We start from the raw sequence: 57,109 nt of genomic DNA, 5'->3' as shown, positions 1-57,109 counted from the left end.
GGGACTTCGACGGGCTGCTGGAGGTGCTCGACCCGGATGTGGTGGCCCGCTCCGAGGCCGGTGTGAACACCGGGGCGGCGGCGGTCGCCTCGGGCGCCATCAGCTACGCCCGCCTCGGCCGGAGCGGGCGGCCCGCTCTGGTCGACGGGGCCACCGGACTTGTGGTGCTCTCCGCCGACGGACGCGTCGAGCGGGCGACGATCTTCAGGTTCGTACGGGACCGGATCGCCGTCATCGAGGTGTCACCGACCCGGCAGAGCTGTCCCGGCTGGACATCACCCTGGGGTGGTCCGCCGGCAGCTGAGCTACCCCAGCTGCCGGTACCGCCCCTTGAAGTACGTCAGCGGCCCGCCGTCCGCGCTCGGGAGGCGGGCCGTCAGGACGCGGCCCACCACCAGCGTGTGGTCGCCGGCCGTGACGCGCTGTTCGGTGCGGCACTCCAGGGTCGCCAGGGCGCCGCCGACCAGGGGTGCCCCGCTGGCCTCGCCGCGGACGTAGGGGATGTCCTCGAAGAGCAGGCGGTCGCTGATGCGGCCCTTCATGGCGAAGCGGCCGGCGATGTGGCGCTGGCTCTCGGAGAGCACCGAGACCGCCCACAGGGCTGCTCGGCGAGCAGGTCGTCCATGCGGGAGCCCTCGCGCAGGCTGACCAGGACCAGGGTGGGTCCAGGGACACCGACATGAAGGCCGTCGCCGTCATGCCGACGTCCTCACCACTCGGCGCCTGCGGTCGTCCGGTCGAGCGGCGGCTCCTTCGCGGTCACCAGGACCACACCGGCCGCCAGCCGGGACATGGCCGCCCTGAACTCGTCGTTGCTCACCCCACAGCATGCCCGGCGGCATCGGCCGCGGGGGCGGGTTGGGCGGGCAGTCGGGCGGGCGGAGCGGGGCGGCGGGTTTCAGCACACCGAAACGCTAGTCTCCGGTGCGTGCCCCGCATCGGACCTCAGCCCGAGCACGGTCGTAGGACCAGCGAAGGACACCGCTACAAAGCTTGCGTTCGGTAAACGCACGGGAAAAACACAGAAACCCCACTCAATTGTTCACGTTCTACTGTGACTTGAGTCACAAGGGACATTAATTGTTGACCCTGTGTACCGAGTGGGCAGCGCGCTGTGATTCAGTGGCGGGAAGCTGAAGGGCGATATGGCCGAAGAGAACCCTTGATTCGCTGCGAGGTCTCGGGGGAGGGCGAGCATGGAGACCGAGTCGGAGCCGTATGTCCGTCTTGCGTCCCTGCGGCAGCTGCACCAGGTCATGGCGGACATGAACACCGCACGCAGCCTGGCCGACACGCTGCAGACCGTCGCGGACGGCGTCGTCACCGCCCTGGGCTACGAGCTGGCCTGCGTCAACCTCGTCCGCCCGGACGGCGATCTCGTCGTCGCCGCCTTCTCCGGCAACCCCGCCGCCGAGGCCCTGATCACCGGCCGGGTCGGCTCCCGCGAGTCGTGGGAGCGCCGACTGGCATGGGCGAGACCTGGGGCGACCTGATCTTCATCCCGCACACCGAGGGCTGGATCCTCGACGACGACGACGTCCCGCAGTGGTACACCGAGGGCCCCGCCCCCGCTTCGAGGACGAGTGGCACCCCTCCGACCGGCTGTTCGCCCCGATGTACGCGCCGGGCGCCCAGGGTGGCCCGTCCTCCGGCGAACTGATCGGCGTCCTGTCCGTGGACCGGCCGCGCAACGGCCGCCGCCCCGGCGCGTGGGGGCGCGAGGCGCTCCAGATGTACGCCTTCCAGGCCGCCATCGCCATCAGCAACGCTCGTCTACGCGCGAATATGCAGCGCGCCCTGGTCCGCCTGGAACGCGAACAGCAGGCCCTGCGGGCCAGCGAGGAGAGCTTCCGGCAGGCCTTCGAGTACGCCCCCTCCGGCATGGCCATCGCCGAGATGGCGGCGACCAGCACGGCCGGATCCTGCGCACCAACGACGCCCTGTGCCGCCTGCTGGGCCGCCCCGCCTCCGCGATGCGCCGCTACTCCTTCTCCGACCTCGTCCACCCCGAGGACATAGGCACGCTGCTGCGCACCTCCGCCGAGGGCGGCCGCGCCGAGTTGCGCCTGGGCCGCCGCGACGGCACCTACGTCTGGGTGTCCCTGCGCAACTCCGTGGTCGCCGACGCCGCCGACGGCCCCCGCTTCCTGCTCACCCACGTCGAGGACATCGAGGAGCGCAAGCGCCGCGAGCTCCAGCTCGCCCACCGCGCCTCCCACGACTCCCTCACCGGCCTGCCGAACTCCGCCGAGCTGCGCTCCCGCCTCTCCGCCCGCCTCTGCCAGCGCCCGCAGTCCGGCCTGCCCGCCGTCCACGACTCCCAGGACGCGGCCTACGGCCACCCCGCCTACGACGCCGGCTTCGACTTCCCGGCGCGCCGGGACGTCTTCGACGTCTACGACCACCACGTCCACACCATCGCCCCGAGGGTGAACACGACGACGGCACCAAGGGGCTCGCGGTCCTCTTCTGCGACCTCGACGGCTTCAAGTCGATCAACGACCGGTTCGGCACAACGCGGGCGACGCGGTGCTCATCGAGGTCGCGCCGCCTCAGCAACGGCGTCCGCGACGGCGACACCGTCGCCCGGCTCGGCGGCGACGAGTTCGTGATCCTCGCCGACGGCCTCGGCCGGGCCGACGCCCAGGACCTCGCCGTACGGCTGCGGAACGAGATCATCCAGCCGATCCGGGCCGAGGGACGGGCCGTCCGGGTCGGGGCGAGTTTCGGTATCGGATGGGCGCACTGCGGTATGACGGCGGACGAAGTGTTGAAATCCGCTGACGAACGGATGTACGTCGAGAAACGGTCTCGTCCCAAACAGCATCGACGTGCGGGATGAACCGCACGTCTGCGGAATGATGCGATCCTGGTCACCCGTTTGGGCCACGGCGAGCGGGTAGGCTCGCCATTTCTCACCACACGTACCGCATCCGTTCCGCACCTGTTGAGGAGTACCTAGGGATGACGCCCGGCAACAACGGCGCGAGCACCCGAGGACGAGGACCCGTTCGGCTATCTGTACGCCGACGGTCAGGCCAACGGCGCCCAGCCGCCGTCCGGCGGCTACGGCTACCCGAACTCGGTCAGCAGGGTGCGGACGGTCGGCGAGCGGCCCTACGGCCAGCAGACCGTGCCGCCGCAGCAGCAGGGCGCATACGGCCAGCCGAACCCGCACTACGCCGCGCCCGAGTCGTTCCCCGGCGGCGCCCCCACCGTCCAGACGCAGCCCGCCCCGGCGGTGGCGGCCGGGGCCGCGGCCCCAACACCAACAGCCTGCTGATCGGCGCGATCGCGTGTCGTCCGCCCTCGTATCGGCATCGGCGTCCGATGCTCGCGCGACGACGACACCGCGGCGGACGGCGACCAGCCCACCACCCCGTCGGTCTCCCAGAGCGCGGAGTCGAGCCCTTCGAGTGAGAGCAGCGCGCGGCAGCGAGAAGAGCTGCCCGCCGTCGACGCCAAGCCCTGCAGCTCGGCGCGCGCCACACACCGCCTCCGACATCAAGGGCGCCAAGCGGACGCGGTGTCTACGTGACCGGCTTCAACGCCGTCGGCGCCTCGGTCACCTGGACCGTCAACGCATCCCCGAGTCCGGCAAGTACACCTGTACGTCGGCTACGGCGTGCCCGCAAGGACGCAACGGGACCCTCACGGTCAACGGCACGGCCGCCAGCACGCCGGTCGACATGAAGAACTACGCGAACGCCCCCGAAGGCGACTACGAGAAGGGCTGGACGCGGACCTACAACTACGTCCAGCTCAACAAGGGCACGAACACCATCAAGATCTCGTGCGAGCAGGGCAACCAGTGCGACGCCAACCTCGACCAGGTGTGGCTGGTCAAGGGCTGGGTCGAGTAGCCCCTCACGCCGCGCTGACCTCCCCGATCACCGCCACCCGCCCCAGCAGCTCCTCGTAGGAGCCCCGGTCGAACTCGCCCGCCACCGCCGCGCGGACCGTCGCCGCGGCGAGGGCGGTGGCGCGGGCCAGGGGTCCGGCCACGGGAGCTGCTCGACCAGGCCCGACAGCAGGCCCGCGGCTGCGGAGTCGCCGGCGCCGGTCGGGTTGCCGTGTATGCGGGTCGGTGGGGTGGCGCGCCAGCGGCCCTCGGGGTCAGGGCGAGCAGGCCCTCCGGGCCGAGGGAGGCGACCACGCGTGGGCGCCGCGTCGGCGGGCGTCCTGGGTGGCGCGCAACGGCTCGTGGGAACCGGTGAGTTCGGCCAGTTCGTCGGCGTTGGGCTTGATGACGTCCGGGCGGGCGGCCACCCCGCGGCGCAGCGGCTCCCCGCTGGTGTCCAGCAGCACGGGCACGCCCGCCGCACGCGCGGTGCGTATCAGGCCCGCATACGCGCCCACCGGCACGCCCGGCGGCAGGCTGCCGCACAGGGCCACCGCGCTCGCCGGCGCCAGCAGGTCCTCGTAGGCCTCCAGGAACGCGGACCACTCGGCCGGTGCGATGGCCGGGCCGGGCTCGTTGAGCTGGGTCGTGTCGCCGGTCCGCTCGTCCACGACGGCGATGGTGCGCCGGGTCGTGCCGCCGATCGGACGAGCGCGTCGACCACACCCGGCGTGGCGGTGAGCGCGTCCTGCACGATCCGTCCGGTGCTGCCGCCGGCGAAGCCGGTGACCGTCACCTCGTGACGAGCGCGGCCAGACGCGGGCTACGTTGACGCCCTTGCCGCGGGGCGTTCGGTCACCTCGGAGACCCGGTGGGTGGTGTGCGGCCGCAGGGACCGTACGCGATAGGTGAGTCGAGAGGTGTTCAGCGTGACCGTGAGGATCACCTGGGCCGACCTCCCCGAGTGAATGTGCTTGTCGTTCTCCGGGGGTCGATCATGCCAAAGAGACGGCGTCGGCACAGTCGTCCGGTCGGCCACCGTCTCTTCGGTGCGCTCTCTACTGGCGGATGTATCAGGGCAGTTGGGCTCAACCACCCATTCTCCCTGCCGCATCACGCCCTTGAGTTCGAAGGCGGCGTCCAGCAGCACCAGGTCGCGTCCTTGCCGGTTCGAGGGAGCCGATCCGGTCGTCCAGGCCCAGCAGCCGCGCCGGGCCCGCCGACAGGCCGCCACCACGTGCTCCACCGGCAGCCGGTCGATGGTCACGCCCGCTTGAAGGCGCGGTCCAGGGTGAGCGTGGAGCCGGCGATCGAGCCGCCTTCCACCAGGCGGGCCACGCCGTCGCTGACCTCGACCTCCAGCGGGCCGAGCAGATAGCGGCCGTCGCCGAAGCCGGCCGCGTCCATCGCGTCCGTGACGAACGCGACCCGTTCCGGGCCGCATGATGGAACGCCAGCTCCAGGGCGGCCGGGTGCAGGTGCGTGCCGTCGTTGATGAGCTCGACGGTCACCGCTCGTCCTCCAGCAGGGCGGCGATCGGGCCGGGGGCGCGATGGCCGAGCGCGGCATGGCGTTGAACAGGTGCGTGGCGACCGTCGCGCCCGCGTCGATCGCCTCGACCGTCTGCTCGTACGTCGCGTCCGTGTGGCCGACCGCCGCGATCACCCCGTGCTCGGCGAGCAGCCGCACGGAGTCGATGCCGCCCGGCAGTTCGGTGGCGAGCGTGAGCATCTTCGCCCTGCCGCGCGCCGCGTCGATCAGCTTGCGGACCTCGGAAGGCTCCGGGTCGCGCAGCAACTCTTCGGAGTGTGCACCCTTGCGGCACGGGGAGATGAACGGCCCTCGAAGTGGATCCCGGCGATCTCGCCCTGCTCGGCCAGCTCGGAGAGCAGGCCCGCCCGACGCGTGAGGAAGTCCATGTCGCCGGTGACCGTGGAGGCGACCAGGGTGGTCGTGCCGTGCAGCCGGTGGTGTGGATGCCCTTGAGGACCTCGTCGACGGTGCCGGAGGTGAAGGAGGCTCCGCCGCCGCCGTGGTTGTGGAGGTCTACGAAGCCGGGTACCAGCCAGTGGCCTCGCAGATCCATCTCGGGCACGTCGGCTGGGGCGTTGGCGGCGATTCGCTTGCCGTCGACGATCACTTGGCCGTCTTTGACGGTTCCCGTGGGCATGACCACGTTGGCGCCGGAGAGGATCAGGGGTGTTCCGTCCGTCGCGGCTGCGGGTTGTGTGTGGCTGTTCGCGCAGTTCCCCGCGCCCCTGGGGGGGTTGCCATCAGGGCGATTCCTCCTTGCGGTCGGTGTGGTCGAGGAGATCCCAGGCCAGGAGCCCGGCGCCCAGGCATCCCGCCGTATCGCCCAGGGCCGCCGGGACGATCTTCGGCAGTTTCTGGAAGGTGACGCGTCGCCGGACGGCGTCCCGCAGTGGTGTGAACAACGTTTCTCCTGCTTCGGCCAGCCCGCCACCGATGATGAGCGTGCGGGGTCCAGCAGGGTGAGCGCGGTGACCAGGCCGTCGGCGAGTGCGTCCACGGCCTCCTGCCACACTCGTACGGCGTTCGGATCACCGGACGCGACGGCTTTCGCGCAGTCCGCCGCGTCCGCCTCCGGGTCCCCGCAGGCGGCGGCCCACCCTCGCTCACCGCCGCCGCGGACGCGAACCGCTCCAGGCAGCCGCGCTGTCCGCACGGACAGGCGTCCGCCGGGCCGTACGACGACATGGCCGATCTCGCCCGCGAAGCCGTGCGCACCGCCTCCACCCGGCCGTCGATGCCGATGGCACCGCGATACCGGTGCCCAGCGGCACGAACAGGAACCGGTCCGCGCCTCGCCCGGCACCGATCCGGCCCTCGGCGAGCCCACCGGTGCGCACATCGTGGCCGAGGGCGACCGGGATGCCGCCGAGCCGGCCGCGAGGAGTTCGCGCAGGGGGACGTCACGCCAGCCGAGGTTGGCCGCGTAGGCGGCGATGCCGTGCTGCTCGTCGACGATGCCGGGGACGGCGACGCCGGCGGCGGCCGCGGGGGTGCCGAGGCGCTGTTCGCCGTACGTGTGGAGCTCGGCGGCGAAGTCGAGGATGCCGTCGACGACCGCGCCGGGCCCGCGTTCCCGCCCGGTCGGCCGGCGCGCCTGGTGGATCAGGGCGCCGTCCGCCCCGACCAGGGCGGCCTTCATCCCGGTGCCGCCCACATCGAGGCGATGACGTGTCTCACGGGGGACAGTGTGGCCCGAGGACCGGAAGAGGTCTAGTCCACTTACGTGGTGTAGACCTTGATTCCGGTTTTAAAAGTCAGATGTATCTTTCGGCAAGGATGGGCGAGAGCACGTGCAGCGGCGCAGGACAGGAATGATCGCGGTGGTGTCCGCACTGGGCATGACGGCGGTCCTCGGCGGCTGTGGCCTCGGTGGAGACACGACCGACGTGACGCTGCGGCTGGTCGCCGCCGACTACGGCGACAGCGCGGCCAACAGCTCGAAGAAGTACTGGGCGAAGCTGGTCGAGGAGTACGAGGCCGACCACCCGGATGTGAACGTCGAGGTCAGCGTCTACTCCTGGAACGACATCGACGCCAAGGTGAAGGAGATGGTCGAGGCCGGGAAGGCGCCCGACATGGCCCAGATCGGCGCGTACGCCGACTACGCGGCCGACGGCCTGCTCTACACCGCCGACGACCTGCTCTCCATACCGGTACAGGCCGGTTTCTCCTCCGCGCTCGCCAGCGCGGGGCAGGTCAACGGGGTGCAGTACGGCCTGCCGTTCGCCGCCTCCACGCGCCTGCTCTTCTACAACAAGGCCCACTTCGAGGAGGCCGGCCTCACCCCGCCCACCACATGGGCGGAACTGGCCCCGACGCCGCGCCCTGAAGCCGAGGGCGTGAAGTACCCCTACGCCCTGCCGCTCGGCTCCGAGGAGGCACAGGCCGAGACCATGCAGTGGCTGCTCAGCGGGGGCGGCGGCTACACCGACACCGTCGGCACCTACGGCATCGACTCCACGGAGAACGTCGAGACCTTCACCTGGCTGCGCGACGAGCTGGTCGGCGAGGACCTCACCGGGCCGGTCGCCCCCGGCAAGCTCAACCGCGCCGACGCGTTCGCCGCCTTCGCCGGGCGAGGTCGGCATGCTGAACGGCCATCCGTCCCTGATGAAGATGGCCGAGAAGAAGGGCGTGAAGTTCGGCATGGTGCCGATGCCCGGCGTGAACGGTGAGAGCAAGGCCACGATGGGCGTCGCCGACTGGATGCTGGCGTTCAAGCAGAACGGCCACAAGGAGCAGCCGGGCGACTTCCTCGACTTCGTCTACAGCGAGGAGAACGTCCTCGCCTTCTCCCGCGAGTACGACCTGCTGCCGGTCACCAACGCCGCGTCCGAGCCATGAGCGCGCGCCGAGGACCGGGACCTCAAGCCGTTCCTGGACGAACTGCCGCTCGCCGAGCTCTACCCCGTCGGCAAGACGTCCGGCGGCGGTCAGCGGGAGGTCAAGAAGCGGATCGGCTCCACCGTGGAGCCCGGTGGCAGCCCGTCGGCGATCCTCGGTCAGCTGCAGTCGACGGCGACCACGGCGGAGAGCTCGGCGCGGATAGGTCGCGCTGTCGGTGCGGAGGTTACGGTTTCGGCATGGAGCAGGAGCGGCTCGGACGGCAGGAACAGGACATCTCGCGCTGGAACGCCGGGGGTTCGCCGGGCCCGGTGCGAAGGAGCGGGCGATACGGGAGAGCTGGGGCTGGCCCCGGTGCGCTACTACCAGCTGCTCAACGCCCTGCTCGACGATCCCGGGCGTTGGCGCACGATCCGGTGACGTGAATCGCCTTCGCAGGCTGCGGGAACCGGCGGCGGCGGGGTGACCGGCGTTTTCTGGTCACCCGGCGTGTGGGCCCCCGCCGGGGCTCCCCCCCAGGCCCCCGCTTCGCCTGAAGGCCTCGTCCTCAATCTCCCCCAGAGGGGCACCCCACGGCTGGATGATGCCCCGGTGTGCAAAGGCTCGCCCCGTACAGGCCCGGCCGCGGAAGTCGCCCTATGGCAGCCACGAGACCGAACCCCACACGACTCTCCCGACGCCCTCGACCCTGCCGGCGTGACGGGCTCGACGCGATTCTCGCCCGGCCGCAAGGCGGTGATCGCCCTCGACTTCGACGGGACGCTCGCCCCGATCGTGCCCGACCCCGAGCAGGCGCGGGCCCACCCCGACGCGGTCCCGCGCTCGCCGCCCTCGCCCCGAAGGTCGCCTCCGTCGCCGTGATCACCGGCCGCCCGGCGGACGTGGCCGTGCGGTACGGCGGCTTCGCGGGCGTACCCGCCTCGAGCACCTCGTCGTCCTCGCCACTACGGCGCCGAACGCTGACGCCGTGAGCGGCGAGGTCAGCCCCCCGCCCGCACCCGGTGTCGCCGCCGTCCGCGAGGAACTGCCGGGCTCTCGAACGGTGGGCGCCGGCAGGGCACCTGGGTGGAGACAAGGGCCACGCGGTCGCCGTCCACACCCCCGCGCCGCCGACCCCCAGGCCGCGTTCGAGGCCTGCGCGAACCCCTCTCCGACCTCGCCACCCGGCACGGCCTGATCTCGAACCCGGCCGATGGTCCTGGAACTCCGCCCACCCGGCATGGACACAAGGCGTCGCCCTCCTCGAACACGCCCGCGAGCTCTCCCGCCTCCGTCCTCTACGCCGGCGACGACCTCGGCGACCTCCCCGCCTACGCCACCATCGAAAAACTCCGCTCCACCGGCACCCCGGCCTGCTGGTCTGCAGCGGCAGCGACGGTCACCGAGCTGAGCAAACGAGCCGACCTGTGGTGAACGGCCCGGAGGCGTCGTGACTGCTGGCCGGGCTGGCGCACGTATCGGCTGACGCTGCTGCGGGCAGTCGTGCCGCACCACCCGTCAAGCCGCGGACAGTCGTGCCGCAGCCACCCCGTCCAGCCCGGGCATGCGTGCCGCCCAGGCGGCACGGGTGGCGTGGGGTCCCCCCTCTGGGGAGGCACCCTCAGCGCCGGCCGCGCGCCCACCCCCACCAGCACCGCGCACCACCCCATCAGGCGTTCAGCGCACCCAGCTGATCCAGGAACCACTGCGCCGGCGGCAAGGCGGTAGCCGCCGCAGCCAACCGCTTCGTCCGCTCCATCCGCTCCCGACCGACATGGTCAGCGCCTCAGGCAACGCCTCGGCCGTCCCCACCACGTCGTACGGATTCACCCCGATCGCATCCTCCCCCAGCTCCTCGTACGCCCCCGCCTCCCGCGACAGCACCAGCACGCACCCCTCGTCGGAGACGACCGGCACCTCCTTGGCGACGAGGTTCATCCCGTCCCGGATGGGGTTGACCAGCGCCACGTCCGCCAGCCGGTACGCCGCCAGCGACCGCGCGAAGTCGTCTTTGACGTGCAGCACCACCGGCGTCCAGCCCGGCGTCCCGTACCGCCCGTTGATCTCCTCGGCCTGCCGCTGCACCTGAGCCGTGTACTCCCGGTACACGGCGAGATCCTGCCGCGACGGGTACGCGAACGCGACGTGCACCACCCGCTCACGCCACTCCGGGTGGTCGTCGAGCAGCTGCCGGTACGCCAGCAGGCCCCGCACGATGTTCTTCGACAGCTCGGTCCGGTCCACCCGGACGATCGCCTTGCGGCCCTCGCCGATCTCCGCCCGCAGCCTCGCCATCCGCTCGTTCACATCGGCCTCGTGCGACCGCTTCCGCAGGAAGTCCGCGTCCGCACCGAGCCCGTGCACGCCGACGCGGGTGTCCCCGAGGCCCCCGGCGAACGCCTCGCAGCACGCGGTGAACGCGTCCGCCCAGCGATGGGTGAGGAAGCCGAGCCGGTCCGCGCCCAGCATCCCGCGCAGCAACTGCCCGGCGATGTCGTCCGGAAGCACCCGGAAGTACTCCGGCGGCGCCCACGGCGTGTGCGAGAAGTGGCCGATCCGCACATCCGGGCGCAGCTCGCGCAGCAGCCCCGGGACCAGGCTGAGGTGGTAGTCCTGCACCATCACCGCGGCACCCTGCGCCGCCTCCTGCGCCAGCGCCTCGGCGAAGGCGCGGTTGTACGCCTCGTACGAGGCCCACTGCCGCCGGAACTCCGCGCCGAAGACCGGCTCCAGCGGCGTCTGGTACAGCATGTGGTGGACGAACCACAGCACCGAGTTGGCGATGCCGTTGTACGCGTCCGCGTGCACGTCGGCCGGGATGTCCAGCATGCGTACGCCGGACTCCCCGACCCCGCGCCGCACCGCCTCGCGGTCGCCGTCGCCGAGGGCCGAGCACACCCACAGCGCGCCGGCGTCCGGCCCGATGGCCGACAGCCCGGAGACCAGCCCGCCGCCGCCGCGTCTGGCGGCCAGCGAGCCGTCCTCGCGCACCTCGTACGAGACCGGGCCACGGTTGGAGGCCACCAGTACCTGCGCAGCACCGTACGTTGAAGCCATACGCCTCAACCTAGCCCGAGCCGGATCCGCTCAAACGTACGGAAGGCCACCCGGCGGGGCCGTATACAACGCCCATAAAACGGTCACGCCACTTTCCGGGCGGCGTACTCGGCGATCTCCACCATCGGTGGCCGCTCCTCCGTGTCCACGGAGAACGTACGCGGTTCGAAGCCGTCCTCCACCCGTTCGAACTGGGTGAGGGAGGGACGGATCAGATGGCCGCGGGCCAGCCGCAGCTGGGCCGTGCGGTAGATCGCCGCCGCCATCCGGCCGAGCGCCTGCCCGTCCTGGTGGCGGTGCTTGCGCACCCCGACGTCGACCTGCGCGAGCGCCTCGAGGCCGGCCAGGTGGAGGGAGTCGACCAGCATGCCGAGCTCCACGCCGTAGCCGACGGGGAACGGAAGCTGTTCGAGCAGCGAGCGGCGGGCCGCGTACTCGCCGCCGAGTGGCTGGACGAAACCGGCCAGCTGCGGCCAGTGCATGTTCAGCAGCGGACGGGCCATCAGTTCGGTCACCCGGCCGCCCTGTCCCGCCGTACCCCCGAGGGGACGGTCGTACATCCCCTTGACGAGGTCGATCTCCGGGTCGGTGAGCAGCGGGCCGACGATGCCCGACACGAAGTCCGAGGAGAACTCCTTCAGGTCGGCGTCGATGAAGCAGACGATGTCCCCGCTGGTGACGAGGAGAGAGCGCCACAGGACCTCGCCCTTGCCGGAGACGGCCGGTATGCGCGGCAGGATGTCGTCGCGGTGGACGACCCGGGCGCCCGCGGCGGCGGCCACCTCGGAGGTGCGGTCGGTGGAGCCCGAGTCGACGACGATGAGCTCGTCGACGAGCGGGGCCTGCTGCATGAGGTCGTGACGGATCACGGCGACGATGTCGCCGACGGTCTCCTCCTCGTTGAGTGCGGGCAGCACGACACTGACCGACTGGCCCGTCGTGCGTTTGGCGGCCAGGATCTTGTGGAGCGGGCGATCGGTCAGGGACCAGGAGCGGGTGCTCAGCCAGCGCTCGACTTCTTCCAGCACAGCTTGCGGCTCCTCTGCGTTCTCCAGGCGAGGGGGTTGTGATCCATCTCGCGGTTCGGACGACTATCTCAACTGTCCTGGCCTTCGGTTACAGTCTTGAACAACGCTGATGACCATCGCATGTCGGGGGTTGTTTGCGTCTACAACCACATACAGCTCATCCAGAGGGGCAGAGGGAAACGGCCCGATGAAGCCCCGGCAACCCTCCAGCCGGTTCTTGTCACGCAGACGTGGTGAGGCTCCCGGCTAGGGAAGGTGCCAATTCCGTCTCACGGCGAGATGCGTCGTGAGGAAGATGAGGAGAAAGGGCCTCGCCTCACATGGCTGTGCAGACTGTCGAAAGCACCAGCACTCCCACCGTCGACCTCGGTCCCGCCGCCGCGCTGTCCTGTCGCGAGTGCGGCCACCGCGTACCGCTCGGCCCGGTCTTCGCGTGCGAGGAGTGTTTCGGCCCGCTCGAGATCGCGTACGACTTCTCCGCGTACGACGCCGAGGAGCTCCGGGGGCGCATCGAGGCGGGACCGTCGAACATCTGGCGTTACGCACCCCTGCTGCCCGTCCCCGCGGACGTCGCCGGCAAGCCGAACCTGAACCCGGGCTGGACCAAGCTCGTCAAGGCCGACAACCTCGCGCGCGAACTCGGCGTCACCGGTGGGCTGTACGTGAAGGACGACTCCGGCAACCCGACCCACTCCTTCAAGGACCGTGTGGTCGCCCAGGCCCTGGAGGCCGCCCGCGCCTTCGGCTTCACCACTCTGTCCTGCTCCTCCACCGGCAACCTGGCCGGTGCGGTGGGCGCCGCGGCGGCCCGCGCCGGCTTCCGCTCCTGCGTGTTCATCCCGCACGACCTGGAGCAGGGCAAGGTCGTCATGGCCGCGGTCTACGGTGGCGAACTCATCGGCATCGAGGGCAACTACGACGACGTGAACCGCTTCTGCTCCGAGCTGATCGGCGACCCGGCCGGCGAGGGCTGGGGCTTCGTCAACGTCAACCTGCGGCCGTACTACGCGGAGGGCTCCAAGACCCTGGCGTACGAGATCTGCGAGCAGCTCGGCTGGCAGCTGCCCGACCAGATCGTCGTCCCGATCGCCTCCGGCTCCCAGCTCACGAAGATCGACAAGGGTCTCCAGGAGCTGATCAAGCTCGGGCTGGTCGAGGACAAGCCGTACAAGATCTTCGGTGCGCAGGCTGAGGGCTGCTCGCCGGTGTCGGTGGCCTTCAAGGGGGGCCATGACGTCGTCCGGCCGCAGAAGCCGGACACCATCGCCAAGTCGCTGGCCATCGGCAACCCCGCGGACGGGCCGTACGTCCTGGACATCGCGCGCCGTACGGGCGGTGCGGTGGAGGACGTGACGGACGAGCAGATCGTGGACGCGATCAAGCTGCTCGCCCGGACCGAGGGCATCTTCGCCGAGACGGCGGGTGGCGTGACGGTCGGCGTCACGCGCAAGCTGATCGAGAACGGCGTACTCGACCCGACCCTGACGACGGTCGTCCTCAACACCGGCGACGGCCTGAAGACCCTTGACGCGGTGGCCGGCACCGGCCTGACCGCCACCATCCGCCCGAACCTCGACTCCTTCCGAAAGGCTGGCCTCGCATGAGCCGGGGCGCTCCGCTGGAAGGCCGAATTCACGCTGCGGACCGGTGGGGGCTGGTCGCGCAGTTCCCCGCCCCCCTGGGGCGCTGCCCCGCCGTCCCTGTGCACCCGACCGGAGGTCACCCCGCATGAGCGTCACCGTCCGCATCCCCACCATCCTGCGTACCTACACCGGCGGTCAGGCAGAGGTCGCCGCCGAGGGTGCGACCCTCGCCGAGGTCATCGCCGATCTGGAGAAGAACCACACGGGCATCTCGGCCCGCGTCCTGGACGACCAGGGCAAGCTGCGCCGCTTCGTCAACGTGTACGTCAACGACGACGACGTCCGTTTCGAGCAGGGCCTTCAGACGGCGACCCCGGACGGTGCGGGCGTCTCCATCATCCCGGCGGTCGCGGGCGGCTGACCCGCTCCTGCGTTACCGTGAGTAACGCCGGTTACGCAATGTTCATCGAATTGCCCCCTCCGTGAGAGAAGCGGAGGGGGCAATTCAGTGTGATTGAGCGCGGTACAGTTGGGGAACGCGCTGCGACCCGCATGCCGGACGCATATGAGTTCCGGCTCCGCGTGCGATAAGAAGCAGCCAAAGTATGTGGCTCTTTTGCGTCTTTCATTCCCTTTACGGGGCCCGACTTGCCCTGAATTCGGGCGAATCCTCCGCAAATTCCCGCCCCGTGGTGCCCAGAATTCTCGTCCGATTGACCTGTTGCAGACGGCAGTTGGACAGATACATTCAGCCGCGGTCGACGCGTTCCGGCGCACGCCCCCGACCAATGGGGGGTGAGGTCTGACCCGGATCCGCGAAGTGTGGATCTGTGCAAGGGCCAGTAATAGGGGAGTTAGGCATGGCTCAGGGCACCGTCAAGTGGTTCAACGCGGAGAAGGGGTACGGCTTCATCGCGGTCGACGGTGGTGCGGATGTTTTCGTCCACTACAGCGCGATCCAGATGGACGGATACCGCACCCTGGAAGAGGGTCAGCGGGTCGATTTCGAGATCTCGCAGGGCCAGAAGGGGCCGCAGGCGGACATGGTCCGGCTCGCGACCAGCTGAAGCACGCGCCGACTGCAGCGACGTTCTTCTGTTCTTCGAAGGGCTCGCACCCCCTGGGGTGCGAGCCCTTCGGCCTGCCCGGAGGCCGGCCTCGGTCCGTGGGAGGCGCTTGCTCCCACCCGCCACCCCTCACGGAGCCCGCTCCGCGGGCGCGCCTTCGAACCGCCGCCCGGCCGCCGCCCCTCACGGGCCCGCTCCGCAGGCGCTTGCACTCTCCATGCCCGAGTGCTAATCATTGGCGTTAGCACTCTGAAGGTGAGAGTGACAAAGAAGGACCGGGTCGGTGAGGCCGCAAGCCAAGTGGGGCAAGGAACCACAAGGCGTGCGAGCCGTCCGTCGCGGGCGCGGGCGCGGTCCGAAGTAATCACCCCCAGTCCTGGGAGGACCACTTCACATGGCCAAGATCATCGCGTTCGACGAGGAGGCGCGGCGCGGCCTCGAGCGCGGCATGAACCAGCTCGCGGACGCCGTCAAGGTCACCCTCGGCCCCAAGGGCCGCAACGTCGTCCTCGAGAAGAAGTGGGGCGCCCCCACGATCACCAACGACGGTGTCTCCATCGCCAAGGAGATCGAGCTCGAGGACCCGTACGAGAAGATCGGCGCCGAGCTGGTCAAGGAAGTCGCCAAGAAGACGGACGACGTCGCCGGTGACGGTACGACCACGGCGACCGTTCTCGCCCAGGCCCTGGTCAAGGAGGGCCTGCGCAACGTCGCCGCCGGCGCCAACCCGATGGCCCTGAAGCGCGGTATCGAGAAGGCCGTCGAGGCCGTCTCCGGCGCGCTGCTCGACCAGGCCAAGGAGGTCGAGACCAAGGAGCAGATCGCCTCCACGGCCTCCATCTCCGCCGCCGACACCCAGATCGGCGAGCTCATCGCCGAGGCGATGGACAAGGTCGGCAAGGAAGGCGTCATCACCGTCGAGGAGTCGCAGACCTTCGGTCTCGAGCTCGAGCTCACCGAGGGCATGCGCTTCGACAAGGGCTACATCTCGGCGTACTTCGCCACCGACATGGAGCGCATGGAGGCGTCGCTCGAGGACCCCTACATCCTCATCGCCAACTCCAAGATCTCCAACGTCAAGGACCTGCTCCCGCTCCTGGAGAAGGTCATGCAGTCGGGCAAGCCGCTGCTGATCATCGCCGAGGACGTCGAGGGCGAGGCCCTGTCGACCCTGGTCGTCAACAAGATCCGCGGCACCTTCAAGTCCGTCGCCGTCAAGGCCCCGGGCTTCGGTGACCGCCGCAAGGCCATGCTCGGCGACATCGCCATCCTCACGGGCGGCGAGGTCATCTCCGAGGAGGTCGGCCTCAAGCTGGAGAACGCGACCCTGGACCTCCTGGGCCGCGCCCGCAAGGTCGTCATCACCAAGGACGAGACCACCATCGTCGACGGCGCCGGCTCCGCCGACCAGGTCGCCGGCCGGGTCAACCAGATCCGCGCCGAGATCGAGAACAGCGACTCGGACTACGACCGCGAGAAGCTCCAGGAGCGCCTGGCGAAGCTGGCCGGCGGCGTGGCCGTCATCAAGGCCGGTGCCGCCACCGAGGTCGAGCTCAAGGAGCGCAAGCACCGCATCGAGGACGCCGTCCGCAACGCGAAGGCGGCCGTCGAGGAGGGCATCGTCGCCGGTGGTGGCGTGGCCCTGCTCCAGGCCTCCCAGGTGTTCGAGAAGCTGGAGCTCGAAGGTGACGAGGCGACCGGCGCCCAGGCCGTGAAGCTCGCGCTCGAGGCGCCGCTGAAGCAGATCGCCGTCAACGCCGGCCTCGAGGGCGGCGTCGTGGTGGAGAAGGTGCGCAACCTGACCCCGGGTCATGGCCTGAACGCCGCGACCGGTGAGTACGTCGACCTGGTCAAGGAAGGCATCATCGACCCGGCGAAGGTGACCCGCTCTGCCCTGCAGAACGCCGCCTCCATCGCCGCGCTGTTCCTCACCACCGAGGCCGTCATCGCCGACAAGCCGGAGAAGGCCGCCGCGCCCGCCGGCGGCGGCATGCCGGGCGGTGACATGGACTTCTGATCGACCGGTTCCGGTTGATCGACCGTCCTTCGGACCGAGGGCGGCACTCCCTGGAGACAGGGGGTGCCGCCCTCGGGCGTGTCCGGGATCACGGCCGGATGCGGCAGGCGCGGAATGCATGGACCCGCATAATCGCTTACTTAAGCGGGTGCAACAATGCACGCGCACATACCAGCTGGTCAGCAGACCCCCACCCCGAGGAGCCCCGCGTGACCGTCACCACGTCCTCCGCCTCCCGTGCGGCCCAGATCCTGTCCCGGCCGACCATGATCAATGGCCTCACCGTCCCGAACCGCGTCGTGATGGCGCCGATGACCCGCATGTTTTCCCCGGGCGGCGTCCCCGGCGAGGATGTGCGCTCGTACTACGCCCGTCGCGCTGCCGCCGGCGTCGGCCTGATCGTCACCGAGGGCACCTACGTCGGCCACGACTCGGCCGGGCAGAGCGACCGTGTCCCGCGGTTCCACGGCGAGGAGCAGCTGGCGGGCTGGGCGAAGGTCGCCGAGGCGGTGCACGCGGCGGGCGGCACGATCGTCCCGCAGCTGTGGCACATCGGCATGGTCCGCAAGCAGGGCCAGCCGCCGTTCGCGGACGCCCCCGCCGTCGGCCCCTCCGGTCTGCGGATCGGCGAGAGCGAGCCCACGGGCAAGGCGATGACCCAGCGCGATCTGGACGACGTCATCGGCGCGTTCGCGGAGGCCGCCGCGGCCGCCGAGCGCATCGGCTTCGACGGCGTGGAGCTCCACGGCGCCCACGGCTACCTGCTCGACCAGTTCCTGTGGGAGGGCACCAACCGCCGCACGGACGCCTACGGCGGTGACCGGGTCACCCGTGCGAAGTTCGCGGCGGAGATCGTGGCGGCCGTACGGGAGTCGGTCTCGGCGTCCTTCCCGATCATCTTCCGCTACTCGCAGTGGAAGCAGGAGGCCTACGACGCGCGGCTCGCCGAGACGCCGGAGGAGCTGGAGGCGATCCTGACCCCGCTGGCGTCGGCCGGCGTCGACGCCTTCCACGCCTCCACGCGCCGCTACTGGCTTCCGGAGTTCGAGGGTGCGGACCTCAATCTCGCGGGCTGGACGAAGAAGCTGACCGGCAAGCCCGCCATCACCGTCGGTTCGGTCGGCCTGGACGGTGAGTTCCTCAAGGCCTTCCAGGGGGAGGCGCCGGGTGGGCAGCCTCGACAACCTCCTGGACCGCCTGGAGCGGGATGAGTTCGATCTCGTGGCCGTCGGCCGCGCGCTGCTCCAGGACCCGCAGTGGGCGGCGAAGGTGCTGGAGGGCCGGTTCGAGGAGCTGGCGCCGTACGACGCGGCGTCGCTGACCTCGCTGAGCTGACGATCGGCGACAGTGGGTGGCCCCGGCGATCACGTGATCGCCGGGGCCACCGCCCTTTTGGCCCAGCCGTGACCTGACTTTTCTTGAGTAAGTCAAGCAACTGACTTATGGTTGCCTAAGTCAAGCACTGTTCACCGCGACCGGAGGCCAGCCATGTCCCACGCCCCTGCCCGACCCGCCGACACCGGAGGCTCGGCCCCGCCGAGGGCGAACGCCGTGGTGGCGGTGCTGGCCTTCGCCGGAATCGTCGTCTCCCTGATGCAGACCCTGGTGATCCCGATCGTCCCGGAGCTGCCGCAGCTCCTGGACGCCCCCTCCTCGGACACCGCCTGGGCCGTCACCGCCACGCTGCTCGCCGCCGCCGTCGCCACGCCGGTGATGGGCCGGCTCGGTGACATGTACGGCAAGCGCCGCATGCTGCTGGTCAGCGTGGTCCTGCTGGTGGCCGGCTCGGTCACCGCCGCGCTGAGCGACTCCCTGGTCCCGATGATCGTCGGACGGGTGCTGCAGGGCCTGGCCTCCGGTGTCATCCCGCTCGGCATCAGCATCATGCGCGACGAACTGCCCGCCGAACGGCTCGGCTCCGCCACCGCGCTGATGAGCGCCTCCCTCGGCGTCGGCGGCGCCCTCGGTCTGCCCGCCGCCGCGCTCATCGCCGACAACTTCGACTGGCACGTCCTCTTCTGGACCTCGGCCGCCCTCGGTGTCGTGGCCGGTGTCCTCGTCCTGACCCTCGTACCCGAGTCGAAGGTCCGCACCGGCGGATGGTTCGACCTGATCGGCGCACTCGGCCTGGCAGTCGGCCTGGTCTGCCTGCTCCTGGGCATCTCCAAGGGGGCGGACTGGGGCTGGACCAGCAGCACCACGCTCGGCCTGTTCGCCGCGGCCGTCGTCGTCCTGCTGGTGTGGGGCTGGTGGGAGCTGCGCGTCACCCAGCCGCTGGTGGACCTGCGCTCCACGGCCCGCCGTCAGGTGCTGGTGACGAACCTCGCCTCGGTGGCCGTCGGCTTCGCGATGTTCGCGATGTCCCTGGTCATTCCGCAGATGCTGCAGGCGCCCGAGGCCACCGGCTACGGCCTGGGCCAGTCGATGCTCGCCGCCGGTCTGGTCATGGCGCCGTCCGGTCTGGTGATGATGCTGACGGCACCGGTCTCCGCCGCCGTGTCCAAGGCCAAGGGCCCGAAGGTCACTCTGATGATCGGCGCCCTGATCGTGGCCGGAGGCTACGGCCTGAACATCGTGCTGATGGACGCCGTCTGGCACTTCGTCCTGGTCTCCTGCGTCATCGGCGCCGGTATCGGCTTCACGTACGGCTCGATGCCCGCGCTCATCATGGGCGCGGTGGACCCCTCCGAGACGGCCGCGGCCAACAGCCTCAACACCCTGATGCGGTCCATCGGTACGTCCACGGCGAGCGCGGTGGCGGGCGTCATCCTGGCCCAGACGACCATCAACCTCGGCCCCGTCGCGCTGCCCTCCCAGGACGGCTTCCGCACGGTCCTCGCGATCGGCGCGGGAGCGGCCCTGCTCGCCTTCGCCGTCGCGTCGTTCATCCCGCGCGGGCGTCCGGCGGCCGGGGCGGCGGCCGCAGAGGCGGAACCGGCGCAGGTCTCCGCAGTGAAGGCGTAGGCGTTCGAGCTCGTCGTACGGCTTACAGGTTGCCCATCGGCTCGATGTCGACCCGCACCGGGGTGCCCCACACGCGCAGCACCTCGTAGTCGGTGAACTCGTGCACCAGGCGGTACGCCATGGCGGGCCGTGAGCCGCGCCGCTGGGCTGCGATGTACAGCTCGGCCTCACGGCGGTCGCGGCGCGGGGTGCCGCACAACTGCCACTCCTGACCGTTCCACAGCTCCGGCAGCCAGCGCTGCTGGGGCTGGGGGCGGTCGGCGCGGGTGCCGTACCGGGAGGGGCGTTTCCGGTGGGGCGGGTGGCGCGGAGGGCCCGTTGAACTCGGCGCGGCGGGCCGCCCGGCGCCGGGTCTCGCACAGCAGGCAGAGGTCGGGGGCGCTCTCGTCGACGGGGCCGGTGGGATGCTCCGGGCAGCGAGTGGTGGGCGCGGCCGTGCTGACGCTCTCCTCCAGCAGATCCAGAGCGCGTTGCAGATCGGCCTTGACCTCGTGCAGCTTGGCGTCCGGGGTGTCGGGGGTGAGGACTTCGCCGTGTTCGCCGAGGAGGCGGAGGGCGCGGCCGAGGGCGGTGAGCTGGGCGTGGTTCATGGGGTCAGTCTGCGTAGTCCTTGAGTTCTTCGGTGTCCAGAGTGAAGCCGACGGGGTCGGGGAGCTCCACCGGGGTGCCCCAGGGGTGGCTGAGAGTCTGCTGGTACCGGCTGTCCTTGGGCTCGCTGTACACGACGAGAGTCTCGTTGTCGCGGTCGATGAGGAGGTACAGGGGGATGCCGACCGCGGCGTAGCCAATTGGTTTGTCGATGCGGTCTCGCTGGTTGGTGTCGCGGTCGTGCGAGGTGATCTCGACGACCATCAGGATGCCGTTGGACGCAGACCACTCGCCGTGGCCTTTGAAGTGGCCCTTGCGTGCGACGGCTCCGTCCGTCCGGGCGCGACCTTTGCGGTAGGCCTCGGTTTTGACGCCGGACTCGCCGTAGACGCGGAGGTCAGGGCGATGCTGGATGCACTGTTCCTGCAGCCAGACGAAGATCTCCCGGTGGTTGCCGTCCGGCATTGCCTTGACTACTACCTTTCCGTTGATGTACTCGAGCCGCACGGTTTCCGGCGCCAGGGCGGCAAGCTCCTCGAATTCGTCGACGTCGAGCGGGCCGTGCCGGACGCACAGCCTCCCGCCGAGGAATTCCAGCCGGTTCCGTAGCTCCCTTGGAGCCCTCCGGACGAGTTCATCGAAGTCCTCGACGGACATCTGCGGGCGTTCAGCGGTGTCAGGGGTCATGGCGTCGCCTCCTTCCCTCCATCGTGCCCCGGGCTGGTGTCGTCGGACCGTGGGAGCCGTCATGCGGGTGTCCTTTCGTGTCGCCGTAGGGAAATTGCGGCACGGATCTCTGCCGCGCGGGCGTGGACTGCGGAGGCGTCCAGGGGTGCGTTGTTGTGGTCGGGGGCGCGTTCGCCCCGGCACGCGCCGCAGATGCCGTCCGGCAGTGCCTCCGGGCGGCCGGGCACTCCGCACTTCGCGCACTCCAGGACGCGGAGGGGCGGACGGGGGAGGGGCTCAGGCGGCAGTTTGTCGGTCAGGCGCCTGCGGACCAGGGCCGCCGGGGAGTGGACCGGCGTGGGCAGGCCCGCGGTCAGGGCGCGGAGGACGGCCTCCTCGGTGACACCCCGCGCGAACCACTCGTCCACCAGCGGGGCGAGCTGCGCGCAGTCGGCCTGCGAGAGCGACAGGGCGGGCGCCGTGCGGCCGAGGGCGGCCAGGAGGATGTGGGCGCGGGAACGGGTGGGGCGGGCCCGTTCCGGCGGCTCCTCCTCCGGAACGTCGCCGCGTGTGAACGCCGCCCACCAGTCATCGTCGCGTGCGGTACGGGTGAACCACGTTCGAGTGATCCAGAGTTGGCTTCCCGAGTCGGCCAGGTGTTCGCGGCCGCGGCGCAAGTGCCCTGCCCGCTGGAGGTTGTTGAGGGCCGTGCGGAGGGCGCACTGTCCGTACGGGAGGTGCTTGGCCAGCGTTTTTACGGAGATTTCGGCGCCGTCGGGGAGGCGGTCGACGTACGCGGCGATGGCGGCTTCGCGGGGTGGGAGGTGGGCGAAGTCGTGGTTTGTGCGGGTGAGTTGACCAGGGGCGGAGCGCTTGCCGTAACCCGGATTGGCCATGGGGTGCGGGTCTGCGTGCGCAGAGCGGGAGGCAGCACTAAGCTTGGCTTCAGCCATGGGATCGAACTGTTCCTTCGATCTCGTAGGTCAAGCCCCCGCAGGTGTTGTGAGCACCTGGCGGGGGCTGTTCGTTATGCGGACACGCTAGACGATCGTAACTGTGTGTGGCAAGCCGAACGCGTCAAGTCAACTTGCCGGGTGGGAGGGCGGGTTGAGGCCCTCCACCCATTCCTTGCAAAGAGGGCTCGGGGCTGGTCGCTTGAGCTTCGGACCGGGTTTTCGGTGTGTCAGCCCATGCTCTTCTGGCCGTCCAGGGACTCCCGGATGATGTCCGCGTGGCCGGCGTGCTGGGCCGTCTCGGCGATGATGTGCAGCAGCACCCTGCGGGCCGACCAGTGAGCCTCGGGTTCGAACCACGGGGCCTTGGGCAGCGGATGGGCGGCGTTCAGGTCGGGCAGGGCCGCGACCAAGTCGTCGGTCCGGTCTGCCACTTCGGTGTACTCGGCCAGGACGCCCTCCAGCGTCTCACCGGGCAGCATGCGGAACTCGTCGGCCCGCTTGGCCCAGTCGGCCTCGGTCATGGCGGTGAAGTCGCCCATCACCGACGGGCCGTGCTGGATGAAGTTCACCCAGCCCCGTTCCACCGACGTGACGTGTTTGATAAGGCCGCCGAGACACAGCTCGCTGGCGGTGGTCCGCTGCCCGGCCTGCTCGTCGGTGAGGTCGCGGGTGGTGAAGCGCAGGAAGTGCCGGTGCTTGGCCAGCGTCTCCAGCAGGTCGGCGCGCTCGTCGGTGACGGTGACGGTGTTGTGCGTGGTCTCAGTCATGACAGCCACGCTAGGAGCCGTTTAGGTCAGATCCTGACCGCTTCGACGAAGGCCGACCAGGCCGATGCTCGGAATATGAGCTTCGGGCCGTGGGGGTGCTTGGAGTCGCGGACAGGGACGAGAGTGGGGTGGCCGGCGGCTACTTCGAGGCAGTCGTCGCCGGTGCCGCCGCTGTAGCTGGACTTGTACCAGCTGACTGCGCCCAGGTCGTACTCAGGGATGTTCCTCATGGGCGTAATTCTGCGCCACTCTCTCGATCAAGGACAGGGACTTGTCGGGCGGGAGCGCGGAGGCCGTGAGGAGTTCGTAGTAGAGCTTGTAGCGCGCGACAGCGGCGGGGTCGTCCTCCAAGCGTCCGGTGTCGACTCCTTCGAGATAGACCAGCGGAGGAGCGTCGCTGAACTCCATCAGCTTCATGGAACCCTGCATCGCCGGGTGCGCACCCGCGTCGTACGGCAGTACTTGCACGATGATCCGGTTCCGGCGGGCCAAGTTGAGGATGTGGCGCAGGGCCTCAGCCATTACTTCGCGCCCACCTGTCACCCGACGCAGCGTGGCCTCATCAATCACTGCCCACAACATGGGCTTTGTTGGATCGTCAAGGATCCGGGCCCGCTCCATCCGGCCCGTCACCAGCTCGTCGATCGCCTCTTCCGTCGCCGTCGGCTGGAACGCGCGTGACACGGCCCGTGCGTACGCGGGTGTCTGGAGGAGGCCCGGGATCAGCATCGACGCGTACTGCCTGATTGCCGTTGCCCTCGCCTCCGCCTCAGCTGCCTCGGCAAAGTGATCCCTGTACTTGGACTTGGCCCAAGCCCCGCAGTTCCGCAGGAAGAAGTCCTCCGTACCGAGGATTTCGTCCAACAACCGCGCATACTCCGGCTGCATCCTCCGTGTCCCCGCCTCCAGCTGTCCGACGAACGAGCCGCTCACAAACAGCCGTTGGCCCAGTTCCTCCTGGCTCAGCCCCGCCTTCTCACGGGCATGGCGTAGTTCCGCGCCCAGAAGGGCCCGGGGTGACGACGACGGGTCGAGGTCTTTCGGTCCTGGCATGTGCAACTCCCAGTCGTACACATGGGGTTGTTGGGGCACCGTATCTGGCCAGGTTAGACGCGGTGTCGACACTCTGTGTGGTGAATCGCAGACTCAGCGTGGAGGTAGGGAAACGTGCGCTCGACCGAAGAGATCGTGGAGTCGCTGCGGGACGCCCTCGTGGGCGTCGGCGTCGTGCTGCCGTCGCTGTGCGTCGACCCGGTGACCGGCGCGAGTGACGAGCCGTTCGCCCTGGTCGACCTGGGGCGCTGCAATGTGCGTACGGCCGAGCGCCTGGCGTCCGCGCTGCGTGGGGAGACGCCGCCGGTGGGGGCGTACGTCGAGGACGTGCGGGACGGGCGGGTCGGTGAGGTGCGAGGACACGTGGGCGGCCGGGTGCAGCTGCGGCCTGTGTGCGGCGGGCGGGAGTGGGACTGTCCGCGGGAGTCGCTGGGCGAGGTGCAGCCCGGGGAGGTGCTGCGTGAGCGGGTCCGGCGTGTCAACCAGGAGAGTCGGTTGCTGTGAGTCCGACCGCGTACGTCGTCACGAAGCCCACCGCGTAGCCCGTCAGGAGCCCGCCCGCGTAGATCGCCGCCGAGACCCCCAACCCCGCGTTCCCGGCCAGCAGCGGGAACAGCGCCCACCCCGACGGGCCGATCGCCGTCGCGCCGACCTGGTCGCCGAGCATCGCGAACACGCCGACGAACGCGCCGCCCGCCGCTCCGCCCACGCAGGCGGTCAGGAACGGGCGGCCCAGGGGGAGGGAGACGCCGTAGATCAACGGCTCTCCCACGCCCAGCAGGCCCGCCGGAAGCGCCGACCTGATCGTCGTACGAATGGAGGTGTCGTGGCGCAGGCGGACGTACACCGCCATCGCCGCGCCCACCTGGCCCGCGCCCGCCATGGCCAGGATGGGCAGCAGGACCGTGTGGCCCTGCTGTTCGATGAGGGTGGTGTGGATGGGGATCAGGGCCTGGTGGAGGCCCAGCATCACCAGGGGGAGGAACAGGCCGCCGAGGATCAGGCCCGCGAAGGCGCCGGTCGTGGTCAGGAGCCAGTTCGCGGCGGTGCCGATGGCGGTGGAGATCTCGCCGGCCACGTACATCAGGCCGTAGAGGGTGGCCAGGCCGGCGATCAGGACCGTCAGTGTCGGGGTCAGCAGGACGTCCAGGGCCGGCGGGACCCGTCTGCGGCACCATTTCTCCACGTACGTCCCGAGCAACGCCGCCGCCAGCGCGCCCAGCACCCCGCCCTGACCGGGGGACAGGGGCAGGCCGAAGGCCGTCACCTTCGCCACGCCGGGATACACGACGATCGCCGCGACCGCGCCGCCCAGCATGGGTGTGCCGCCGAACTCCTTCGCCGTGTTGTGGCCGACGAACACCGCGATCAGGGCCATGAAGGCCGAGGCGATCGCGGACAGGGCGGGGGTCACAGCCGGCAGCCAACCCGCGTTGATCAGCAGCCCGTTCAAGCCCGCCAGCACTCCGCAGCCGATCAGCGCGGGGATGAGCGGGACGAAGATGTTCGCGACGCGGCGCAGGGCCAGCTTCCCCGGCGTCGCGTTGCGCTGCCGCCGGGCCTCCTTCAACTCCGCGCCCCGCGCCGCCAGTTCGTCGGCCGTCGGCTGCCCGAGAAGCGCCTCGAACTCCGCCGTCACCCGCGCCACCGCACCCGGCCCGAGCACGATCTGGTACGAGTCGCCGTCCACGACGACACCGAGCACCCCCGGCAGCGCCCTCAGCCGCTCCTCCGCCACCCGGGATGGGTCGGCCAGGCCCAGGCGGAGCCGGGTCATGCAGTGGGCGACGGACGTGATGTTCGCAGGGCCGCCGACCAGGGGCAGGAGCGCGGCGGCTACTTCGGCTGGGTCTTTGCGCATGCCACGAGGGTGCTGCTCAGCGGGCCGCCGCCTCGAGTGCCGCGCGCAGATGGCCGCCGGACTCCTCCAGAAGGCGGGCGGCCGTCCCCCCGTCGACCCCGCCGGCGATCGTCAGGATGGCCGCCTTCACCTCGCCGTCGGTCGCCGCGAGGGCGCGTTCGATCTCGTCGTCGGGCGCCCCGGTGGCCAGGGCGACGATACGGCGGGAGCGGGCGCGCAGCTTCTCGTTCGAGGCGCGGACGTCGACCATGAGGTTCCCGTACGTCTTGCCCAGGCGGATCATCGTGATCGTCGAGAGCATGTTGAGCACCAGCTTCTGTGCCGTGCCCGCCTTCAGCCGGGTGGATCCGGTGAGCAGCTCGGGGCCCACGACCACCTCGATGCCGTGGTCCGCTGCGGCCGCGAGGGCGCTGTGCGCGTTGCAGGCCAGGCCGACGGTGAGGGCGCCGCGTGCACGGGCGTGCTCGACGGCACCGATCGCGTACGGGGTGCGGCCGGAGGCGGAGATGCCGACCACCGTGTCGTCCGGCGTGAGGTGCAGGGCGTCCAGGTCCTGCCGGGCCAGCTCGGCGGAGTCCTCGGCGCCCTCGACGGAGGTGACCATCGCCGCCGGGCCGCCCGCGATCAGGCCCACGACCTGCTCCGGGGCCGTGTTGAAGGTGGGCGGGCACTCGGAGGCGTCGAGCACACCGAGCCGGCCGGCCGTACCGGCGCCGGCGTAGACGAGGCGGCCGCCGCGGGACATACGGGCGGCGATGTCGTCGATCGCGGCGGCGATCTGCGGCACACGCTCGGCGACGGCGGCGGGTACGCCGGCGTCCTCGCCGTTCATGAGCGTGGCGATCTCCAGGGTGGGCAGCCGGTCGATCTCGGCGAGGTCGGGGCGGAACGCCTCGGTGGTCAGCGTCTCCAACTGCGCTTGCAGATCACGGGGATCGGACATGGAGGTCATGAGGAAGCGGCTCTTTTCAGTACGGGGTCGGATCACGCCGAGAAGGGGCGCGGGGAACTGCGCGACCAGCCACAGACGGCCTGTAGGCAGACCACGGCACTGGGCCCTACGGCCTACCGAGGTCCGCTCCGATGCCGATGAGCCAACGCCTCATACGAAGCGGCCAGCGCCGGCGCGGCCGATTCGTACGTCCGCTGCGCCACTCCCACGAACAGACAGTCCACCACCAGCAACTGACTCGTCCGCGACGACATCGCGGCCGGCCGCAGCTCGCTCTCCCGGGCCGTGGACGTGGTCAGGACATGGTCGGCGTACTGCGTGACCGACGAGTCCGGGCGGCCGGTTATCGCGACGGTGGTCGCCCCGTGCTCGAAGGCGACGCGCAACGGCTCGATGACGTCACCCGTCGAGCCCGAGTGGGTGATGGCGATGGCGACGTCCCCCGCGCGCAGCTGAACGGCGTTGGTCACGGCGAGGTGTGGATCGGAGTGCGCGTGGGCTATCAGCCCTATTCGCAGCAGCTTCTGGGTGAGGTCCTGCGCGACCAGCCCCGACGCCCCGACGCCGTACACGTCGATACGACGGGCGGCCGCGGCCGCGGTGACCGCCGCGCCGAGCTGGACGGTGTCGAGTCCGGCCGCGGTGTCGGCGAGGGTCTGCTGCTCGTCGTACGCCAGTTTCGCCACGACATCGGCGATGGGATCGTCGACCGCGATGTCGGTCGTTATGGCGGGCGCCCGGCCGGACTGCTGCTGGGCGGCGAGACCGGCGAGGGCGAGGCGCAGGTCGCGGTAGCCGGGGTAGCCGAGCAGGCGGGCGGTGCGGACGACGGTCGCCTCGCTCGTGCCGGTGAGTTCGGCGAGACCGGTGACGGTGAGGGCCGCGCAGCCGGCCGGGTCGCTCGCGACGGCCTCGGCGACCCGCTGCATGGAACGCGTCATCGACGGGGCGAGCGTGCGTACCTTGGCGGCGAGGGCGGCGGGCGCGGGAGGCGTCCCGAAAGTTTCCTTCACGTTACGGGTCACATGTGAAAGATATTTTCGGCTCGGTGTTGTGGTCAAGAGTGCGCACAATGGGGACATGGACCCCATCAGCCCCCTTGAGCAGGCGTTGCACGCGGCCCGCGCCCTGGTGCTCGCCGACCTCGTCGCGAACCAGGTCGCCGAGGCGGACGTCGTGTCGCTGGTCGAGGAGTCCGTCGCACAGCGGCGCTGGTGGGTGGAGCAGTGGCCGGAGGGCGCCGCGTATGTGGCGGGGCTGGTCGCCCAGGACGTTCAGGATGCGCTGCTGGAGCGGTACGGGCGCTGGCCGCTGTGCCCGGTGTGCGGCTCCGGGGATCCTCATGCGCTGGACGTCGAACCGGAGCTCGGGCCCGACCCGCACTGGGTGTGCCACAAGGCAGGCGTGAAGGTCGCCGCGGTCGGCCTGCTGGGCTCTTGCGGGGGCGGGGCGCCGTCCTCGTGACGGTCTACATAGATCCGCCGACCTGGCCGGGCCACGGGCGCATGTGGTCGCATCTGATCAGCGATGTCTCGTACGACGAACTCCACAAGTTCGCCGAGGAGTTGGGGGCGCCCCGACGGGCCTTCGAGCGGGACCACTACGACATCCCCTCCCATCGGTACGCCGACGCGGTGCGCGCCGGGGCGGTGGAGGTCAGCAGCCGCGAGGTGGTGCGGCTGCTGCACGGCGCCGGGCTGCGCAGGCGGAAGCGGCTGGATCAGGGCCGCAGTTCGTAGGCGGAAGCGGCCGGATCAGGGCCGCAGTTCGTAGACGGAAGAGGCTGGATCAGGGGAGCAGCTCATAGGCGAACTGCTCCCCGTCCTCGCTGACCCGCAGGAACCCGGCCCGCTCGACGACCCGCTGCGACGGCACGTTGTCCCGGTCGACCGTCGCGAACAGCGACCGTACGTCCTCCCGCGCCAGCGCCCACGCGGCCAGCGCCCGCAGTGCGTCGGTGGCGTAGCCGTGGCCGCGGGCGGACTCGGCGAGGTCGTAGCCGACCTCGGTGCGGCCGTCCTCGTCGGGGGCGCCGTGGAAGCCCATGCCGCCGACCGCCCGGCCGTCCTCCTGCCGTACGAGCACGAACAGCCCGAACTCCGGGCGGTGCACCCCCGCCTCGTACGCCTTCGCGGTCATCCCGGCGGCCTCCCGCGTGCCCTCGAACGGGCCGCCCTCGACCCACTCGAACCCGCCGTCGCCACCCGCGGCGAGGTCGGCGGCGGCGAGCGGCGTGACGCCTTCCAGGGTGAGGCGCTCGGCGGGGATGACCAGGTTGTTGTTCCAGCGCCACTCGGTGACCGGGGCGCGACCGGGCAGTTCGCCGCGGCCGGTGGCCCACAGCAGGGTGCGCCAGGCGTCGGGGCCGGGCTGGACGTGCGGGAAGATCGTGCCGAGCGCGAACTCGGCGAGTTCGGGGGGCGGTTCGTAGGGGAGGCTGAGGCCCTCTGCGATGTCGTACGTGTGCAGCACCACCTCGGTGACACCCATCGCGGCGAAGCCGTCGCGGCTCGCGCTGCGGAAGGGGTACGGGTGGAAGGCGCGCGCCTCGCGGGGCGCGGTGCGGACAGCGGCGGTGAGGAGGGCGCCGGTTGTCTCGACGACCTGGAGCAGCTCCTCGTTGCTCGTGCCGTCCACGATGCTGATCCTGAACGGGGAGTAGGCCCCCTGCACCCGCCCCGCCAGTTGGCCCGCGTACGCGAGCAGACAGCTCGCGACATGCTCGGCCGTCCTGCGACAACTCCACGTCAACGAGCCCGCGTCGACGCTTTCCCAGTCCCGCTCGGTCGCCGTCCGAAGCACCGCGACGGCGCCCGCGACGGCCTCCCGCACCCGTTCCCCACCCATATCTGTCATGCACCGCAGGTTAGAGGTCGCCCCTCGCTCAGGACGACAGGATTTCCAGCTCCGAGGTGATGTTGTAGCGGGCCGTCGCCTCCCAGTGCTCCGCGCCGTACGGGGTGCGGAACAGCCGGGGCAGAGCGAGGAGTTCGCGGAGGACGGCGGCGCGGCCGGCCCGGAAGGCGTCGGAGGGGACGAAGCCGTACTCCTCGCGGACGGCGGCGGTGTAGACGGCGTACGACGACGGGGGCGAGGCGAGGATCGCCAGGTCGGCGTCGCACAGGACCTGGCCGTTGCGGTCGTCGCCGGCCGGGGCGTGGCCCGCGGTGAGCCGGACCAGCCGGGCGACCTCGGCCGCCTTCGCCTCGGACACCCCCGCCTCGGGCAGCGCCCGCTCGGCAAGACGGGCCGACCGCTCCTCGTTCTCGGAGCGGTCGGGAAGGTAGACCGCGTCATGGAACCAGGCGGCCAGCCGGACGACGTCCGGATCGTCCGCGTACTTCTCCAGCACGTCGATGTGATCCAGCACAGCGGTGAGATGCGCGAGCGTGTGGTAGCGGCGCTGCGGCTCCTGCCAGCGGGCGATCAGGTTGTCGGCGTACGGGGCCGGATCGGGGCCGCCCTCGGGGGCTCGGGCGGCTTCGAGTGCGCGGGTGAAGCGGGTGCGCAAGGTGTCGGGGTCGGTCATGGGGGCATTGTCGCGTGTGGCTGCGTGGTTCTCCCCTGTCGGAGGCCCGGCCCTTAGCGTGGGGCCATGACTACTGCTGACATGCACGGCGACGTACGGGATCCGGAGCTGCCGGGTCGGCTGCTGGTGGTGGAGCGGGACGCGCTGATCCCGCTGTTGCGGGGGAGGACGGACGGGGACTTCGCGACTCCCACGGCGGCGTGTCCTGGGTGGACGGTGCGGGATGTGCTGGCGCACTGTTCGGCCGCGCTGATGAGGGTGGTGGAGAGCCGGTTCGAGAAGGGTGTGTTCTCCCCCGAGGCGAACGACCGGGACATCGCCGAGCGCGCCGACTGGACGAACGAGCAGGTCGTCGACGAGCTGGAACGCGGGATGACCGAGGCGGGGCCGGCGATCGCCAAGGCGGGCGGGGCGCTGGACTGGTCGCGCTCGGGGAATGGGTGCACGCCGTGGACGTGCGCGAGCGCTCGGGGAGCGGGGGCGTACGCAGGGGGAGGGCTGTCGTACGCGCTCGACCTGCTCGTCTGGATCACCAGGAACCGGGGGCATGTGCCGTTGCACGCCGACCTCGACGACGTGGATGAGCCGCTGCGGTTCGGTGAGGTGAGCGGGGAGCGGACGCCGGCGCGGTACATCGGGACCGCGACGCTCGTACGGCTGTTGCGGGCGGCCGGTGGACGGCGGCGGGGTACGAGCTCGGGGGTGGGGCTGCGGAGCTGAACATTTTCGGCTGACGGCTGACGCTGACGGCTGACGGCTGACGGCTGACGGCTGACGGCTGACGGGCGAGCTGTGCCCGTTCCGGCCGGTGGTGGGCGTCTCGCGACCTCGATCCTTCCGGGCGTACCCTGATATTGGACTAGACCTGTAGCCGCTTCGGGGAACGCCCAACGAAAGGGGTCCTATGAGCACGCGTGCAGTCCTGGAGGTGATCGCCCTCGACGTCGAGGACGCGGTCGCCGCCCAGGCCGGAGGCGCGGACCGCCTCGAACTGGTCACCGACATGGCGGCCGACGGGCTCACGCCGCCGGCCGGGACCGTCGCCGCGATCCGGGCCGCCGTCGACATCGACGTACGCGTGATGCTGCGGCTCGCGGACGGATTCGCCGCCGGGGACGTCGAGCGGCTGGTGCGGGTCGCGGGGGAGATGCGGAGGCCCGGGGCGGAGCAGTTCGTGCTCGGGTTCCTCGATGCGCACGGTGGGGTGGATCTGGATGCCGTGGAGCGGGTGGTCGGGGTGCTGGACGGGTGCCGGTGGACTTTCCACCGGGCGATCGACCGGGCCGCCGACCGGGACGCGCTGCGCAAGCAGCTCGGGGACCTCCCGGGACTGGATGCCTACCTGACGGCCGGGTCGGCCGGCGGTGTCGACGGCGGCCTTCCCACGCTGCTCGCCGAGGCGCGGCGCTGTGGAGAGCCTGGGTACGAGCAGCAGCTCCTTGTCGGCGGTGGGTTGCGGCTGGACCACGTGCCGGGGCTGCTGGCCGGTGGGATCGACGCGTTTCACATCGGCGGGGCGGCTCGGCCGGAGGGCTGGGACGGGCCGGTGTCGGCGGAGGCCGTCGCCGAGTGGCGGCGGGTGCTGGACGGGTGTACGGGACCGGCGTGGGGGGCTGGCCGGGGTGGGTGGCGCAGCCCGGCGCCGGCGGTGCCGCCCGCGCCCACCCTCCCCACTCTCGCTTCGCTCGAGCGGGGGGACCTCCATCGCCCTGGGCGGCACGAATGCCCGCGGATTGACGTGGTGGCGGGTGTCGTCCGCGCCCACCCGGGCTGCCCCAGCGGTACGACTGCCCGCGGTCTGGCGGGCTGAGTCAGCCGAGTTGTGGTGGCAGTGGGGCCGCATGGGTGACCGTCAGGCCCGATACCGCTCGGGTCAGGGCCACGTACAGGCGGCGCAGGCCGGTGCGTTCGTCCGGTTCTCCGTCGACCACGGCTTGGGGCTCGTCGAGGACGACGTAGTCGTACTCCAGGCCCTTGGCGAGGGAGGCCGGGACCAGGGTCAGGCGGCAGTCGGGGGTTGTCTCCTCGCCCGGCGAGAGGTACGGGATGCCCGCCGCCGTCAGGGCCTGAGCGAGGGCCGGCACGCGGGCGTCGGCGGCGATCAGGCCGATCGAGCCCTCGTTGCGCAGCGCCTGCGTGCATGCCGCGACCACGTCCGCATCGCCGGTGACCGGCCGTACCTCGAACGACCCGGGGTTCTCGCGGACCGACGCCACCGGCGTCAGCCCCGGCGCGATGCGGGGCAGGAGCCGTGAGGCGTAGGTGATGACGTCCGTCGGGACGCGGAAGCCGGCCGTCAGTTCCTCGATCACCGCGTCCGGCTTGCCGAGGTGGGTGAGGGCGTCGTCCCAACTCCTCGTCGCCCAGGGTGTGGTGCCCTGCGCGAGGTCGCCGAGGACGGTCGCGGAGCCGGTGGTGCAGCGCCGGCCGACCGCCCGGTACTGCATGGGGGAGAGGTCCTGCGCCTCGTCGAGGACGACATGGCCGAGGGAGGGCGTGCGGTCGACGAGGTCCGTCGCCTCGTCGACCAGCACGGTGTCCGCGGGCGACCATTTCGCGGACTTCACCGACCGCACCGGCCTCGCCCACAGGATCGTCTTCTGCTCCTCCTCGGTGAGGATCCCGTCCGCATGGACGGCGAGGAAGTCCACGTCGGTCAGCAGCCGCAGCACCAGCTTCGCCGGGTCGACGGGCGGCCAGATCGCCTTGACGGCCGCCTTCACCGCGGCGTTGCGGGCCACCGCGTCCTGCACCCGGTCGTCCGGCGCCTCACCGGACCGTTCCATCTGCACCAGCACGGCGTGCGCGATCCGCTGCGGCAGCGCCTCGCGGGCGGCGCCGTAGCGGATGCCTCGGTCCAGCAACTCCCGCACGATCTCCTCGAGTTCGTACGCCGGGACCCGCCAGCGCCGGGAGCCGCGCACGACGACGACCGGCTCGGTCGGCAGCGTGACATGCGCGTAGAGGGCGCTGCGGAGGACCTCGGCCATCCGGGCGTCGCCCTTGACGATCGCCGCCGCCGCGTCGTCCGTGCCGCGCACCTCCACATGGGCCACCAGGTCGTCGACCGTGGCCTGGCGGACCGTCAGCTCACCCAGTGCGGGCAGCACCTGCTCGATGTAGTGCAGGAAGGACCGGTTCGGCCCGATGACGAGGGTGCCGGTGCGGGCGAGCCGCTCGCGGTGGGCGTAGAGGAGGTACGCGACCCGGTGGAGGCCGACGGCCGTCTTTCCGGTGCCGGGGCCGCCCTGTACGCAGACGGTCCCGGAGAGTCCCGACCGTACGATCTCGTCCTGCTCGGGCTGGATGGTCGCCACGATGTCCCGCATCGGGCCGACACGCGGGCGCTCGATCTCCTGCTGGAGCAGCTTGCTGGCCTTCGCCGCCTCGGCGGGGTCGGACAGGTGCTCGTCCTCGTAGGCCGTGAGATCGCCGCCGGTGTAGCCGAAGCGGCGGCGCAGGCCGACGTCCATCGGATCCTTCTTGGACGCCCGGTAGAACGGCTGCGACACCGGCGCACGCCAGTCGATCACCATCGGGTCGCCGTCGGCGTCGTGCACATGCCGGCGCCCGATGTGCAGTGTTTGATAAGCGGCCTCCGGCCGCGGGCGTTCCCCTTCCGCGCCCTCCGCCTGTTCGGCGCCCGGCGCGTGCAGATAGTCGAGCCGGCCGAAGAACAGTGGCGTGTCGCTGAGATCGGCGAGGGCCTTGATCCGCTCGCCGATCTGGTGTTCCAGGATCTGGGCGTTGACCCAGTTCGCGGTGACGTCACTGATGTCGAGCGACTCGACGTCCTCCCGCATGGCGCGCAGCGCGGCACGGGAGGCGGAGAGATGGGCGCGCTCGCGGGAGAGGGGATCGTCGGCGGGCGTGGACAAGGGGGTGCCTCCGTCGGGGACCTGCGTGAGTGTGGGGCGATCGATGCCGTCCGGTTTCCGGCCGGCAATGTAGGGGCGGCCCGAAGGGCCTCGGTTGAGGTGGTGGTGGGAGACGGGCGGGCGGCACTCCGTGAGGGAGGCGGGCAAGAGCGGAGATTCTAGGTAATCGGGGGAGAGCGGTGCCAATGAATTTTCCGGCGCCTCTCCTTCCCCTAGGGGGCGGGTAGTCCCCCCTCAGGGGAGGCGGTCCACCCGGAGGGCTACGCGGGAGCGGTCGAGGTTCGGCCCCGAGACCGATTCCGTTCTCGGGTGCGGAAACCCACCATGGAGACATGAGTGCAGCGACCATCACCCCAGCCCCGGCCCGGCCGTCCGGCGCCACCGCCCTCGGCGGCAGCCACCGGCACCGGCTCGGCGAGGCCCTGCGCGCCGTGCGGGTGTTCGCGGGGGCCGCGTTCGACGTCATCATCCTCGGTGAGTACGGCGAGGAGGCGGGCGTACGCCGGAAGTGACCGACTAGGGTCACCGCGTGACCTTCCGATCACACTCCGCAACTCCCTTCCTCCTCCTGGCCGTTTCCCTGGGGGCCTTCGCCGCCCTGTGCGCCGTACAGCGCCTGCCGATGGCGGACGCGCTGGTCTACCGGGCCCAGGGCGAGGCGGTCCTGCGCGGCAGCGATCTGTACGGCTTCAGGGTCACCGAGTGGCAGCTGCCCGCCACCTACCCGCCCTTCGCGGCGCTCCTGTTCGTCCCGACGGCCTGGATTCCGGTCACGGCCCTCAAGGCGGCGTTCCTCGCAGCCAACACCCTGCTCGTCGCCTGCCTCGTCCACCTCTCCGCCCGGCTGGCGGGGCGGCCCCTGCGCCTTCCGTCCCTGTGCGCGGGCACAGCCCTGGCACTCTGGCTCGAACCGGTCTTCCAGACCCTCCTCTTCGGCCAGATCAACCTGCTGCTCGCCTGCCTGGTCCTGTGGGACCTCACCCGCCCGCCCGGCGCCCCCGGCAAGGGCGTGGCCGTGGGCATCGCGGCCGGGATCAAGCTCACCCCGGCCGTCTTCATCGCGTATCTCTTCCTCACCCGCCGCACCCGCGAGGCGCTCACCGCGACCACCGCCCTCGCCGCCACCGTCCTGCTCGGCGTCCTCGTCCTGCCGTCCGCCGGCGCGGACTTCTGGCTCCACCGCCTCTACGAGACCGACCGCGTGGGCAAGCCCTGGATCGTCGACAACCAGTCCCTGCAGGGCCTGCTCGCCCGCACGCTCGGCGACCCGGCACCGGGCCCGGCCTGGATGTTCCCGGCGCTGCTGCTCGCCGCCACCGGGCTGTGGCTCGCGTGCCGGGCCGGTGACGACCGCAGGGGCATCGTCGTCACGGCCGTCACCGCGCTGCTCGTCTCCCCGGTCAGCTGGTCCCACCACTGGGTGTGGTGCGTGCCGCTGATCGCCGTGCTCCTGGCCGAGGGCCGCACCCGCCTGGCCGCGCTCACGGCCCTGCTCTTCACGGCCCGCACGATGTGGCTGCTGCCCCACGAGGGCGACCTGGACCTCCGACTCCCGTGGTGGCAACAGCCGTTGGCCTCGCCCTACCCGCTGCTGGGGCTGGCCGTGCTCGCGTCAGCCCTCCTCCGGCAGCAGGAGCACCTCGCGCCCGCCGCGCTACGACACATGCCGCTCAGCTCTCCGCGAGGATCTCGTCCGCGTCCACGATCCGGTACGCATACCCCTGCTCCGCCAGGAACCGCTGGCGGTGGGCGGCGAAGTCCTGGTCGATCGTGTCCCGGGCCACGACCGAGTAGAAGTGCGCCTGGTGCCCGTCGGCCTTCGGGCGCAGGACGCGGCCCAGGCGCTGCGCCTCCTCCTGGCGCGAGCCGAAGGTGCCCGACACCTGGATGGCGACCGTGGCCTCCGGCAGGTCGATGGAGAAGTTGGCGACCTTGGACACCACCAGCACGCTGATCTCGCCCTGCCGGAACGCGTCGAACAGCTTCTCCCGCTGGGCGTTCGAGGTCTCGCCCTTGATCACGGGGGCGTTCAGGTGCTCGCCCAGTTCGTCGAGCTGGTCGATGTACTGCCCGATGACGAGGATCTGCTGCCCGGCGAACCGGCGGACGATCGCCTCCGTCACCTTGCGCTTGGTGTCGGTCGTCGCACAGAAGCGGTACTTCTCCTCCGTCTCGGCGGTAGCGTACGCCAGCCGCTCGGCGTCCGTGAGGTTGACGCGGACCTCGACGCAGTCCGCGGGCGCGATGTAGCCCTGCGCCTCGATCTCCTTCCACGGCGCGTCGAACCGCTTGGGCCCGATCAGCGAGAACACGTCCGACTCGCGCCCGTCCTCCCGCACCAGCGTCGCCGTCAGGCCCAGCCGCCGCCGCGCCTGGAGGTCCGCCGTGAACTTGAAGACCGGCGCCGGCAGCAGATGCACCTCGTCGTAGAGGATCAGGCCCCAGTCACGGGAGTCGAACAGCTCCAGGTGCGGATAGACGCCCTTCCGCCTGGTCGTCAGCACCTGGTACGTGGCGATGGTGACCGGGCGGATCTCCTTCTTCGTACCGCTGTACTCGCCGATCTCGTCCTCGGTCAGCGAGGTGCGCTTCACCAGCTCGTGCTTCCACTGCCGGGCCGAGACCGTGTTCGTGACGAGGATGAGCGTCGTCGACTTCGCCTGCGCCATCGAGCCCGCGCCCACCAGCGTCTTGCCGGCGCCGCAGGGCAGCACCACCACGCCGGAGCCGCCGTGCCAGAAGTTCTCCACCGCCTGCTTCTGGTAGGGGCGCAGCGCCCAGCCGTCCTCGTGCAGCTCGATGGGGTGCGCCTCGCCGTCGACGTACCCGGCGAGGTCCTCGGCGGGCCAGCCCAGCTTCAGCAGCACCTGCTTGATCTGCCCCCGCTCGGAGGGGTGCACGGCCACGGTGTCGGGGTCGATCCGGGTGCCGACGAGCGGTGCGACGCGCTTGGAGCGCAGGATCTCTTCGAGGACCGGTCGGTCGGTGGTGGTCAGCACCAGCCCGTGCGCCGGGTGCTTGCTCAGCGTCAGCCGCCCATAGCGGTCCATCGTCTCGGCGATGTCCACCAGCAGCGCGTGCGGCACCGGGTAGCGGCTGTACTGCACCAGCGCGTCCACGACCTGCTCCGCGTCATGCCCCGCCGCGCGCGCGTTCCACAGGCCGAGCGGCGTCACCCGGTAGGTGTGGATGTGCTCGGGCGCCCGCTCCAGCTCCGCGAACGGCGCGATGGCCCGACGGCAGTCGTCGGCACGCTCGTGGTCGACTTCCAGGAGCAGAGTTTTGTCGGACTGGACGATCAGCGGACCATTCACGCGGGCACCCTTTCCGTACGGCCGGACGGTACGGCCAAACGTCCAGTGTGCCTGATCGATTCCTGATCGGTTCCTGGTCGGCTCCTGGTCACGAAGGCGCACACGTCCCGTCGTACAGGATGTCTATTCATTCCTGGGAGTGGAACGGTTTCACCTGTACGGCTCCGGCTGCGAAGAATGGCCGACCGTGCAGGCCATCACGCGTGACCCGTCCCCGCCGACCACCACCCTCGGCTACGCCCTGTTCGCCACCCGCTGGCTGCAGGCCCCGCTGTACTTCGGCCTCGTGGCCGCGCAGGGGGTGTACGTCTACAAGTTCTTCAACGAGCTGTGGGCCTTAATCCTCCGGTGCATCACCGGGCAGGCGACCGAGACCTACGTCATGCTCGCCGTGCTCAAGCTGGTCGACGTCGTCATGATCGCCAACCTGCTGATCATGGTGATCGTCGGCGGCTACGAGACGTTCGTCTCCCGCATCGGCCTCCAGGGCCACCGTGACCAGCCGGAATGGCTCTCGCACGTCAACTCCAACGTGCTGAAGGTGAAGCTGGCCACCGCCATCGTGGGCATCTCCTCGGTCCATCTGCTGCAGATGTTCGTGGATGTGCACCACACCGCCCGGCACTCCCTGCTGTGGGGCACGGTGATCCACATGGCGTTCATCGTGTCGGCGGCGATCCTGGCGTACATGTCGGGGCCGATGGCCGCGCACGCCGAACGCGCCCACCACCGGGACCACCGGGCCGACGGCCCCGAACCCGCGCGGCCCCCGGCGGCGGTGTCGATCCCGGCCCAGGCCGGGCCGCCCCCCGCCGAGACGGGAGCCGAGGAGCGGATCCGGGCCGCCGGTTTCCCGGCCCGGAAGGCGCTGGAGGAGTTCGACGCGGAACACCCCCGGGCCTTCGACCGGGAGACCGTGGCAAGGCTCGGCAAGCTGGACTTCGTCGCGACGCACGGCAACGTGGTGTTCGTGGGGCCGCCCGGCACCGGCAAGACGCACCTGGCCGTCGGACTCGGGGTGCGCGCCTGTCAGGCCGGCCGCCGGGTGCTGTTCGACACGGCCGCCGGCTGGGCCGCGCGGCTGGCCGGGGCGCAGTCGGCGGGCCGGCTCACCGAGGAGCTCACCGCCCTCGACGACTGCCCGCTGCTGATCGTCGACGAGGTCGGGTACGTCCCCTTCGACGCGGCCACCTCCCGCCTCTTCTTCCAACTGGTCGCCCACCGCTACGAACGGGGGTCGCTGATCGTGACCAGCGACCGCCCGCTCGACAGGTGGGACGAGGTGTTCGGCGGCCCGGCCGCCCCGGCGATGGTGGACCGGCTGGCCCACCACGCCGAGATCGTGCGGCTCGAAGGGGAGAGCTACCGGATGCGCCGGGCTACTTCGGAGTGGGCAGGGTGAGGTTGTTGACCAGCGGTTGAGCGAAGATGTGCCCGTCGATGTTGGCGAGGAGGGGCTCGCCTCCGGCCCCGGCGGCCGGGAGCGGCAGCGGCGCGGCCGGGACCGCCGAGGCCTCGGGCGCGAGCGCGGCGACGAGGGCGGCGGCGGTCACCAGCGCGGCGGCCAAGGCGGCGACGGCGGGGTGGGCGCGGACGGTGAGCTTGGAACGCATGGGACGTCAGGGCCTTTCACAGGAGGTCGAGGGGAGGGCCGGACCCGGGGGTGCCGGGACCGGCCCGATGGGGCGCGCCGGGCGCGTCAGACGGGCGGCGTCTCGATGACAAGGCCGGCGACATCGATGCCGACGGCCGCGGCCTGGGTGGTGAAGGCGCCGAGCATCAGGGCCGTGGCGGCCAGGACAGCGGCGAAACGACGGGCAGCACGCATGGGTGGGATTTCCTTTCAGCTGTGTTCGCCCGAGCCCCCCGTCGGGCGGCTCGGACTTGATCAGGACATCCGGTGGCTGCCCGGCGGCCCGCAGCGGAATGCGCCGTGACCTGCAAGCTCCCTCATGGGTGGGAAGTGTCCGGCGTGGCGTGCATGAACGCGGGTGTACGCCTGTGTGGGTGACCGGTGCTCACATCTGGTCGTCGGCCAGCTCCGCGACCCCGGTGATCCGGTGCAGCGGGTAGGTGCGGACCTCGTCCGCGGTGTGGTCGTACGCCGTCACGAAACCGCCCTCCACCCGTACCGGCGCGATCACCCGCTGGCTGGCGGCGCCCTCGGCGTTGACGTACCCGATCCACAGGGCCTGGCCGGTCAGGACGGCGGCCTGCATGGTGGCCAGGGTGTCGGCGGAGCTGGTCCGCGGCAGCTCACCGCCGGTCACCGGGGCCGCGCCGGCGGGCTTGCGTGGGGCGGTGGAGGCCAGGTCGCCCGCCCGGATGGCCCGGATCGCGGCCGTCAGCAGCGTCGCGTCGGGGGGGCGGGCCGTCCGGCACCGGCTCGGGTGCGGCGCGCGGCGGGGTGCGGTGGGCGTGCGCCCGCGTGATCAGTACGTCGCCCTCGGCGGACTCGGCGGCGGGCGCGAAGCCCATCGCGCGCAGCCCCTCCAGCAGCGCCGCCGGGTCGGCCTGCGCGGCCAGCACGGTCGGCGCGAGGCGGCGCAGCCGCAGGCCGGCGGTCCGCTTGTCGGCGAGGATCTCGCCCAGCAGGGCGTCGTCGTCGCAGCGCACATACGCCGAGGCGGCGCCGACGCGCAGCCGGCCGTGCCGGCGGGCCACGTCGTCGATCAGGTAGGCGAGCGGTTGCGGCACCGGCGTACGGGAGTGTTCCGCGAGGAAGGCGTGCAGGTCGGAGGCGCTGCGGCCGGCGTCCAGGGCGCGGCGTACGGAGGCGGGCGTGAAGCGGTAGACGGTCGCGCCGCCCTTCGACTCCACGTCGGCGAGCACGTCCAGCATGTCGGCCAGCGGCCGCTGCAACGGGCCCGGCGCGACCGCGGTGAGGTCGGCCTGGAGCAGGACGTGGTCCAGCGGTTCGGGCAGCAGCGGGGCGAGCAGCCGGGCGGCCGTGGCGGAGGCGACGGCCTGCTCGCCGGGCGACAGGGGCTCCGGGGCAGTGGGCGGGCGATGGTGGACGGGAAGCTTGTCACCGGGGCCTTCCGGCTCCTCGTCCGCCAGGTGCGCGGCGGCGCTCGCCCCGACAAGCGCCCGCCCGTGCGCGGACAACGCCCCCCGCCCGGTCACACCGAGCAGCTCAGCTTCGGCCAGAGCCCACTGGGCGAGCCGGCTCGCAGATCGTCGTCGCGCATGCCGCCCTGCCCGGCGGCCCGCCCGGCATCGCGCCCGCCCGTCCCGCCGTCCCGGTAGGGATCACGCGCGGAGTCCGTCACCCCGCCCTGGAGGGAATCACGCGCGGCATCCCGCCCCCGCCGTCCTGCCGCCCCCGCAACGGCCGCTCCCACCACAGCCGCGCCAGCACCGACTCCGCCGTCGGCGCGGCCCCCTCCGGCAGTCCCGCCAGCAGGCTCAGCACCCGGTGCCGTACCTCCGGCGCCGCGGAGCGGTCGAGGCCCGGTCCCAGCGCCGCCAGCGTCCGCTCCTTGGCGTCCCGCCCGCCGACCAGCCCCGCCGCCCGGGTCGCGGCGAGCCACGCCTCCGCCAGCCGGGTCCAGCGATGGGCGGCCGGCTGCTCCAGCCACTCGTCGTACGCCGGAGTCGCCGCGTACTGCTCGTCGGCCTCGCCGTCCGAGGCCACCAGGCCCGCCGCGTAGGCGAGCTCGATCCAGAACGCGGCGACCGGCTCGGACACGTCCAGTGCGACGGCGGTCCGCTTCAGGTCGCGCACACTGAGCCCGCCCGCGCGCAGCACCGCGGGCCCGCCCTCGTCCCAGTCCTTCAGCAGCTCCTCGACGGTGGCCAGCGCCGTGTAGGCCTGCCCGGCCGCCGTGGCGTCCACAACCTGTGGACGGTGCGTGGCCGCCACCTCCACGGGCGGTGGCACGGGCTCCGGCAGGCGGTGCGCGCGGCCGCCGCGCATGTGCAGGGCGACCTCCCGGGGGAGTACAACCGTGCCGGGCGCCGTAGGCAGCAGCAGCCCGCGGTCGAGAAGCCAGCGCAGCCGGGGGGCCGGAGTGGCGGTGACCTGGCCGTACGGCGGCCCCCACACCAGCCGCTCCAGCACCTCCAGCGACTCGGCCGGGGCCCCGGCGAGCAGCGCCGCCATCCGCGCCCGGTCGGTGAACAGGGCGGTGAGGGCGGCCACCGCGGAGACGGAGTCGTGCGTGGAAGGCAGCCCCACAGCCGTCACGAGTTCCTGGATACGTCCCGGCGACATGCCCGCCGACGCCTCCTGGACCGTGGGACCGAGCCCGGTCGGCGACGGATGCTGCGGCGACGGCGCGAGCAGTTCCCGAGCCGTGCGCACCAGCCGCAGCCGTTCGTCGTCGCCCCACACCAGGGCCTGCTCGCGCAGCGTGCCGAGGGCGCGCGGCAGCGCGGCGGCGACGAGCGGATCGCCCTCGTCCCCGGCCATGAGCCCGAGCAGTTCCTCGTACGTCGCCGGATCCGCCGCCACCGCCAGTGCCTGAGCCGTCTGCAGCGCGAACCGGTCGAGCCGCTCCAGGGCGCGCACGACCGAGGCACGGGTGCCGGCCCGGGTCGCAAGCTGAGTGAGGTCCGTCGGCACGGGCGTGATGAGATCGGGCCGGCTGCGCAGCAGCACAGCCAGAGAGGCGTCGTCCCGTGCACGCAGCGCCTCCGCGAGGGACCGCGGGGCCACAGGCTTCTCATCGCTGCTCATCCGCTCCACGGTAGCGGGTGGCGGCCTGCGCTACCGTCGTCCCACGGGGAATCCGGCACACCCGCCCCGGAGGGGACAGCGTGGGGATCGAGAGCGACAAGGTCGTCTACGAGTATCTGAGCCGCGTCGGTGACGTGGCTCAGCAGCGGCAGCTGTCCTCCGCCACCCGGATGCGCCTGGTCTCGCAGCTGCGCGACGAGATCGACCGGCGCCGCGCCAAGGCCGTCGTCGACAGCCCCGCCGCCGTGCGCCGCATCATCGACCGCCTCGGCAGCCCCGACGAGGTGGTCGCCGCCGCAGGTGACGCCGGCACCCGCCCGGAACCACCCCCGACGGCCGTCCCTGCCAACGGGACCAGAAACGAAGCGCAGCATGCTGCCCGCCCCGCCCCGCCGAACCCTGCCCCGGCACCCTCCGACGCCCGTCCCCGCCCACCGCGCCGGCGAGCACGAACTCGGCGACAGCGCGACGCAGCCCGACTGGTGGCGGGTGGACAACAGCCCGTTCGGCGTCGGCGACAGCGTGCCCGGCTTCGTGGGCGGAGTGGAGATCCCGGAGCTGCTGAAGCCACGCCGAAGGCCCCGCCAAGGAGCCCGAGCCGACGGTCGAGCACCCACCGGACCCGGACCTGGACGCGGACGAACCCGCCCCCGCCGCCGCCTGCTCCCGTCCCCCGGCACCTGGAGCAACCCCCTGCTGCTCCTCGCCGCCGCCCTCCTGGTCGCCGGCGCGGTACTCGGCAACCTGCTCGCCCTCGCCTTCGGCTGGCTCATCGCCTACGCCTCGCGCCGCCTGACCCGCGCAGAAGTGAAATGGGCGGTCATGGGCCTGCCCGCCCTGGCGGTCACCGCCGGTTTCATCTGGCTCTGGGGCAGAACCGACGGCCGCTGGGGCACCCCCGTCCCCGAGGGCCACATGAACGACGCCCTCGCCGAAACCTGGCCCTGGGTCCTACGAGGCGCGGCCCTGGCATCGGCCCTGTTCCTGGTATGGCGCTCCCAAAAGGACCGCTAGCCAGGCGAAGACGGGAAAGCCGCCGAGCAGCGGTAGCCACCCGTGCGAAGACGGGAAAGCCGCCGTACCACGGGAGCGGGTCGGGGCGGTGTGGCGCAGTCCGCCGCTTGGCTGGTCCCCACGTCGGCCCACTGTGGCAGCAGGCAGAGGGGCGCAACCCGCGGCGGACTCGCCACACCGCCCCGACCCCGCCCACCCACCGGCACAAACCCCACTGCCCAACCGCCGGAGGCACCCCGCACAATGGCCCATATGATTTCGCGCCCGCCCACCGTCGGCTTCGACCTCGACATGACGCTCATAGACTCCCGCCCCGGCATCCACGCCTGCTACCTGGCACTGGCCGAGCGGACCGGAACGTACATCGACGCCGACCTGGCGATCACCCGCCTGGGGCCGCCGTTGGAGGAGGAACTGCGCAACTGGTTCCCGGCCGCGGACGTGCCCGCCGTGGCCGACGTCTACCGCGCGATGTACCCGACGATCGCCATCACCGCCACGCCCGCCCTGCCCGGCGCCCACGAGGCGATAGAGGCCGTCCGGGCGGCCGGCGGACGCGCGGTCGTCGTCACCGCCAAGTACGAGCCCAACGCCAAGCTGCACCTCACCCACCTCGGCATCGAGCCCGACGCGGTGATCGGCAACCTGTGGGCGGAGGCCAAGGCGGAGGCACTGCGCGAGCACGCCGCGAGCGTGTACGTCGGCGACCACACCGGCGACATACGCGGCGCCCGCGCGGCCGGCGCGCTGTCGGTGACCGTGGCGACCGGCCCGTGCGACGCCGACGAACTGCACGCCGCGGGCGCGGACGTCGTCCTCGCCGGCCTTGGCGAGTTCCCGGAGTGGCTTTCGGCCTATCTCGAAGCCGCACCGGAAGCGGTCGACGCACCGCGCGCCTGACGCCGCCCCGCCGCGATCGCCTGGAACACTCCTGCCCCGGCGATGAGGAAGCCGACCCCCATGAGCATGCTCAATACGAACATGTAGGTCGGAAAAGGCGTCGTCCCGAGGAACAGCGGGGCCACCGTGACGAGAGTGGCCACGGCCCCGACGACGAAGACGACGGCACCGGCACGGATCAGTCGGTCACCGGGCGCGGCGGAATTCGGTTGGGTTTTGTCACGCACCCGACCAGGGTAGTTCCCAGCGCGAAGGAACAACCGGGCGACGTCTTGTCACCGGCCTGAAGACCATTAGCCTTGGTACCGGCGGGTCACGGACGACCCGCCCGAGTGCTATCAAGAGCCGTTTCAGAAGCAGTTTTCCGACGAGTACGAGGACGAGGACAGACGTGCCTACCGGCAAGGTCAAGTGGTTCAACAGTGAGAAGGGCTTCGGCTTTCTCTCCCGCGACGACGGCGGTGACGTCTTCGTCCATTCCTCCGTTCTCCCCGCCGGAGTCGAGACGCTCAAGCCAGGTCAGCGCGTGGAGTTCGGGGTGGTCGCCGGACAGCGCGGCGACCAGGCCCTCTCGGTCACCCTCCTGGACCCGACCCCGTCGGTCGCGGCCGCACAGCGCAAGAAGCCGGACGAGCTGGCCTCCATCGTCCAGGATCTGACGACCCTCCTGGAGAACATCACCCCGATGCTCGAAAAGGGTCGCTACCCCGACAAGGCCTCCGGCAAGAAGATCGCCGGCCTGCTCCGAGCGGTCGCCGACCAGCTCGACGTGTAAACCCCGACACAAGCCCCCGACTAGGGGAAATCCAGCGCTTCCGGCCCGAGGGGCGGCACCAGCCCCTCGGCCGCCGCGCGCGTGAGCAGTCCGCGTACGGCCGCGTAGCCGTCCTCGCCGAGACCGGCGGTGAACTCGTTGACGTACAGCCCGATGTGCTGGTCGGCGACGTCCGGGTCCATCTCCTGCGCGTGCTCCATCACATACGGACGGGACACCTCGGGGTCGTCCCAGGCCGCCCGTACAGAGGCACGGACGGACTCGGCGAGCAGCGTCAGCGTGTCCGCCCCCAGTGACCGCTTGGCGATGATCGCGCCCAGCGGGATGGGCAGCCCGGTGGTGTTCTCCCAGTGCTCGCCCATGTCCGCGAGCTTGTGCAGCCCGTAGTTCTGGTACGTGAACCGTGCCTCGTGGATCACCAGTCCCGCGTCGACCTTCCCGTCCCGCACGGCGGGCATGATCTCGTGGAAGGGCATGACCACGATCTCGCCCACCCCACCGGAGAGGGTGGCCGCCCACAGCCGGAACAGCAGATACGCCGTCGACCTCTCGCTGGGCACCGCGACCGTACGGCCCGCCAGTCCCCCACTGCCGAAAGCGTGGGAGGTGCCCCCATCGCCCGGCTCCCGGGTCAGCACCAGCGGACCGCACCCCCGCCCCAGCGCCCCGCCGCACGGCAGCAGCGCGTACTCGCCGAGGACGTACGGCAGCACCGCGTACGACACCTTCAGCACGTCGAACTCGCCGCGCTCGGCCATGCCGTTGGTGATGTCGATGTCCGCGAAGGTCACGTCGAGCGCGGGAGCGCCGGGCACGCGGCCGTGGGCGAGGGCGTCGAAGACGAAGGTGTCGTTGGGGCAGGGGGAGTACGCGATCTGCAGCGAACGCATGTCAGGGCTCATGGTTGCTTCCAACTCTCCAGTACGGGCGCGAGCTTCCCGAATCCCTCGGTGAGCGCCGCCAGAGCCTCGCCGATCCGCCAGGCGGCGCGGTCGCGCGGGCCGACCGGGTTGGACACCGCGCGCAGCTCCAGGACGGGTGTGCCGTGCGCGGCGGCGGCCTCGGCGACGCCGAAGCCCTCCATGGCCTCGGCGAGGGCGCGCGGGTGGCGGGCGCGCAGGGCGGCGGCACGGGCCGCGGTGCCGGTCACCGTCGACACGGTGAGGACCGGGCCGACGCGGGCTCCGGTGGCGTCGGCGGCGGCCTGTACGAGGGCGGGTGGCGGACAGTGGGTGACGGTGCCGAAGCCCAGCTCCGTGACCGGCAGAAAGCCGTCGGCGGTCGCGGCGCCCAGGTCGGCCGCGGTGATCTCGTCGGCGAGGACGAGCGAGCCGACGGGAGCTTCGGGTGCGAAGCCGCCGGCGATCCCGGCCGAGACGACCAGGGCGTACGGGGTGCCGGCCAGGGCGGCGGCGGTGAGGACGGCCGCGGTGGAGGCGGCGGCGAGGGCGGGGCCGACGCCGGCGGCGAGGAGGTCGGGGCCGGCGGGGGCCGGTGCAGGACGGCTCCGGGGAGTGCCACGTCCGTGACCGGGCCGGGGAACGCACGTGCCACCGCGTCCCGTTCGGCCGGGACGGCGGTGGCTACGAGAATGCGTGCGGGGAACACTGCGGGGGGAGGGGTCAGGCGTCCTTCTTCAGCCTGAAGTTCCACAGGCCGGTGGGGGCCTGCTGTTCGCCGCCCATGATGGAGACGAGCGTGGAGTTGCCCTGGGCGCCGTACTGGGCGTTGAAGAACACGCTGCCCGGGATGGTCCGGTACGTCTTGGTGCTGGAGTCGGTGAGCGGCTGACCGTTCATCAGGATCGTCCAGCCCTTGTCCGCGATCTTCGGGTCCACACCGAAGCGCACGGTCTCGTCGGGGTCGACCGAGATGGACTTGATGTCCTCCCCCTTCAGGCACCCGGACCGCTCTTCGGCCGGGAGAGCGTCACCCTCGTGGTAGCAGGTGGCCTCCGAACTGACCGAGCTCGAACCGACGGTGATCGTCGACATCGGCGACGGCTTGTCGCAGGCCGACAGGACGAGCAGTCCGGCGGAAACGGCGCCGGCGGCGGCGACGGCGCGGCGGCGTCGCACAACGGATTGCATCGTGGTCATGTCCGAAGGCTATCGGTCACGCGCGACCCGCTCCCCACGCGGGGTACAGGCCATGCCGTGCGTTACGCCACTCGCCCGCCCCCTGCGCCACCCGCGACTCGCCCGTCCCTACACCACCCGCGCCCGGGCCGCACCCCCGCGCCGCGCCGAGCCGAGCAGGCCGCGGACGGTCGTCAGCCAGCCGGCGGCGACGATGCAGGCGGCCACGACGAGGCCGAGGGTGCCGTTCAGGGGCAGTGCTATGCCGATCGCGCCGCCGATCACCCACGACATCTGCAGGAGGGTCTCCGAGCGGGCGAACGCCGACGTCCGCACCAGCTCCGGTACGTCCCGCTGGATCAGCGCGTCCAGGGACAGCTTGGCCAGTGCCTGGGCGAACCCGGCGACCGCCGCCAGGCACGCCACCAGGAACGCGCCGAAGAACACCGCCGCCGTGATCGCCACGCCCAGCTCGACCGCCACGACGGTCACGATGATCAGCTCCGGCGCCCGTGCCCGCAGGGCCGCCCCCACCGTCGTACCCAGCGCGTTGCCCACGCCCGCCGCGACCGCCACCATGCCCAGCGACACCGCCGCGCTCTGCCCGGTCATGGGGTGCTCGCGCAGCAGGAAGGCCAGGAAGAAGATCAGGAACCCGGCGAGGCAGCGGATCGCCGCGTTGACGCCGAGCGCGTGGGTGACCGCCGTCCCGACCGTCCTGAGCCCCGGCCGCTTGACCGGCCGCAGGTGCGGCCCGTGCAGATGGTCGGCGTCCGCGGCGAGCAGCGCAGTGTCCTCGCCCTTGGCCGAGTCCACCTTCGGCGGCAGGGAGAACGACAGGAACATTCCGGCCATGAAGATCACGAACGCGCCGTACAGCGGCCAGCGCGGCCCGATCGCCTGCAGCCCCGCCCCGACCGGCGCCGCCACACCGGTCGCCAGCAGCCCGCCGAGGGTGACCCGGGAGTTGGCCTTCACCAGGGAGAACCCGGGCGGCAGCAGCCGGGGCACCACGGCGCTTCTGACCACCCCGTACGCCTTCGACGCGACGAGCACGCCGAGCGCCGCCGGATACAACTCGATACCGCCGGTGATGACGGCCCCGGACAGCACCAGCGCGAGCAGCGCCCGGGCCAGCATCGCGCCCGCCATCGCCGCGCGGCGGCCGTGCGGGAGCCGGTCGAGCAGCGGGCCGATCACCGGCGCGAGCAGGGTGAACGGCGCCATGGTGATGGCGAGGTAGAGCGCGACACGCCCGCGGGCCTCGTCGGTCGGCACCGAGAAGAAGACGGTGGAGGCCAGCGCCACGGTGATCATGACATCGCCCGCGCCGTTCACGCCGTGCAGCTCGATCAGCTTGCCGAGCCCCGACTCACCGGCGCCGTGCGCGTGGGTCGCCTTGCGGATACCGCGGGCCGTACCCGTCAGCGGGAAGTGCAGGGCACGGCCGAGCGAACGGAGTGAGCCACGCGTCCGGCCCGTTCCGCTGCGTCCGCTGCTGCCCTTGATGCCGCTTGCCACCCCGTCATAGTGCCCCGAGAGCGGCGTCCGTAGTGCGGTTACGGCGCGTATGGGCGTGCACTTCACAGGCCGCCGCGTCCGGTGGGCGGGCCGGAAAGACCGCCGGGAAGCAGCGAAGACTCCCGCCGGTGTAGGCCCAGCGCCGGACAACAGGTAGCGTGCGTATCTCGGCCATCCCGCAGAATGGATGGTGACAGGTGCGCCCGAGCGCGATGGCGCGCGGACGTCGACGCGGTCCCCAGGTCCGCTCCGTCCGCCCCGACGCCTCAAGGCACCGCACCCGAGAGACGGCGTAGGAGAGAAGCGATACCTGTGAGCGCAGCGACCACGCGAAGCCGCACCCCCGACCGCCTGTGCGCCGAGGCCGTCGACCTCGCCCGCGCCGCAGCCGAGGAGGCCGCCGCGCCCGGGGTCGTCGGGGAGCACGTCGGCACGGCCTCCGAGGGCGACCGCGTTGTCACGCACTTCTTCGAGTGCAAGGAGCTCGGGTACCGCGGCTGGCGCTGGGCCGTGACGGTGGCCAGGGCGTCCCGCGCGAAGATCGTCACGCTGGACGAGGTCGTCCTGCTGCCCGGCCCGGACGCGCTGCTGGCGCCGGAGTGGGTGCCGTGGAGCGAGCGGCTGCGCCCCGGCGACATGGGGCCCGGCGACCTGCTTCCCACGGACGCCGAGGATCTGCGGCTGGAGCCGGGCTTCACCGGCGAGGAGGAGCCGCCGCCGAACTCCGCGGTGTCCGCGGACATGGCGGAACTGGTCGAGGCCGAGGACGCCGAGGTCACGGCGGGCCCGCCGGCCACCCTCCCGACGGCACCCCTGCGCGGCTCGATCGCGGCGGTCGCCGAGGAACTGGGCATGCGGCGCGCCCGGGTGCTGTCCCGGTACGGGCTGCATGTGGCCGCCGACCGCTGGGAGGAGGGCTTCGGTGCGAAGACGCCGATGGCGCAGGCGGCGCCGGCGTCCTGCGCCAGCTGCGGCTTCCTGGTGCCGATCGGAGGGTCGCTGGGGCAGGCCTTCGGGGTCTGTGCGAACGAGTTCTCGCCGGCCGACGGCCGGGTGGTGTCGCTGGCGTACGGGTGCGGTGGGCACTCCGAGGCCGCGGTGATGCCGAAGCCGCCGCAGCCGACCGAGCCGGTGATCGACGAGACGCGGGTGGATCCGTTCCCGCTGCGGCCGGCGCGGGATTCCGGGTCGGTTCCGGAGGTGCCCGACGAGTCGGCGGCCGAGCTGGGGCACTCGTAGCGTCCCGACTCCGGGGCCGGCCGAGATCGTGACGTCACGGTCGTCGCTCCCGCGCGATACCTTCTCCTCACGGCGATGAGGAGAGTGAACGTGAGCAAGTTCGTGCGGCCTGCCGCCGAAGGTGCGGACCCCTTCGGGACGGCTCGTCTGCGGCGCGGAGTGCTGGATGCCTGGGCGACCAGCCCGGCGCGGTTCCGTGAGGACGCGAACGCCGAGGAGGATCTCGTCCTCGGCGGCTATCGGGACCGGCTCGTCGTGGAGCTGGCGCAGAACGCCGCCGACGCCGCCGCCCGCGCCGGCGTGCCCGGCCGGCTCCGGCTCACCCTCCGCGACGGTGTCCTCTTCGCCGCCAACACCGGCGCCCCCCTGGACGCCGCCGGCGTCGAGTCGCTGGCCACGCTCCGCGCCTCCGCCAAGCGGGACACGCCGTCCATCGGCCGCTTCGGCGTCGGTTTCGCCGCCGTACTGGCCGTCACCGACGAGCCCGCCGTCGTCGGCCGGCACGGCGGTGTCCGCTGGTCCCTGGCCGAGGCCCGTGACCTCGCCGCCGACACCGCCCGGCACAGCCCCGGCCTGGGTGACGAGATCCGCCGGCGGGACGGGCACGTGCCCCTGCTGCGGCTGCCGTTCGCCGCCGAGGGCACCGCGCCCGATCCGTACGACACCGTCGTCATCCTGCCGCTGCGCGACACCGCCGCCGCCGATCTCGCCGAGCGGCTGCTGCGCGCCGTCGACGACTCCCTGCTGCTCACCCTGCCGGGACTGGAAGAGGTCGTCGTCGAGATCGACGGCGACGCCCCCCGCACCGTGCGCCGCAGCACCGACGGCGCCTTCACGGTCGTGGAGGACTCCCGCGACGGCGTCACCCACTGGCGTACCTCCTCCGCCCACGGCCCCCTCACGCCCGAGCTGCTCGCCGGCCGCCCCGTCGAGGAGCGGCTGCGCCCCCACTGGTCCGTCACCTGGGCGTGCCATCGACGCCGCCCACGGCACCCCCGTCCGGCCCCGCACAGCCCCGTCGTGACGCCCCACCCCCAGCGACGAGCCCCTCGGCGTGCCCGCCCTGCTCATCGCGTCGTTCCCGCTGGACACCACCCGTCGGCACGCCGCGCCCGGCCCGCTGACCGACTTCGTCGTGCAGCGCGCGGCGGACGCATACGCCGAACTCCTCGCCGAATGGCGGCCGGTGACCGAGGCGATCATCGACCTCGTGCCCGGCCCGCTGGGGAAGGGCGAGCTGGACGGGGCGCTGCGGCAGGCGATTCTCGAGCGGCTGCCGCGGACGTCCTTCCTGCCGCCGGCCGTTGCGCCCGCCGGTGACGGCTCCGACGAGCTGCCCGAGTCCCTCCGGCCACGGGACGCCGAGGTCGTCGAGGGCGCCGGTGCCGACACCGTACGGGTCCTCGCCGAGGTGCTGCCCACGCTGCTGCCCGCCGGGCTGGAACGGCGGGTCGAACTGCGCACGCTCGGGGTGGCCCGGGTCCGGCTGAGCGACGCCGTCGACCGGCTGGCCGGCCTGGAGAAGGAGCCCGGCTGGTGGCGGCGGCTGTACGACAGCCTCGCCGGGGTGGATCCGGACCGGCTCACCGGGCTGCCCGTGCCGCTCGCCGACGGGCGCACGACGATCGGGCCCCGGCAGGTCCTGCTGCCCACCCCGGACGCCGCCCGCATCGACCCCGAGGTCCTCGCCCGGCTCGGCCTCAAGGTCGCCCACCCGGACGCCGCGCACCCGCTCCTGGAGAAGCTCGGCGCCCTGCCCGCGACGCCGCGGGCCGTGCTCACCACCCCCCAGGTGCGCGCCGCCGTCGCCGCCTCCCTCGACGACGAGGGCGGCGCCCTCTGGGAGGAGGACGCCCCGGACGCCGAGGAGCTGGCGGACACCGTCCTCGCGCTCGTGCGGGACGCCGGGCTCGAACCCGGTGACGAGCCCTGGCTGGGCGCCCTCGCCCTCCCGGACGAGGAGGGGGAACTGGCCCCGGCAGGCGAACTCGTCTTCCCCGGCAGCCCCTTCGCCCAGGTCATGCGTGAGGGTGAACTCGCCTTCGTCGACGCCGAGCTGGCCGGGCGCTTCGGTGAGCAGCCGCTCGCCGCCTGTGGCGTCCTCGCCGACTTCGCGCTGGTCCGCGCCACCGACGTCGTCCTCGATCCCGATGAACTCGAGCCCCGCGAAGGGGACTTCGCCGAGCCCGACGACCCCGGTCTGCTGGACGCCGTGGACGTCTGGTGCGAGGACATCCTCGACCGCTTCCCGGACTCGCCGGTGCCGCCGGTGGCGACGGAACTCATCGCCGTACGGGATCTGGATCTCGTGGACGACGACAAGTGGTCACAGGCTCTTGCTCTGCTGTCGCAACCCCCCTTGCGTGACGCCGTCGTTCAGAGCATGCGCATCCTGCTGCCCGACGGCACCCATGAGGTCGTACGGCCCTACACGGCGTGGTGGCTGCGCGGGCACCCGGTGCTCGACGGACGCCGCCCCGCCGGGCTGCTCGCCGCCGGTGGGGATCCGCTGCTGCGCGGCCTGTACGACGAGGCCGACGCCACCGGCTTCGACGACGAGCAGGTGCTGCGGGCGCTCGGCGTACGGACGTCGGTGGCGGCCCTCCTCGACGAGCCGGGCGGCGCCGCCGAGCTGCTGGAGCGGCTCGCCGACCCCGAGCGGCAGGTCACCGGCGCCCAACTGCACGGACTGTACGGCGCGTTGGCCGAGCTGGACCCGGATCAGGTGACCCTGCCGGACGAGCTGCGGGCGGTCGTCGACGGGCGGGTCGAGGTCGTGGACGCGGCCGACGCGGTGGTCGTCGACTCGCCGGACCTGCTGCCGTTCACCGAGGGTGTGCCCCTGCTGCCGGTGCCGCCGGCCCGGGCCGCCGAGCTTGCGGAGCTGTTCCAGGTGCGGCGGCTGAGCGAGTCCGTCACCGGTGAGGTGGACTCCGAGGGCACCGAGCACGAGGTGCCGGAGCCGGTGCGGGTGCTGCTGGGCCCGCGGACGCCCGACACGTACGTCGAGCACGAGGAACTCGTCGTCGACGGTGTGGAGATCGACTGGCGGGTCACCTCCGACGGCGTACTGCACGCCGCCACGCTGGAGGGTGTCGCCGCCGGTCTCGCCTGGGCGGCGGGCCAGTGGCCGCGGCGCTTCGAGGTGGCGGCACTGCTGGAGGACCCGTCACGGACGGCGGAGCTGGCGCGGGACCGGTGGTTCGACTGAGGCGTTCACGGAGCCTCAGAATTTCCCCCACAAAATTTTCGTACGACGTGCAACCATTCACACCAGTCACGTGTCAGATCATGCGAGCCAACAGGCTCCAAGATCACTTGGGCCCCGGCCGACGACGAGCCGTAGGGAACGACCACAGTCGGGGCCCCTCTCCACGTGGGGAACACATGCGTATGCGAGCCACCGTGGCTGCTGTCACCGGCGCCCTGGCCCTGTCCGCTCTCGCCGTGCCGTTCGCGCAGGCCGACTCGCGGGATGCCGCGAGCCTGGACCGGCCGAGCGCTGCCGAGCGTTTCGACACCTCTTCCGCCAAGTCGGCGTTCAGCACGGCCGCCGCCGTGCCCACCGTTTCCAACGTGACGGTGAACGCGGGCAAGAACCTCGTGTTCGGCACCACCACCGTCAAGACCTTCACGGTGTCCCTGACCGCCACCCACGAGAGCGGCATCGCGGACGCCTACATCGACCTATGGCACGGCACCGACGTCGAAACCGACGTCGACGGCTACCTCGGCCCGAACGAGGAGGCCGCCACCTGCACCGCCTCCAGCGCCACGACGTCGACCTGCAAGCTCACCATCACCGGTGACACCTACGTCGACCTGCTCAAGAACTCGCTGGCCGGCAACTGGCACGTGACGGCGGGCGTGCTCTCCAACGACGGCGAGATCTACTGGAACGACTACTACAAGACCCACAAGGTCCAGCGCGCGTCGAAGCTGACGGTCAACGCCTCGCCGGAGCCGGTGGTGAAGGGCAAGACCATCACGGTCAGCGGCAAGCTGTCCCGCGCCAACTGGGAGACCCTCACCTACTCCGGCCTGCCCAGCGGCCAGTCCGTGGTGCTGCAGTTCCGCAAGGCGGGCACCACCAACTACACCAACGTGAAGGGCATCAAGACGGCCACGGGCGGCGCCCTGAAGACGACCGTCACGGCCTCCACCGACGGCTACTTCCGCTTCAACTACGCGGGCATCACGAGCACGGCGCCGGCCACCGTCGCCGGTGACTTCGTCGACGTGAAGTAAGCACCAGCACGACTGCTGCCCGGCCCCGGAAGCCATCCGGGGCCGGGTGCTTTTTTCCCAACTTTCCCTGCCGGAGCAACCGTTACCGGCATTCGCCTATCTGATCAGGTGAGCCAACAGGCTCCACGATCACTCACTGGGGAACGCATGCGTATACGAGCCACCGTCGCCGCCGTGACCGGCGCCCTGGCCCTCTCCGCTCTCGCCGTACCGGCCGCTCAGGCCGCCGATGTCTCCGGCGCCGACTACCGCGAGGCCGTCGCGAAGATCCGCCAGGCCGCCCACGCCCCCTCCGGTGCGACGGCGTTCAGCACCAAGGCCGCCCAGGACGAGCCGTACGCCCTGGACGCCTCCTTCTCCAACTTCAAGATCGCCAAGGCGGTCAAGGTCGGCACCACCGGCCACTACTCCACGACGGTCACCTACACGCTGACCCATGGAGCGGACGTCGACATCACCGCGCAGGACTTCCTGACCGGCCCCTACCTCTACCGGGGCGCCTTCGCCACGCCCGACACCACCCTGTTCGGCGTGAAGCCGGCCACCTGCACGACCGCCACGGCGACCACCGCCACCTGCACCGGAAAGATCGACGTCTACCCGGGCGAGGGCGACCTGCTCAACTCCGACGCCGGCACCTGGAAGGGTGCGGCACTGGCCATCGCGTACAACGGCCAGGACCCGGCGGGCGAGAACTTCGACATCACCAAGGTCGGGTACGCCGACCAGGGCGACCTCGGCACCACGCTGGTGCAGCGCGGCTCCAAGCTGACGGTCAACGCCTCGCCGGAGCCGGTGAAGAAGGACGCGACCCTCACGATCACGGGCAAGCTGACCCGCGCCAACTGGGAGACGGGCACGTACGTCGGTCTGCCCAGCGGCCAGAAGGTGGTGCTGCAGTTCCGCAAGGCGGGCACCACCAACTACACCAACGTCAAGGGCATCCAGACCGCGGCGGGCGGCGCCCTGAAGACCACGGTGAAGGCCTCGGTCGACGGTTACTGGCGCTTCACCTACGCCGGTATCACCAGCACCGCGCCGGCCACCGTGGCCGGTGACTACGTCGACGTGAATTAGGCCCTAGGCGGGAACCCGGCGGTCGACCCACTTCCACAGGAACTCCAGGGCGACCGCCGCACCCGCGGCGATCCCCACCGCGATCCATGGCATCGTCACGCCCACCAGCTTCAGCGCAAAGAACTCCTGCAACCACGGCACCACCAGCACCACCAGGAACCCCGCCCCCATCGTCGCCACCAGCCCGATCCGCCACCAGGTGTACGGCCGGGCGATGATCGCCAGCACCCACATCGCGATCAGGAACAGCGTCAGCGTCGCCGCGCTGGTCTCCGCGTCCAACGCGCCCGGACCGGTGTAGTACTGACGGGCCATCAGGTACGTCCCGAAGGTCGCCAGCGCGGCCAGCGCCCCGCCCGGTATCGCGTACCGCATCACCCGCCGCACGAAGTGGGGTTTCGCGCGTTCCTTGTTGGGCGCGAGGGCCAGGAAGAACGCCGGGACACCGATCGTCAGCGTCGACAGCAGGGTCAGATGACGCGGCAGGAACGGGTACTCGACCTGCCAGCACACCACCAGGACGGCCAGCAGCACCGAGTAGACCGTCTTCACCAGGAACAGCGTGGCGACCCGGGTGATGTTGCCGATCACTCGCCGGCCCTCCGCGACCACCGACGGCAGGGTGGCGAAGCTGTTGTTCAGCAGCACGATCTGCGCCACCGCCCGGGTTGCCTCCGAGCCGGTGCCCATCGCGACCCCGATGTCGGCGTCCTTCAGGGCGAGGACGTCGTTCACCCCGTCGCCGGTCATGGCGACCGTGTGCCCGCGGGACTGGAGCGCCCCCACCATGTCCCGTTTCTGCTGCGGGGTGACCCGCCCGAACACCGTGCCCTCGTCGAGGGCCCGGCCCATACCGTCCCGGTCGGCGGGCAGCCGACGGGCGTCGACCGTGCTGCCGTCGAGCCCGAGCTTGCTCGCCACCGCGCCCACCGACACCGCGTTGTCACCGGAGATGACCTTGGCGCGGACGTTCTGCTCGGCGAAGTAGCGCAGGGTGTCGGCGGCGTCCGGCCGCAGCCGTTGCTCCAGTACGACGAGGGCGGCGGGCCTGGCGTCCCGGGTGACGTCGGGGGAGTCGAGGTCGCCGGAGGTACGGGCGAGCAGCAGAACCCTGAGGCCCTCCTCGTTCAGCCGCTCGGTCTCGGCGAGGGCGGGATCGTCCTCCGCGAGCAGCACGTCGGGGGCGCCCAGCAGCCACGTACTGGCCTCGCCGTTGCCCTCGCTGAAGGACGCCCCGCTGTACTTGCGGGCGGAGGAGAAGGGCAGCGCCTCGGTGACGCGCCACTCCTCGCCGTCCGGGTAGGCGGAGATGATCGCCTGGAGGGAGGCGTTCGGCCGGGGGTCGGACTCGCCGAGGGCGCCGAGGACCTGCCGTACGTAGGTCTCGTCGTGGCCGTCCAGCAGGCGCAGCGCGGTGACGTCCATGCCGCCCTCGGTGAGGGTGCCCGTCTTGTCCAGGCAGACGGTGTCGACGCGGGCGAGGCCCTCGATCGCGGGCAGCTCCTGCACCAGACACTGTTTCCGGCCGAGCCGGATGACGCCGATCGCGAAGGCGACGGAGGTGAGCAGGACGAGCCCCTCCGGGACCATCGGCACGATGCCGCCGACCGTGCGGGCGAGGGAGTCCTTGAGGTCGTTGTTCTTGACCACGAGCTGGCTGATGATCAGGCCGATCGCGGTCGGGACCATCATCCACGTCACGTACTTGAGGATCGTGGAGATCCCGGAGCGCAGCTCGGAGTGGACGAGGGTGAAGCGGGAGGCCTCGTCGGCGAGCTGGGCGGCGTACGCCTCACGTCCCACCTTGGTCGCCTGGAACGCGCCACCGCCCGCGACCACGAAGCTTCCGGACATGACCTGGTCCCCCGGCCGTTTGACGACCGGATCGGCCTCACCGGTGAGCAGGGACTCGTCGATCTCCAGCCCGTCGGCCTCGACGCACACCCCGTCGACGACGACCTTGTCCCCCGGCCCGATCTCGATCAGATCGTCCAGCACGATCTCGGACGTACTGACCTCTGCGGTGACCCCCTCGCGTCGTACGGTCGGCCGTACCTCGCCGATCAGGGCGAGGGAGTCGAGGGTCTTCTTCGCCCGCC

General features: G+C 71.4%; 42 protein-coding genes, 17 pseudogenes and 1 riboswitch (1 of these 60 cut by a window edge). Of the genes and pseudogenes, 31 read left to right on the top strand and 28 right to left on the bottom strand.

Features of this window, described 5'->3' with window-relative positions; translation table 11 throughout:
• A pseudogene (locus tag StrepF001_RS13315) lies at nt 1-304 on the top strand (sigma-70 family RNA polymerase sigma factor); it begins 552 nt to the left of the window's first position.
• Nucleotide 305: 1 nt separating this feature from the next.
• Here StrepF001_RS13315 and StrepF001_RS47840 read toward each other — a convergent pair.
• Nucleotides 306-820 (bottom strand): annotated as a pseudogene (locus StrepF001_RS47840) (flavin reductase family protein).
• 376 nt (nt 821-1,196) lie between these two features.
• Between StrepF001_RS47840 and StrepF001_RS47835 the strand changes: the two are divergent.
• From StrepF001_RS47835 to StrepF001_RS50080, 6 genes are all read left to right on the top strand, one after another.
• Nucleotides 1,197-1,493, top strand: a complete 297-nt coding sequence (locus StrepF001_RS47835; RefSeq protein WP_240797490.1) for a hypothetical protein — start codon at nt 1,197-1,199, stop codon at nt 1,491-1,493.
• A 52-nt stretch (nt 1,494-1,545) separates the two neighbouring features.
• Nucleotides 1,546-2,019, top strand: coding sequence for a hypothetical protein (locus StrepF001_RS47830; RefSeq protein WP_240797544.1), 474 nt, complete (start codon nt 1,546-1,548; stop codon nt 2,017-2,019).
• Complete coding sequence (locus StrepF001_RS47825) at nt 1,920-2,612, top strand: PAS domain S-box protein (RefSeq protein ID WP_240797538.1); 693 nt, start codon at nt 1,920-1,922, stop codon at nt 2,610-2,612. The genes StrepF001_RS47830 and StrepF001_RS47825 overlap by 100 nt, the downstream gene beginning before the upstream one ends.
• Nucleotides 2,495-2,842: a GGDEF domain-containing protein gene (locus tag StrepF001_RS47820; RefSeq protein ID WP_240797537.1), complete on the top strand. Its 348-nt coding sequence runs from the start codon at nt 2,495-2,497 to the stop codon at nt 2,840-2,842. The genes StrepF001_RS47825 and StrepF001_RS47820 overlap by 118 nt, the downstream gene beginning before the upstream one ends.
• A 252-nt stretch (nt 2,843-3,094) precedes the next feature.
• The gene (locus StrepF001_RS50085; protein ID WP_346656934.1) at nt 3,095-3,283 is read left to right on the top strand and encodes a hypothetical protein; all 189 of its coding nucleotides are present in this window, start codon (nt 3,095-3,097) and stop codon (nt 3,281-3,283) included.
• 133 nt (nt 3,284-3,416) lie between these two features.
• Entirely contained in the window at nt 3,417-3,863 is a 447-nt protein-coding gene (locus StrepF001_RS50080; RefSeq protein ID WP_346656933.1) for a hypothetical protein, read from the top strand.
• A 4-nt stretch (nt 3,864-3,867) separates the two neighbouring features.
• Here StrepF001_RS50080 and StrepF001_RS13300 read toward each other — a convergent pair.
• The 3 pseudogenes from StrepF001_RS13300 to StrepF001_RS13290 all read right to left on the bottom strand — a co-directional run bounded on the left by StrepF001_RS13300 (nt 3,868) and on the right by StrepF001_RS13290 (nt 7,013).
• Nucleotides 3,868-4,787 (bottom strand): annotated as a pseudogene (locus StrepF001_RS13300) (1-phosphofructokinase family hexose kinase).
• 138 nt (nt 4,788-4,925) lie between these two features.
• Nucleotides 4,926-6,011: pseudogene (gene nagA / locus StrepF001_RS13295) on the bottom strand (N-acetylglucosamine-6-phosphate deacetylase); the annotation flags it as partial.
• Nucleotides 6,012-6,114: 103 nt separating this feature from the next.
• A pseudogene (locus StrepF001_RS13290) lies at nt 6,115-7,013 on the bottom strand (ROK family protein).
• A gap of 172 nt (nt 7,014-7,185) precedes the next feature.
• Here StrepF001_RS13290 and StrepF001_RS13285 point away from each other — a divergent pair.
• The 3 pseudogenes from StrepF001_RS13285 to StrepF001_RS13275 form a co-directional block, all read left to right on the top strand.
• A pseudogene (locus StrepF001_RS13285) lies at nt 7,186-8,413 on the top strand (extracellular solute-binding protein); the annotation flags it as partial.
• 44 nt (nt 8,414-8,457) lie between these two features.
• Nucleotides 8,458-8,684, top strand: a pseudogene (locus StrepF001_RS13280) (DUF3263 domain-containing protein).
• Nucleotides 8,685-8,801: 117 nt separating this feature from the next.
• Nucleotides 8,802-9,651: pseudogene (locus StrepF001_RS13275) on the top strand (trehalose-phosphatase).
• Nucleotides 9,652-9,866: 215 nt separating this feature from the next.
• On the opposite strand, the pseudogene StrepF001_RS13270 reads toward StrepF001_RS13275, so the two are convergent.
• Both StrepF001_RS13270 and StrepF001_RS13265 read right to left on the bottom strand, forming a co-directional pair.
• A pseudogene (locus StrepF001_RS13270) lies at nt 9,867-11,254 on the bottom strand (trehalose-6-phosphate synthase).
• A gap of 83 nt (nt 11,255-11,337) precedes the next feature.
• Nucleotides 11,338-12,282: a glucosyl-3-phosphoglycerate synthase gene (locus StrepF001_RS13265; protein WP_129798484.1), complete on the bottom strand. Its 945-nt coding sequence runs from the start codon at nt 12,280-12,282 to the stop codon at nt 11,338-11,340.
• Nucleotides 12,283-12,436: 154 nt separating this feature from the next.
• A riboswitch (SAM riboswitch) is annotated at nt 12,437-12,584 on the top strand.
• Nucleotides 12,585-12,602: 18 nt separating this feature from the next.
• Here StrepF001_RS13265 and thrC point away from each other — a divergent pair.
• From thrC to StrepF001_RS13235, 6 genes and pseudogenes are all read left to right on the top strand, one after another.
• Nucleotides 12,603-13,886 carry a threonine synthase gene (gene thrC / locus StrepF001_RS13260; protein WP_165396258.1) on the top strand — a complete coding sequence of 428 codons (1,284 nt, stop codon included), beginning with the start codon at nt 12,603-12,605 and terminating at the stop codon, nt 13,884-13,886.
• Nucleotides 13,887-14,010: 124 nt separating this feature from the next.
• The gene (locus tag StrepF001_RS13255) at nt 14,011-14,286 is read left to right on the top strand and encodes a MoaD/ThiS family protein (protein WP_129798483.1); all 276 of its coding nucleotides are present in this window, start codon (nt 14,011-14,013) and stop codon (nt 14,284-14,286) included.
• Between the two features lie 439 nt (nt 14,287-14,725).
• Nucleotides 14,726-14,932 (top strand): cold-shock protein, encoded by a 207-nt coding sequence (locus tag StrepF001_RS13250; protein ID WP_019057200.1) that lies wholly within the window; start codon nt 14,726-14,728, stop codon nt 14,930-14,932.
• 394 nt (nt 14,933-15,326) lie between these two features.
• A complete protein-coding gene (gene groL / locus StrepF001_RS13245; protein WP_129798482.1) occupies nt 15,327-16,949 on the top strand; it encodes a chaperonin GroEL in 1,623 nt (540 codons plus the stop codon).
• Nucleotides 16,950-17,158: 209 nt separating this feature from the next.
• Nucleotides 17,159-18,284, top strand: a pseudogene (locus tag StrepF001_RS13240) (NADH:flavin oxidoreductase).
• Nucleotides 18,285-18,437: 153 nt separating this feature from the next.
• Nucleotides 18,438-19,913 carry an MFS transporter gene (locus StrepF001_RS13235; RefSeq protein WP_129798481.1) on the top strand — a complete coding sequence of 492 codons (1,476 nt, stop codon included), beginning with the start codon at nt 18,438-18,440 and terminating at the stop codon, nt 19,911-19,913.
• 22 nt (nt 19,914-19,935) lie between these two features.
• Here the strand turns inward: StrepF001_RS13235 and StrepF001_RS13230 are convergent.
• From StrepF001_RS13230 to StrepF001_RS13205, 6 genes and pseudogenes are all read right to left on the bottom strand, one after another.
• Nucleotides 19,936-20,503 (bottom strand): annotated as a pseudogene (locus StrepF001_RS13230) (hypothetical protein).
• Nucleotides 20,504-20,507: 4 nt separating this feature from the next.
• Nucleotides 20,508-21,158 (bottom strand): Uma2 family endonuclease, encoded by a 651-nt coding sequence (locus StrepF001_RS13225; RefSeq protein ID WP_129799085.1) that lies wholly within the window; start codon nt 21,156-21,158, stop codon nt 20,508-20,510.
• Nucleotides 21,159-21,247: 89 nt separating this feature from the next.
• The gene (locus tag StrepF001_RS13220; RefSeq protein ID WP_129798480.1) at nt 21,248-22,063 is read right to left on the bottom strand and encodes a hypothetical protein; all 816 of its coding nucleotides are present in this window, start codon (nt 22,061-22,063) and stop codon (nt 21,248-21,250) included.
• A 287-nt stretch (nt 22,064-22,350) separates the two neighbouring features.
• Nucleotides 22,351-22,890 (bottom strand): DinB family protein, encoded by a 540-nt coding sequence (locus tag StrepF001_RS13215; protein WP_129798479.1) that lies wholly within the window; start codon nt 22,888-22,890, stop codon nt 22,351-22,353.
• Between the two features lie 26 nt (nt 22,891-22,916).
• A complete protein-coding gene (locus StrepF001_RS13210; RefSeq protein ID WP_129798478.1) occupies nt 22,917-23,120 on the bottom strand; it encodes a DUF397 domain-containing protein in 204 nt (67 codons plus the stop codon).
• Nucleotides 23,104-23,943 (bottom strand): helix-turn-helix transcriptional regulator, encoded by an 840-nt coding sequence (locus StrepF001_RS13205; protein ID WP_129799084.1) that lies wholly within the window; start codon nt 23,941-23,943, stop codon nt 23,104-23,106. The genes StrepF001_RS13210 and StrepF001_RS13205 overlap by 17 nt, the downstream gene beginning before the upstream one ends.
• Before the next feature lie 114 nt (nt 23,944-24,057).
• On the opposite strand from StrepF001_RS13205, the gene StrepF001_RS13200 reads away from it, so the two are divergent.
• On the top strand, nt 24,058-24,447 hold the full coding sequence (locus StrepF001_RS13200; protein ID WP_129798477.1) for a hypothetical protein: 390 nt from the start codon (nt 24,058-24,060) through the stop codon (nt 24,445-24,447).
• On the opposite strand, the gene StrepF001_RS13195 is transcribed toward StrepF001_RS13200, so the two are convergent.
• From StrepF001_RS13195 to StrepF001_RS13185, 3 genes are all read right to left on the bottom strand, one after another.
• Nucleotides 24,422-25,804, bottom strand: coding sequence for a PTS transporter subunit EIIC (locus StrepF001_RS13195; protein WP_129798476.1), 1,383 nt, complete (start codon nt 25,802-25,804; stop codon nt 24,422-24,424). The two genes, StrepF001_RS13200 and StrepF001_RS13195, sit on opposite strands and share 26 nt — an antisense overlap.
• A gap of 16 nt (nt 25,805-25,820) precedes the next feature.
• Nucleotides 25,821-26,756 (bottom strand): N-acetylmuramic acid 6-phosphate etherase, encoded by a 936-nt coding sequence (murQ, locus tag StrepF001_RS13190; protein ID WP_129798475.1) that lies wholly within the window; start codon nt 26,754-26,756, stop codon nt 25,821-25,823.
• A gap of 113 nt (nt 26,757-26,869) precedes the next feature.
• Complete coding sequence (locus StrepF001_RS13185; RefSeq protein ID WP_129798474.1) at nt 26,870-27,781, bottom strand: MurR/RpiR family transcriptional regulator; 912 nt, start codon at nt 27,779-27,781, stop codon at nt 26,870-26,872.
• 55 nt (nt 27,782-27,836) lie between these two features.
• Here StrepF001_RS13185 and StrepF001_RS13180 point away from each other — a divergent pair, with 55 nt between their 5' ends.
• Together StrepF001_RS13180 and StrepF001_RS13175 are read left to right on the top strand one after the other, a co-directional pair.
• Nucleotides 27,837-28,220, top strand: a complete 384-nt coding sequence (locus StrepF001_RS13180) for a hypothetical protein (RefSeq protein ID WP_129798473.1) — start codon at nt 27,837-27,839, stop codon at nt 28,218-28,220.
• Nucleotides 28,217-28,495, top strand: a complete 279-nt coding sequence (locus StrepF001_RS13175; protein ID WP_129798472.1) for a DUF4031 domain-containing protein — start codon at nt 28,217-28,219, stop codon at nt 28,493-28,495. Before StrepF001_RS13180 ends, StrepF001_RS13175 begins: the two co-directional genes overlap by 4 nt.
• A 49-nt stretch (nt 28,496-28,544) precedes the next feature.
• On the opposite strand, the gene StrepF001_RS13170 is transcribed toward StrepF001_RS13175, so the two are convergent.
• Both StrepF001_RS13170 and StrepF001_RS13165 read right to left on the bottom strand, forming a co-directional pair.
• On the bottom strand, nt 28,545-29,612 hold the full coding sequence (locus StrepF001_RS13170) for a GNAT family N-acetyltransferase (protein WP_206306849.1): 1,068 nt from the start codon (nt 29,610-29,612) through the stop codon (nt 28,545-28,547).
• A 28-nt stretch (nt 29,613-29,640) separates the two neighbouring features.
• Nucleotides 29,641-30,285 (bottom strand): hypothetical protein, encoded by a 645-nt coding sequence (locus tag StrepF001_RS13165; protein WP_129798471.1) that lies wholly within the window; start codon nt 30,283-30,285, stop codon nt 29,641-29,643.
• 66 nt (nt 30,286-30,351) lie between these two features.
• Here StrepF001_RS13165 and StrepF001_RS13160 point away from each other — a divergent pair, with 66 nt between their 5' ends.
• A complete protein-coding gene (locus StrepF001_RS13160; protein WP_240797489.1) occupies nt 30,352-31,005 on the top strand; it encodes a maleylpyruvate isomerase family mycothiol-dependent enzyme in 654 nt (217 codons plus the stop codon).
• A gap of 184 nt (nt 31,006-31,189) precedes the next feature.
• Nucleotides 31,190-31,873, top strand: a pseudogene (locus StrepF001_RS13155) (copper homeostasis protein CutC); the annotation flags it as partial.
• Nucleotides 31,874-32,096: 223 nt separating this feature from the next.
• On the opposite strand, the gene StrepF001_RS13150 reads toward StrepF001_RS13155, so the two are convergent.
• Nucleotides 32,097-34,163 (bottom strand): UvrD-helicase domain-containing protein, encoded by a 2,067-nt coding sequence (locus StrepF001_RS13150; RefSeq protein ID WP_129798470.1) that lies wholly within the window; start codon nt 34,161-34,163, stop codon nt 32,097-32,099.
• A gap of 332 nt (nt 34,164-34,495) precedes the next feature.
• On the opposite strand from StrepF001_RS13150, the gene StrepF001_RS13145 reads away from it, so the two are divergent.
• Nucleotides 34,496-34,675: a hypothetical protein gene (locus StrepF001_RS13145; RefSeq protein ID WP_129798469.1), complete on the top strand. Its 180-nt coding sequence runs from the start codon at nt 34,496-34,498 to the stop codon at nt 34,673-34,675.
• Between the two features lie 110 nt (nt 34,676-34,785).
• Nucleotides 34,786-35,781, top strand: a pseudogene (locus StrepF001_RS13140) (glycosyltransferase 87 family protein); the annotation flags it as partial.
• 52 nt (nt 35,782-35,833) lie between these two features.
• On the opposite strand, the gene StrepF001_RS13135 reads toward StrepF001_RS13140, so the two are convergent.
• Nucleotides 35,834-37,477, bottom strand: a complete 1,644-nt coding sequence (locus StrepF001_RS13135; RefSeq protein WP_129798468.1) for a DNA repair helicase XPB — start codon at nt 37,475-37,477, stop codon at nt 35,834-35,836.
• A 187-nt stretch (nt 37,478-37,664) separates the two neighbouring features.
• Between StrepF001_RS13135 and istB the strand changes: the two genes are divergently transcribed.
• The gene (gene istB / locus StrepF001_RS13130) at nt 37,665-38,879 is read left to right on the top strand and encodes an IS21-like element helper ATPase IstB (protein WP_129799082.1); all 1,215 of its coding nucleotides are present in this window, start codon (nt 37,665-37,667) and stop codon (nt 38,877-38,879) included.
• On the opposite strand, the gene StrepF001_RS13125 is transcribed toward istB, so the two are convergent.
• The 3 genes and pseudogenes from StrepF001_RS13125 to StrepF001_RS47815 all read right to left on the bottom strand — a co-directional run bounded on the left by StrepF001_RS13125 (nt 38,857) and on the right by StrepF001_RS47815 (nt 42,158).
• Nucleotides 38,857-39,090 (bottom strand): hypothetical protein, encoded by a 234-nt coding sequence (locus tag StrepF001_RS13125; RefSeq protein ID WP_129798467.1) that lies wholly within the window; start codon nt 39,088-39,090, stop codon nt 38,857-38,859. The two genes, istB and StrepF001_RS13125, sit on opposite strands and share 23 nt — an antisense overlap.
• A gap of 86 nt (nt 39,091-39,176) precedes the next feature.
• On the bottom strand, nt 39,177-39,305 hold the full coding sequence (locus StrepF001_RS49505; protein WP_276322820.1) for a hypothetical protein: 129 nt from the start codon (nt 39,303-39,305) through the stop codon (nt 39,177-39,179).
• 190 nt (nt 39,306-39,495) lie between these two features.
• A pseudogene (locus StrepF001_RS47815) lies at nt 39,496-42,158 on the bottom strand (helicase C-terminal domain-containing protein).
• A gap of 80 nt (nt 42,159-42,238) precedes the next feature.
• On the opposite strand from StrepF001_RS47815, the pseudogene StrepF001_RS13115 reads away from it, so the two are divergent.
• Together StrepF001_RS13115 and StrepF001_RS13110 are read left to right on the top strand one after the other, a co-directional pair.
• Nucleotides 42,239-43,172 (top strand): annotated as a pseudogene (locus StrepF001_RS13115) (hypothetical protein).
• A gap of 252 nt (nt 43,173-43,424) precedes the next feature.
• Nucleotides 43,425-44,072: a haloacid dehalogenase-like hydrolase gene (locus StrepF001_RS13110; protein ID WP_129798466.1), complete on the top strand. Its 648-nt coding sequence runs from the start codon at nt 43,425-43,427 to the stop codon at nt 44,070-44,072.
• On the opposite strand, the gene StrepF001_RS13105 is transcribed toward StrepF001_RS13110, so the two are convergent.
• The gene (locus StrepF001_RS13105; protein WP_129798465.1) at nt 44,027-44,299 is read right to left on the bottom strand and encodes a hypothetical protein; all 273 of its coding nucleotides are present in this window, start codon (nt 44,297-44,299) and stop codon (nt 44,027-44,029) included. The genes StrepF001_RS13110 and StrepF001_RS13105 overlap by 46 nt on opposite strands.
• Before the next feature lie 164 nt (nt 44,300-44,463).
• Between StrepF001_RS13105 and StrepF001_RS49500 the strand changes: the two genes are divergently transcribed.
• On the top strand, nt 44,464-44,847 hold the full coding sequence (locus StrepF001_RS49500; protein WP_129798464.1) for a cold-shock protein: 384 nt from the start codon (nt 44,464-44,466) through the stop codon (nt 44,845-44,847).
• Between the two features lie 20 nt (nt 44,848-44,867).
• Here the strand turns inward: StrepF001_RS49500 and StrepF001_RS13095 are convergent, their stop codons facing one another.
• The 4 genes and pseudogenes from StrepF001_RS13095 to StrepF001_RS13080 all read right to left on the bottom strand — a co-directional run bounded on the left by StrepF001_RS13095 (nt 44,868) and on the right by StrepF001_RS13080 (nt 48,446).
• Nucleotides 44,868-45,749: a 1,4-dihydroxy-6-naphthoate synthase gene (locus StrepF001_RS13095; protein ID WP_240797488.1), complete on the bottom strand. Its 882-nt coding sequence runs from the start codon at nt 45,747-45,749 to the stop codon at nt 44,868-44,870.
• Nucleotides 45,746-46,401, bottom strand: a pseudogene (locus tag StrepF001_RS13090) (futalosine hydrolase). The gene StrepF001_RS13095 and the pseudogene StrepF001_RS13090 overlap by 4 nt, the downstream one beginning before the upstream one ends.
• Before the next feature lie 68 nt (nt 46,402-46,469).
• Complete coding sequence (locus StrepF001_RS13085) at nt 46,470-46,937, bottom strand: DUF2771 domain-containing protein (RefSeq protein WP_206306875.1); 468 nt, start codon at nt 46,935-46,937, stop codon at nt 46,470-46,472.
• Nucleotides 46,938-47,054: 117 nt separating this feature from the next.
• Nucleotides 47,055-48,446: an MFS transporter gene (locus StrepF001_RS13080; RefSeq protein WP_206306848.1), complete on the bottom strand. Its 1,392-nt coding sequence runs from the start codon at nt 48,444-48,446 to the stop codon at nt 47,055-47,057.
• 312 nt (nt 48,447-48,758) lie between these two features.
• Here StrepF001_RS13080 and StrepF001_RS13075 point away from each other — a divergent pair, with 312 nt between their 5' ends.
• The 4 genes and pseudogenes from StrepF001_RS13075 to StrepF001_RS13060 all read left to right on the top strand — a co-directional run bounded on the left by StrepF001_RS13075 (nt 48,759) and on the right by StrepF001_RS13060 (nt 55,010).
• On the top strand, nt 48,759-49,685 hold the full coding sequence (locus StrepF001_RS13075; RefSeq protein WP_129798462.1) for a DUF3027 domain-containing protein: 927 nt from the start codon (nt 48,759-48,761) through the stop codon (nt 49,683-49,685).
• 90 nt (nt 49,686-49,775) lie between these two features.
• A pseudogene (locus tag StrepF001_RS13070) lies at nt 49,776-52,896 on the top strand (molecular chaperone Hsp90).
• 176 nt (nt 52,897-53,072) lie between these two features.
• Complete coding sequence (locus tag StrepF001_RS13065) at nt 53,073-53,933, top strand: calcium-binding protein (RefSeq protein ID WP_129798461.1); 861 nt, start codon at nt 53,073-53,075, stop codon at nt 53,931-53,933.
• Between the two features lie 147 nt (nt 53,934-54,080).
• Complete coding sequence (locus StrepF001_RS13060) at nt 54,081-55,010, top strand: hypothetical protein (RefSeq protein ID WP_129798460.1); 930 nt, start codon at nt 54,081-54,083, stop codon at nt 55,008-55,010.
• Between the two features lie 3 nt (nt 55,011-55,013).
• Here StrepF001_RS13060 and StrepF001_RS13055 read toward each other — a convergent pair.
• Nucleotides 55,014-57,109 (bottom strand): HAD-IC family P-type ATPase (locus tag StrepF001_RS13055; RefSeq protein WP_129798459.1); only part of this gene is annotated, 2,096 nt, incomplete at its 5' end.

The sequence above is a fragment of the Streptomyces sp. F001 genome (assembly GCF_004187715.1).
Lineage (GTDB): Bacteria > Actinomycetota > Actinomycetes > Streptomycetales > Streptomycetaceae > Streptomyces > Streptomyces flavusporus.
The sequence above is the reverse complement of the archived record's forward strand: the minus strand, read 5'-3'. Positions and strand labels throughout refer to the sequence as shown.

Coding starts and splice junctions, on each gene's coding strand:
- StrepF001_RS13095 (WP_240797488.1), bottom strand. CDS start 45,749: ATGAGCCCTGACATGCGTTCGCTGCAGATCGCGTACTCCCCCTGCCCC.
- StrepF001_RS13160 (WP_240797489.1), top strand. CDS start 30,352: ATGACTACTGCTGACATGCACGGCGACGTACGGGATCCGGAGCTGCCG.
- StrepF001_RS13250 (WP_019057200.1), top strand. CDS start 14,726: ATGGCTCAGGGCACCGTCAAGTGGTTCAACGCGGAGAAGGGGTACGGC.
- groL (WP_129798482.1), top strand. CDS start 15,327: ATGGCCAAGATCATCGCGTTCGACGAGGAGGCGCGGCGCGGCCTCGAG.
- StrepF001_RS13170 (WP_206306849.1), bottom strand. CDS start 29,612: ATGACAGATATGGGTGGGGAACGGGTGCGGGAGGCCGTCGCGGGCGCC.
- StrepF001_RS13085 (WP_206306875.1), bottom strand. CDS start 46,937: ATGCAATCCGTTGTGCGACGCCGCCGCGCCGTCGCCGCCGCCGGCGCC.
- StrepF001_RS13235 (WP_129798481.1), top strand. CDS start 18,438: ATGTCCCACGCCCCTGCCCGACCCGCCGACACCGGAGGCTCGGCCCCG.
- murQ (WP_129798475.1), bottom strand. CDS start 26,756: ATGACCTCCATGTCCGATCCCCGTGATCTGCAAGCGCAGTTGGAGACG.
- StrepF001_RS13065 (WP_129798461.1), top strand. CDS start 53,073: ATGCGTATGCGAGCCACCGTGGCTGCTGTCACCGGCGCCCTGGCCCTG.
- StrepF001_RS13205 (WP_129799084.1), bottom strand. CDS start 23,943: ATGCCAGGACCGAAAGACCTCGACCCGTCGTCGTCACCCCGGGCCCTT.
- StrepF001_RS13195 (WP_129798476.1), bottom strand. CDS start 25,804: ATGCGCAAAGACCCAGCCGAAGTAGCCGCCGCGCTCCTGCCCCTGGTC.
- StrepF001_RS13215 (WP_129798479.1), bottom strand. CDS start 22,890: ATGACTGAGACCACGCACAACACCGTCACCGTCACCGACGAGCGCGCC.
- thrC (WP_165396258.1), top strand. CDS start 12,603: ATGGCTGTGCAGACTGTCGAAAGCACCAGCACTCCCACCGTCGACCTC.
- StrepF001_RS13220 (WP_129798480.1), bottom strand. CDS start 22,063: ATGGCCAATCCGGGTTACGGCAAGCGCTCCGCCCCTGGTCAACTCACC.
- StrepF001_RS13060 (WP_129798460.1), top strand. CDS start 54,081: ATGCGTATACGAGCCACCGTCGCCGCCGTGACCGGCGCCCTGGCCCTC.
- StrepF001_RS13225 (WP_129799085.1), bottom strand. CDS start 21,158: ATGTCCGTCGAGGACTTCGATGAACTCGTCCGGAGGGCTCCAAGGGAG.
- StrepF001_RS13210 (WP_129798478.1), bottom strand. CDS start 23,120: ATGAGGAACATCCCTGAGTACGACCTGGGCGCAGTCAGCTGGTACAAG.
- StrepF001_RS49505 (WP_276322820.1), bottom strand. CDS start 39,305: ATGCGTGCTGCCCGTCGTTTCGCCGCTGTCCTGGCCGCCACGGCCCTG.
- StrepF001_RS13110 (WP_129798466.1), top strand. CDS start 43,425: ATGATTTCGCGCCCGCCCACCGTCGGCTTCGACCTCGACATGACGCTC.
- StrepF001_RS13125 (WP_129798467.1), bottom strand. CDS start 39,090: ATGCGTTCCAAGCTCACCGTCCGCGCCCACCCCGCCGTCGCCGCCTTG.
- StrepF001_RS13165 (WP_129798471.1), bottom strand. CDS start 30,285: ATGACCGACCCCGACACCTTGCGCACCCGCTTCACCCGCGCACTCGAA.
- StrepF001_RS13255 (WP_129798483.1), top strand. CDS start 14,011: ATGAGCGTCACCGTCCGCATCCCCACCATCCTGCGTACCTACACCGGC.
- StrepF001_RS13180 (WP_129798473.1), top strand. CDS start 27,837: ATGGACCCCATCAGCCCCCTTGAGCAGGCGTTGCACGCGGCCCGCGCC.
- StrepF001_RS47835 (WP_240797490.1), top strand. CDS start 1,197: ATGGAGACCGAGTCGGAGCCGTATGTCCGTCTTGCGTCCCTGCGGCAG.
- StrepF001_RS13145 (WP_129798469.1), top strand. CDS start 34,496: ATGAGTGCAGCGACCATCACCCCAGCCCCGGCCCGGCCGTCCGGCGCC.